52 protein-coding genes and 1 tRNA gene (1 of these 53 running past the window's edge) are annotated in these 57,671 nt (G+C 44.1%); 27 read left to right on the top strand and 26 right to left on the bottom strand.

From position 1 onward, the window contains the following. Positions 1-672, top strand: the 3' portion of a protein-coding gene (locus tag HW45_RS25290; RefSeq protein ID WP_006070071.1) for a TAXI family TRAP transporter solute-binding subunit. It extends 303 nt beyond the left edge of the window; 672 of the gene's 975 nt are visible here — the last part of the coding sequence; its start codon lies beyond the left edge, outside the window; the stop codon is at positions 670-672. Between the two features lie 80 nt (positions 673-752). Here HW45_RS25290 and HW45_RS25285 read toward each other — a convergent pair whose 3' ends face one another. Both HW45_RS25285 and HW45_RS25280 read right to left on the bottom strand, forming a co-directional pair. Further along, the gene (locus HW45_RS25285) at positions 753-1,646 is read right to left on the bottom strand and encodes a LysR family transcriptional regulator (RefSeq protein WP_038230746.1); all 894 of its coding nucleotides are present in this window, start codon (positions 1,644-1,646) and stop codon (positions 753-755) included. 19 nt (positions 1,647-1,665) lie between these two features. Then, the gene (locus tag HW45_RS25280) at positions 1,666-2,637 is read right to left on the bottom strand and encodes a KpsF/GutQ family sugar-phosphate isomerase (protein WP_038230744.1); all 972 of its coding nucleotides are present in this window, start codon (positions 2,635-2,637) and stop codon (positions 1,666-1,668) included. A 405-nt stretch (positions 2,638-3,042) separates the two neighbouring features. On the opposite strand from HW45_RS25280, the gene srlA (HW45_RS25275) reads away from it, so the two are divergent. The 9 genes from srlA (HW45_RS25275) to HW45_RS25235 all read left to right on the top strand — a co-directional run bounded on the left by srlA (HW45_RS25275) (position 3,043) and on the right by HW45_RS25235 (position 9,318). Next, positions 3,043-3,594 (top strand): PTS glucitol/sorbitol transporter subunit IIC, encoded by a 552-nt coding sequence (srlA, locus tag HW45_RS25275; RefSeq protein ID WP_038230885.1) that lies wholly within the window; start codon positions 3,043-3,045, stop codon positions 3,592-3,594. Between the two features lie 12 nt (positions 3,595-3,606). Further along, positions 3,607-4,584, top strand: a complete 978-nt coding sequence (gene srlE / locus HW45_RS25270; protein ID WP_006075329.1) for a PTS glucitol/sorbitol transporter subunit IIB — start codon at positions 3,607-3,609, stop codon at positions 4,582-4,584. 31 nt (positions 4,585-4,615) lie between these two features. Beyond that, a complete protein-coding gene (locus HW45_RS25265) occupies positions 4,616-4,972 on the top strand; it encodes a PTS glucitol/sorbitol transporter subunit IIA (protein ID WP_006075328.1) in 357 nt (118 codons plus the stop codon). Between the two features lie 117 nt (positions 4,973-5,089). Then, on the top strand, positions 5,090-5,869 hold the full coding sequence (gene srlD, locus HW45_RS25260; RefSeq protein ID WP_038230742.1) for a sorbitol-6-phosphate dehydrogenase: 780 nt from the start codon (positions 5,090-5,092) through the stop codon (positions 5,867-5,869). A 100-nt stretch (positions 5,870-5,969) separates the two neighbouring features. Further along, entirely contained in the window at positions 5,970-6,323 is a 354-nt protein-coding gene (locus HW45_RS25255; RefSeq protein ID WP_006075326.1) for a transcriptional regulator GutM, read from the top strand. Between the two features lie 100 nt (positions 6,324-6,423). After that, positions 6,424-7,203: a glucitol operon DNA-binding transcriptional repressor SrlR gene (srlR, locus tag HW45_RS25250; RefSeq protein WP_038230883.1), complete on the top strand. Its 780-nt coding sequence runs from the start codon at positions 6,424-6,426 to the stop codon at positions 7,201-7,203. 211 nt (positions 7,204-7,414) lie between these two features. Further along, positions 7,415-7,975: a PTS glucitol/sorbitol transporter subunit IIC gene (srlA, locus tag HW45_RS25245; RefSeq protein ID WP_306305461.1), complete on the top strand. Its 561-nt coding sequence runs from the start codon at positions 7,415-7,417 to the stop codon at positions 7,973-7,975. Further along, positions 7,972-8,949: a PTS glucitol/sorbitol transporter subunit IIB gene (gene srlE / locus HW45_RS25240; protein WP_038230741.1), complete on the top strand. Its 978-nt coding sequence runs from the start codon at positions 7,972-7,974 to the stop codon at positions 8,947-8,949. Before srlA (HW45_RS25245) ends, srlE (HW45_RS25240) begins: the two co-directional genes overlap by 4 nt. A gap of 9 nt (positions 8,950-8,958) precedes the next feature. Beyond that, positions 8,959-9,318, top strand: coding sequence for a PTS glucitol/sorbitol transporter subunit IIA (locus HW45_RS25235; RefSeq protein ID WP_038230739.1), 360 nt, complete (start codon positions 8,959-8,961; stop codon positions 9,316-9,318). A 21-nt stretch (positions 9,319-9,339) separates the two neighbouring features. On the opposite strand, the gene HW45_RS25230 is transcribed toward HW45_RS25235, so the two are convergent. After that, positions 9,340-9,615 (bottom strand): hypothetical protein, encoded by a 276-nt coding sequence (locus HW45_RS25230; RefSeq protein ID WP_152559714.1) that lies wholly within the window; start codon positions 9,613-9,615, stop codon positions 9,340-9,342. A gap of 266 nt (positions 9,616-9,881) precedes the next feature. On the opposite strand from HW45_RS25230, the gene HW45_RS25225 reads away from it, so the two are divergent. Then, a complete protein-coding gene (locus HW45_RS25225; RefSeq protein WP_006075320.1) occupies positions 9,882-10,283 on the top strand; it encodes a hypothetical protein in 402 nt (133 codons plus the stop codon). Between the two features lie 79 nt (positions 10,284-10,362). Here HW45_RS25225 and HW45_RS25220 read toward each other — a convergent pair whose 3' ends face one another. The 8 genes from HW45_RS25220 to HW45_RS25185 form a co-directional block, all read right to left on the bottom strand. Next, entirely contained in the window at positions 10,363-11,694 is a 1,332-nt protein-coding gene (locus HW45_RS25220) for an anaerobic C4-dicarboxylate transporter (RefSeq protein WP_006075319.1), read from the bottom strand. Positions 11,695-12,074: 380 nt separating this feature from the next. After that, positions 12,075-13,130 carry a YjhT family mutarotase gene (locus HW45_RS25215; protein ID WP_038230736.1) on the bottom strand — a complete coding sequence of 352 codons (1,056 nt, stop codon included), beginning with the start codon at positions 13,128-13,130 and terminating at the stop codon, positions 12,075-12,077. Between the two features lie 13 nt (positions 13,131-13,143). Further along, complete coding sequence (locus tag HW45_RS25210) at positions 13,144-14,295, bottom strand: N-acetylneuraminate epimerase (protein WP_006075316.1); 1,152 nt, start codon at positions 14,293-14,295, stop codon at positions 13,144-13,146. 188 nt (positions 14,296-14,483) lie between these two features. Continuing rightward, entirely contained in the window at positions 14,484-15,317 is an 834-nt protein-coding gene (locus HW45_RS25205; RefSeq protein WP_031493297.1) for a MurR/RpiR family transcriptional regulator, read from the bottom strand. Positions 15,318-15,477: 160 nt separating this feature from the next. After that, positions 15,478-16,365: a dihydrodipicolinate synthase family protein gene (locus HW45_RS25200; protein ID WP_038230735.1), complete on the bottom strand. Its 888-nt coding sequence runs from the start codon at positions 16,363-16,365 to the stop codon at positions 15,478-15,480. Positions 16,366-16,420: 55 nt separating this feature from the next. Next, the gene (siaM, locus tag HW45_RS25195; protein WP_006075312.1) at positions 16,421-17,704 is read right to left on the bottom strand and encodes a sialic acid TRAP transporter large permease SiaM; all 1,284 of its coding nucleotides are present in this window, start codon (positions 17,702-17,704) and stop codon (positions 16,421-16,423) included. A 9-nt stretch (positions 17,705-17,713) separates the two neighbouring features. Beyond that, positions 17,714-18,223 carry a TRAP transporter small permease gene (locus HW45_RS25190; RefSeq protein WP_006075311.1) on the bottom strand — a complete coding sequence of 170 codons (510 nt, stop codon included), beginning with the start codon at positions 18,221-18,223 and terminating at the stop codon, positions 17,714-17,716. A gap of 79 nt (positions 18,224-18,302) precedes the next feature. After that, on the bottom strand, positions 18,303-19,268 hold the full coding sequence (locus HW45_RS25185; RefSeq protein ID WP_006075310.1) for a sialic acid TRAP transporter substrate-binding protein SiaP: 966 nt from the start codon (positions 19,266-19,268) through the stop codon (positions 18,303-18,305). A 248-nt stretch (positions 19,269-19,516) separates the two neighbouring features. On the opposite strand from HW45_RS25185, the gene HW45_RS25180 reads away from it, so the two are divergent. From HW45_RS25180 to nagA, 3 genes are all read left to right on the top strand, one after another. Then, positions 19,517-20,233, top strand: a complete 717-nt coding sequence (locus HW45_RS25180; RefSeq protein WP_038230734.1) for a putative N-acetylmannosamine-6-phosphate 2-epimerase — start codon at positions 19,517-19,519, stop codon at positions 20,231-20,233. Beyond that, positions 20,214-21,074 (top strand): N-acetylmannosamine kinase, encoded by an 861-nt coding sequence (locus HW45_RS25175; protein WP_038230733.1) that lies wholly within the window; start codon positions 20,214-20,216, stop codon positions 21,072-21,074. Before HW45_RS25180 ends, HW45_RS25175 begins: the two co-directional genes overlap by 20 nt. A 65-nt stretch (positions 21,075-21,139) precedes the next feature. Then, entirely contained in the window at positions 21,140-22,276 is a 1,137-nt protein-coding gene (gene nagA, locus HW45_RS25170) for an N-acetylglucosamine-6-phosphate deacetylase (RefSeq protein WP_038230730.1), read from the top strand. Between the two features lie 15 nt (positions 22,277-22,291). On the opposite strand, the gene HW45_RS25165 is transcribed toward nagA, so the two are convergent. Both HW45_RS25165 and HW45_RS25160 read right to left on the bottom strand, forming a co-directional pair. After that, the gene (locus HW45_RS25165; protein ID WP_038230729.1) at positions 22,292-22,765 is read right to left on the bottom strand and encodes a DM13 domain-containing protein; all 474 of its coding nucleotides are present in this window, start codon (positions 22,763-22,765) and stop codon (positions 22,292-22,294) included. Positions 22,766-22,864: 99 nt separating this feature from the next. Beyond that, positions 22,865-23,710, bottom strand: coding sequence for a LysR family transcriptional regulator (locus HW45_RS25160; RefSeq protein ID WP_081875904.1), 846 nt, complete (start codon positions 23,708-23,710; stop codon positions 22,865-22,867). 242 nt (positions 23,711-23,952) lie between these two features. Between HW45_RS25160 and HW45_RS25155 the strand changes: the two genes are divergently transcribed. Further along, positions 23,953-26,136, top strand: coding sequence for a TonB-dependent receptor domain-containing protein (locus HW45_RS25155; RefSeq protein WP_038230725.1), 2,184 nt, complete (start codon positions 23,953-23,955; stop codon positions 26,134-26,136). 151 nt (positions 26,137-26,287) lie between these two features. Further along, positions 26,288-27,172, top strand: a complete 885-nt coding sequence (locus tag HW45_RS25150; RefSeq protein WP_038230724.1) for a DMT family transporter — start codon at positions 26,288-26,290, stop codon at positions 27,170-27,172. Between the two features lie 41 nt (positions 27,173-27,213). Here HW45_RS25150 and HW45_RS25145 read toward each other — a convergent pair whose 3' ends face one another. Beyond that, positions 27,214-30,264: an efflux RND transporter permease subunit gene (locus tag HW45_RS25145; protein WP_038230723.1), complete on the bottom strand. Its 3,051-nt coding sequence runs from the start codon at positions 30,262-30,264 to the stop codon at positions 27,214-27,216. A 263-nt stretch (positions 30,265-30,527) separates the two neighbouring features. Between HW45_RS25145 and HW45_RS25140 the strand changes: the two genes are divergently transcribed. The 3 genes from HW45_RS25140 (at position 30,528) to HW45_RS25130 (ending at position 33,201) form a co-directional block, all read left to right on the top strand. Further along, complete coding sequence (locus HW45_RS25140; RefSeq protein ID WP_160171237.1) at positions 30,528-31,790, top strand: serine hydrolase domain-containing protein; 1,263 nt, start codon at positions 30,528-30,530, stop codon at positions 31,788-31,790. An 11-nt stretch (positions 31,791-31,801) separates the two neighbouring features. After that, positions 31,802-32,140, top strand: a complete 339-nt coding sequence (locus HW45_RS25135; protein ID WP_038230721.1) for a hypothetical protein — start codon at positions 31,802-31,804, stop codon at positions 32,138-32,140. Positions 32,141-32,388: 248 nt separating this feature from the next. Further along, positions 32,389-33,201: a hypothetical protein gene (locus HW45_RS25130; protein WP_038230718.1), complete on the top strand. Its 813-nt coding sequence runs from the start codon at positions 32,389-32,391 to the stop codon at positions 33,199-33,201. Between the two features lie 118 nt (positions 33,202-33,319). On the opposite strand, the gene HW45_RS25125 is transcribed toward HW45_RS25130, so the two are convergent. From HW45_RS25125 to HW45_RS25115, 3 genes are all read right to left on the bottom strand, one after another. Next, on the bottom strand, positions 33,320-34,003 hold the full coding sequence (locus HW45_RS25125) for a hypothetical protein (protein ID WP_038230716.1): 684 nt from the start codon (positions 34,001-34,003) through the stop codon (positions 33,320-33,322). A 275-nt stretch (positions 34,004-34,278) separates the two neighbouring features. Continuing rightward, positions 34,279-35,310 (bottom strand): HlyD family secretion protein, encoded by a 1,032-nt coding sequence (locus tag HW45_RS25120; RefSeq protein ID WP_038230715.1) that lies wholly within the window; start codon positions 35,308-35,310, stop codon positions 34,279-34,281. After that, complete coding sequence (locus tag HW45_RS25115; protein ID WP_006069365.1) at positions 35,307-35,768, bottom strand: hypothetical protein; 462 nt, start codon at positions 35,766-35,768, stop codon at positions 35,307-35,309. The genes HW45_RS25120 and HW45_RS25115 overlap by 4 nt, the downstream gene beginning before the upstream one ends. Positions 35,769-36,583: 815 nt before the next feature. Between HW45_RS25115 and HW45_RS25105 the strand changes: the two genes are divergently transcribed. Next, a tRNA-Leu gene (locus HW45_RS25105) sits at positions 36,584-36,667 on the top strand. Between the two features lie 59 nt (positions 36,668-36,726). Then, on the top strand, positions 36,727-37,329 hold the full coding sequence (locus tag HW45_RS25100) for a DUF2913 family protein (RefSeq protein ID WP_038230711.1): 603 nt from the start codon (positions 36,727-36,729) through the stop codon (positions 37,327-37,329). Positions 37,330-37,389: 60 nt separating this feature from the next. Here HW45_RS25100 and HW45_RS25095 read toward each other — a convergent pair whose 3' ends face one another. From HW45_RS25095 to HW45_RS25080, 4 genes are all read right to left on the bottom strand, one after another. Beyond that, positions 37,390-40,503, bottom strand: a complete 3,114-nt coding sequence (locus tag HW45_RS25095; RefSeq protein ID WP_006069362.1) for an efflux RND transporter permease subunit — start codon at positions 40,501-40,503, stop codon at positions 37,390-37,392. A gap of 9 nt (positions 40,504-40,512) precedes the next feature. Then, positions 40,513-41,676: an efflux RND transporter periplasmic adaptor subunit gene (locus tag HW45_RS25090; protein ID WP_038230710.1), complete on the bottom strand. Its 1,164-nt coding sequence runs from the start codon at positions 41,674-41,676 to the stop codon at positions 40,513-40,515. 210 nt (positions 41,677-41,886) lie between these two features. Beyond that, the gene (locus tag HW45_RS25085; RefSeq protein WP_152559712.1) at positions 41,887-43,893 is read right to left on the bottom strand and encodes a TonB-dependent receptor domain-containing protein; all 2,007 of its coding nucleotides are present in this window, start codon (positions 43,891-43,893) and stop codon (positions 41,887-41,889) included. Between the two features lie 212 nt (positions 43,894-44,105). Continuing rightward, complete coding sequence (locus HW45_RS25080; RefSeq protein WP_038230708.1) at positions 44,106-45,029, bottom strand: LysR family transcriptional regulator; 924 nt, start codon at positions 45,027-45,029, stop codon at positions 44,106-44,108. 237 nt (positions 45,030-45,266) lie between these two features. On the opposite strand from HW45_RS25080, the gene HW45_RS25075 reads away from it, so the two are divergent. Both HW45_RS25075 and HW45_RS25070 read left to right on the top strand, forming a co-directional pair. Next, positions 45,267-46,292 carry an HlyD family secretion protein gene (locus HW45_RS25075; RefSeq protein WP_006069358.1) on the top strand — a complete coding sequence of 342 codons (1,026 nt, stop codon included), beginning with the start codon at positions 45,267-45,269 and terminating at the stop codon, positions 46,290-46,292. After that, positions 46,289-47,776, top strand: coding sequence for an MDR family MFS transporter (locus HW45_RS25070; RefSeq protein WP_038230707.1), 1,488 nt, complete (start codon positions 46,289-46,291; stop codon positions 47,774-47,776). The genes HW45_RS25075 and HW45_RS25070 overlap by 4 nt, the downstream gene beginning before the upstream one ends. Before the next feature lie 91 nt (positions 47,777-47,867). Here HW45_RS25070 and HW45_RS25065 read toward each other — a convergent pair whose 3' ends face one another. Together HW45_RS25065 and HW45_RS25060 are read right to left on the bottom strand one after the other, a co-directional pair. Then, a complete protein-coding gene (locus HW45_RS25065; protein ID WP_038230705.1) occupies positions 47,868-48,464 on the bottom strand; it encodes a TetR/AcrR family transcriptional regulator in 597 nt (198 codons plus the stop codon). 130 nt (positions 48,465-48,594) lie between these two features. Then, positions 48,595-49,020, bottom strand: a complete 426-nt coding sequence (locus tag HW45_RS25060; RefSeq protein ID WP_038230878.1) for a universal stress protein — start codon at positions 49,018-49,020, stop codon at positions 48,595-48,597. Positions 49,021-49,329: 309 nt separating this feature from the next. Here HW45_RS25060 and HW45_RS25055 point away from each other — a divergent pair, with 309 nt between their 5' ends. Continuing rightward, entirely contained in the window at positions 49,330-49,989 is a 660-nt protein-coding gene (locus HW45_RS25055; protein ID WP_038230704.1) for a nitroreductase family protein, read from the top strand. Between the two features lie 237 nt (positions 49,990-50,226). Continuing rightward, positions 50,227-50,613 (top strand): hypothetical protein, encoded by a 387-nt coding sequence (locus tag HW45_RS25050; RefSeq protein ID WP_038230703.1) that lies wholly within the window; start codon positions 50,227-50,229, stop codon positions 50,611-50,613. A gap of 58 nt (positions 50,614-50,671) precedes the next feature. Here HW45_RS25050 and HW45_RS25045 read toward each other — a convergent pair whose 3' ends face one another. From HW45_RS25045 to HW45_RS25035, 3 genes are all read right to left on the bottom strand, one after another. Then, positions 50,672-52,408 (bottom strand): DUF4955 domain-containing protein, encoded by a 1,737-nt coding sequence (locus HW45_RS25045; RefSeq protein ID WP_038230701.1) that lies wholly within the window; start codon positions 52,406-52,408, stop codon positions 50,672-50,674. Positions 52,409-52,420: 12 nt separating this feature from the next. After that, positions 52,421-53,572, bottom strand: a complete 1,152-nt coding sequence (locus HW45_RS25040) for an anaerobic sulfatase maturase (protein ID WP_038230699.1) — start codon at positions 53,570-53,572, stop codon at positions 52,421-52,423. A gap of 68 nt (positions 53,573-53,640) precedes the next feature. Next, positions 53,641-54,891: a carbohydrate porin gene (locus HW45_RS25035; protein ID WP_038230697.1), complete on the bottom strand. Its 1,251-nt coding sequence runs from the start codon at positions 54,889-54,891 to the stop codon at positions 53,641-53,643. 326 nt (positions 54,892-55,217) lie between these two features. On the opposite strand from HW45_RS25035, the gene HW45_RS25030 reads away from it, so the two are divergent. Together HW45_RS25030 and HW45_RS25025 are read left to right on the top strand one after the other, a co-directional pair. Next, entirely contained in the window at positions 55,218-56,378 is a 1,161-nt protein-coding gene (locus HW45_RS25030) for a glycoside hydrolase family 88 protein (RefSeq protein WP_038230693.1), read from the top strand. 10 nt (positions 56,379-56,388) lie between these two features. Further along, on the top strand, positions 56,389-57,671 hold a 1,283-nt coding region (locus tag HW45_RS25025; protein ID WP_038230692.1), incomplete at its 3' end, for a sodium:solute symporter family transporter.

Genomic DNA, 57,671 nt, shown 5'->3' with positions numbered 1-57,671 from the left:
AAGTTTGCGGAAGCTGGTCCATATAAAGATCTTAGAGCGGTATTCTCTGTTCACGCTGAACCATTCACTGTGGTGGCGCGTGCGGATTCTGGTATTGAAAGCTTCGAAGATCTTAAAGGTAAGCGAGTCAATATCGGTAACCCTGGTTCCGGTCAGCGCGGGACTATGGAAGTCTTGATGCAAGGTTACGGTTGGGACAAAGATGTATTCAAACTGACTTCAGAGCTAAAAGCATCTGAGCAGTCTAAAGCATTGTGTGACAACAAAATCGACGCAATGATCTACACCGTAGGCCACCCAAGTGGTGCGATTAAGGAAGCGACAACGTCTTGTGATAGCCGCATTGTATCGGTTACTGGACCAGTGGTAGATAAGTTGGTTGAAGACAATAGCTTCTACCGTAAAGCGACCGTTCCGGGGGGTATGTATAACGGTAATCCAGACGATGTGATGACGTTTGGTGTGGGTGCAACATTCGTTACATCTACTGCCGTGCCTGATGATGTGGTTTATGCCATCGTTAAGTCTGTATTTGAAAACTTTGATGATTTCAAACGTCTTCACCCTGCTTTCGCTAACCTGAAGAAAGAAGAAATGATCAAAGATGGTTTGTCAGCACCATTGCATCCAGGTGCCGTGAAGTACTACAAAGAAGCGGGTTTGATGGACTAACAAACTCTTTTAATGCAACACTCTTCAAAGCCCAGCTGTAATGCTGGGCTTTTTTATTAATGGTCGTGGAGTCACTGTGACTAGCAACGAAACTGCTCTTCTAGCCATTGGTTGAACAGATAGACTAGCTTGTTGTCGCGACGATGATTTGGGGTGATGGCATAGTAACCGTACTGACTCACTAAACTAAGAGCGAGAGGGTTACTCAACTGCTTTGCTTCAATTAAAGGGTCGACCATAAAATCAGGAAGAAGAGCGAGCCCACAGTTTGCTTTTACAGCCTCCAAAGACATAAAGAAATGCTCGAATCCGACGCCATAAAAATTCATCGGTGTATCAGGGCAAAATTGATTTCGAAACTTTTCCCATAGTTGCGGTCGAGTAATATGAGGGATAAATTGGTAAACTTCCAAATCTTGGTGGCTGCGAATAGGATGACGCTCGATAAGATCTGTTGAGCCGACCAAGCGCAGCGTCTCTATGTGTAGCAGAGTGGCATTTTCGTAATGGGTAGCGATTGGTAAACAGCGGATTATGATGTCACTTCGCGCGTTCAAGCCTTTAATGGGACCATCACCTGTTTTTAGGTTGATTCGTATACTGGCGTTTTGCGACCGAAAGTCTTGCAATGCGTTGATCAACCATAAGCTGGCAAAAGATGGCGTGACATCAAGGTTTAATACCGCCTCGTTGTTTTCAGACTGCTTGAGCCTTGCCGTTGCAGATTGAACACTTTCCAAGGCTTCGATAATACTAGGCAAATATTGCTCACCAATAGATGTAAGTCGAATCCCATCAATGTGTCGCTCAAACAGTGCTTGACCAAGTTGCTGCTCTAGTGCCGCGACTTGTTTACTGACGGCTCCTTGAGTCACACACAGCTCCTGTGCAGCCTTTGAAAAACTGAGGTTGTGCGCCACTGCCACGAAGGTTTTGAGCGCTTTGATAGAAGGTAAGCCTGAGCTGCTACTCATAGTGTTTTCCCGAACTTGTCTACTTGATACCTCGACGATGAATATCCGAGATGCTAATTACGCCAACACACTCATCGCGTTCATTGACAACAGGTAGTGCTGAAATGGCATTATCAAGCATTAAGTTCAACGCATCGTATGCTTTTACTCGCGCACTTGTTTGTTTGCCGTTGGTGGTCATATGCTGTTCAATCTTGTCTTCTAGAACGGCGCCATTGGCGAGCGCTCGCCTTAAATCTCCGTCCGTGAAGACACCTACAAGCGTCGTTTGACGACAAATGGCGATAAGCCCTTTACCGCTCTCACATAGTACGCTGATCGCTTCTGCTAAGCTTTGTTCTGGTTGGCAAATGGCATTGTGTTCAAACTCGGAGATTACGTTGCCGACTGTCGTAAGTAGCTTTGCTCCGAGAGCACCAGCAGGGTGAGACTGTGCAAAATCAATACTGTCGAATTTGCGAATTTTCATTGCAGTAATCGCTAAAGCATCACCCATGATTAATGTGTTGACTGCGCTGGATGTTGGAGCGAGTCCGAGTGGGCATGCTTCGCTGTCTATGGCGATGTTGACCACACAATCACTGTTCTGCGCCAAATGAGATGAAGTGTTGCCAGTCATACCGATGATAGAAATCCCGCGCTCTTTTAATATCGGTAGCATAGTCTTAAATTCGGCAGATTCGCCTGAGTTTGAAATCAAGATCACTAAGTCTCCTTTAGTGATCATCCCTAGGTCTCCGTGAAGTGCTTCCGCCGGATGAACGAAAAAGGCAGGTGAACCCGTTGAAGCCAGTGTTGCGGCCATCTTCTTGCCAATGTGCCCAGACTTGCCTATTCCAGACACAATTATCTTGCTTTGACAGTTAACGATGTGCGACACCGCTTGCGCAAAATTGTCCTCCAATCGTCCCAATAGCTTCTGAGCTTCTGCTATCTCGGCATTAATGACTTGTGTGGCGTATTCGATGACTTCTGTCTTGACGACTTGCATGGCGATGTGTCCTACGAGCTGAACGATATAGATATTGCTGCCTAGTGTTTCACACCTCTGGTAAAGAGCAAGTTGTAATTTTCATTATTTTCATTATTGGGATCTCTCTCAATCTTGGTGTCTAGTTGAAAGTTAAGATTTTCATTTCATGGAAAGGAATGCAGAACGATTGGCTGTTATTGAAATCTGATTCAAAGGGGATGCTTGTATATGTCTGATTTTTAAAGGTATATGCTCTCTTGTTCTCAATTCTATCTCTTTTGTTTCTTTCATTATTTTTATTTTTGCTTTCATTTATTTTGTGATTTGAATCAATAAATGAAAAACATTAACTTTCAATATGAAAATAATAATGAAAAAGTAAAAAGGCAATCAGCACTTATCCTTGAAACAAAAGAGGTCAACATGGACTTTATAATTCACTCAGCGGAATGGTTTATCGGGCTATTCCAACAAGGCGGAGAGGTCTTTACCGGAATGGTAACAGGCATACTTCCTCTGTTAATTTCATTACTTGTCGCCATGAACGCATTGATACGTCTCGTTGGACAAGACAAAGTAGAAAAACTGGCACAGCGTAGTGCTGGCAACCCTGTATCTCGTTATCTGGTTCTGCCTGTTGTCGGTACCTTCATTTTCTGTAACCCAATGACGTTGAGCTTGGGTCGTTTTCTTCCTGAGAGATACAAACCTTCTTACTACGCGGCTTCTTCGTACAGTTGCCACTCCATGAATGGCCTGTTCCCTCACATTAACCCTGGTGAATTGTTTGTTTACCTTGGTATCGCTAACGGTATTACTCAGCTGGGTCTACCACTAGGTCCTCTAGCAGTGAGCTATCTACTAGTCGGCATGGTAACTAACTTCTTTAGAGGTTGGGTGACTGACTTTACTACTGCAATGGTAGAGCGTCAGCAAGGTGTTCAACTAGAACGTACTGTTCACTTCCAATCATAAGAGGCCTGTGTCATGTCAAACTCACTAATTATTAATAAAGGTAATGGCGGCTGGGGTGGTCCTCTATGTTTGCCAATCGAAGCAGGCAAGAAAATTGTCTACATCACTGGTGGTACTCGACCAGATATCGTTGACCGTATTGCCGAACTGACGGGTTATGAAGCAGTAGATGGTTTCAAAACTTCGGTACCAGATGAAGAGGTTGCTGTCGCGATTATTGACTGTGGTGGGACGTTACGTTGTGGTTTATATCCGAAGAAACGTATTCCAACAGTAAACATTCACTCGACAGGGCAAAGTGGTCCTCTAGCGCAATACATCAAAGAAGATATCTACGTCTCTGGTGTGAAACCGGAAAATATTCAGCTTTCTGATGCGCAGCCAACAGTGACCCTAACTCCGGAGCCAGCAGCAAACGAGTCAGCTCGTTTTGCGACGGACAAAAAACTGACTGAACAAAGCGATAGCCTGTTGGCACGTATCGGTATTGGTATGGGCTCGGTCATGTCGACGTTTTTCCAAGCTGGCCGTGACACGATTGATACTGTATTGAAAACCATTCTGCCATTCATGGCGTTTGTATCCATGCTTATCGGCGTAATCATGGCTTCAGGCTTCGGTGATTTGATCGCGTCAGCGCTGACACCATTAGCACAAAGTCCATTTGGTCTCGTTACTCTAGCTCTGATCTGTTCTTTCCCGCTGCTATCACCGTTCTTAGGCCCTGGTGCAGTAATCGCACAGGTTATCGGTGTGCTTGTCGGTGTACAAATCGGTGCAGGCAATATCCCTCCGCACTTAGCGTTACCAGCATTATTTGCGATTAACGCACAAGCGGCGTGTGACTTTATCCCTGTTGGTCTTGGCTTAGCAGAAGCAAAACCGCGAACTGTCGAAATTGGCGTTCCATCAGTACTTTACTCGCGATTCTTAACTGGTGCTCCAACCGTATTAGTCGCTTGGTTTGTATCAATGTTCATCTATCAATAAGTAAAACAGTAACTCCCAAAGGAATCTAAAAATGACCAAATTATACCAATCAACCATCAAGCATGTCGGTGAACTCGCAGAAGAAGCGTTGGCAGACAACATGATGATTCTATTCGGTGAAATGGCACCGGCAGATGCCGCTGAGTACTGTTTTATCCACTCTCACGATAGCTTGAAAGGCAATATTAATGTGGGCGGAACGTTACAGCTTGGTTCGAATGAATACCCTATCACTGCTGTTGGTGAGGTGGTGAATAAGAACCTTTCAGAACTCGGCCACATCACGATTCGGTTCGATAGCTTGAACGAAGCGGAATATCCAGGGTGTTTGCATGTGAGTGGATCTGTTCCTCACTGCAACATCGGAGAAACCATCTCTTTCTCATAAGGTTAACTAGATTCCAATCGGTATTTTGGCCTCTGCAGATGCTTTGAAGCACTCTCCCAAAGTGGAATGTAGAGGCCCTTTTTAAAGAATTAAATTTGTAAGAATGTCGGAGTATTTATGTGTAAAACAGCGTTAGTAGTCGGTGGCGGACAAACATTGGGTGCCTTTTTATGTGAAGGCTTGGCAGCAGATGGCTATCGCGTAGCCGTAGCAGATTTAAACGGTGATAATGCTCAGCAGATTGCTGATAGGATTAATCAAACTTATGGTGAAGGCATGGCGTTTGGTATTGCCGCCGACGCGACCGATGAGATGTCGGTTATCAATATGACCAAAAGTGTGGACGAGGTGTTTGGTAGAATCGATTTGATGGTTTACAGTGCAGGCACTGCTACCGCCGCCAAAATTGACACCTTCCCTATGGATGCATGGCAACGCTCATTAAGCGTTAATCTAACAGGTTACTTCCTGTGTGCACGTGAAGCGTCAAAAGTCATGATTCGTGAAAATCGTGGTGGACGCATTATTCAAATTAACTCTAAATCAGGCAAAGTTGGGTCGAAACACAACAGTGGTTATTCGGCGGCTAAATTTGGTGGCGTTGGCTTGACGCAATCTTTAGCTCTTGATTTGGCTGAGCACAAAATTACCGTGCATTCATTAATGCTAGGTAACTTGCTACAGAGCCCTATGTTCCAATCACTGAAGCCTCAATATGCGAAAAAACTGGGTGTCAGTGAAGACGAAGTTGAGCAAATTTATATTGATAAAGTGCCGCTAAAAGCAGGCTGCGATTATCAAGATGTATTGAACGTACTGAAGTTTTACGCGAGTGAACAAGCCGCGTACTGTACAGGACAATCGATTAATATCACTGGCGGACAGGTGATGTTCTAGTTCCCCCACTAGGTGATGTCTTGTGCTCCTGATGCTGCGTTAGGTAGCAATTTCAAGGGCAGAATATCTGCCCTTATTTAAACAGTTAGAGAGGTGTTTTGTGGACTCAACAACTACATTAATTCTAGTGGCCATTGTGGCTTGGATTGGTCAAATTGCTTTGGGATTTTTTCAAATCCGCTCTTTCAATCGAATGGTTCAATCTATGTCACAGAAAGGGCATGTAAAGATCGGCAGAACTAAAAGTCGTTGGAAGGCGAGAACGCTCATTGTGGTTGCTGAGAATGACCAACAAACCATAGTGGATGCCAAAGTCCTAAATGGAATCTCTGTTTTTGCTAGACCTAAGACTTTGGACAAAATTGTTGGGCTAAGTTACCCATTATCCGCTGCGGTAATGAATGAACTAGCGAAAGGGACGCAAGAAGCCATCTCTGTTGCCTACGAAGGTTAACTAGGTCGCAGAATGTACCAAGAAATATAAACTTAGGTTTCTTTCTTTCACAGTGAAAGGGAAATTGTGTATAGTTTAAAAAAAATTAGTGATGGTGCATATGAATATTGAAAATAGACGTCAGAAGTTGGTGAACTATCTGAAACACGAGGGTAAGACCTCGGTAAATGATTTGGCAAACATTTTTGAAACATCAGGAGCGACCATTCGTACGGATTTGCGGACATTGGAAGAGGAAGGGTTGGTTGTAAGACGCTATGGAAGCGCAGAAGCTTGTGGTGCAAGTAAGATTGGTCAAGCCTCAATCGAGGATCGGTCAATGGATGAGAAGCAGACCTTGAATCTCGACCTCAAATCCGCCATTGCAAAGAAAGCGTGTGAGCTTATACGTGATGGTGATTCTATAATACTCGACTGCGGTAGTACTACATTACAAATGGTTCCTCATTTGGAAGACAAACTAGCGCTCACTCTAATGACCAATAGCATGCACATTGTAAACGCGATGGCACAATTAGAGCGCGAGCATACCGTGATTATTCCAGGCGGTACCTATCGTCGTATCTCTGCTTCATTTCATGGCAAATTGGCTGAACAAGCTTTTAGTCAGTTCACTTTTGACAAGCTATTTATCGGTGCTGATGGCTTTGATCTTAACAGTGGAACGACCACATACAATGAAGCTTATCAAGTGAGCCAAGCAATGTACGAGGCGGCCAACGAAGTGATTGTCGTTTTAGATAGCAACAAATTTGGTCGTCGTAGCCCTAATGTTGTTGTGCCTTTGAAAGACATCGATGCCGTTATTACCGATAGTAATATTTCTCCAGAACATCTAGCAGAGCTAGAATCAAATAATATCAAAGTTTATCTCGTCTAATGTACTTCCCCCAGTGATACTGTAGGAATCTTGCCTACAGTATCTCCATCGCAAAACTCATCTCTGTTTACGCATTTACTTTTACATTAAGTGATATATTTTTTCACATAAAAAGTTAATTGGTGACTCCCTTCACGTTGCGAAAGTATATCTCTTTCATTTTGATAATGATAAGAGGAACAATATGGTTCAAAGCGTAAGGAGGATAACTTTGGACTACATGATTCTAGGCGCAGAATGGTTTATTGGACTATTCGAAAAAGGGGGCGAGGTTCTTTCTGATATGGTTACTGGCATCTTGCCGTTATTGGTCTGTCTGCTTGTCGCCATGAATGCACTTATTCGTTTTATTGGTCAACATCGAATTGAAAGATTAGCGACAAAGTGTGCGGGCAATCCAGTATCACGTTATTTGGTTTTACCTTTTATTGGGACTTTCATTTTTTGTAATCCAATGACACTAAGTCTTGGACGTTTTCTTCCTGAAAAGTACAAACCCTCTTATTACGCGGCTGCATCTTACAGTTGTCACTCCATGAACGGCATGTTCCCTCACGTCAATCCGGGGGAGTTGTTTATCTATTTAGGTATTGCTGCCGGAATCACTCAGCTTAATCTGCCGTTGGCCCCGCTTGCTGTCAGCTATTTGTTTGTTGGTTTAGTGACTAACTTTTTTCGAGGTTGGATCACTGATTTGACGACAAGCATCATCTGCAAACAACAAGGCAGGGCGCTATCTGACAAGGTCGAAATTTCTAAGGAGGGCTCATGAGCATGATGTTAAAAGTCTCTGCGGGAAATGGAGGCTGGGGTGGTCCACTGTTTGTGCCTATCATTGCCGGAAAGAAAATTCTCTACGTGACCGGAGGAACCAAACCTGATTTGGTCACTGCCTTAGAAAATCTAACGGGATTGGAGAGTGTCGACGGTTTTAGACAGGTGCTTGAAGATGAGGATGTTGCATTAGCGGTTGTCGACTGCGGAGGAACGTTGCGATGTGGGCTGTATCCTAAAAAAGGCATCCCGACATTAAACATCCACGCGACAGGGCAAAGTGGTCCTCTTGCTCAATTCATCAAAGCAGATATCTATGCCTCTTCGGTAACTCCTCAGTGTATCGAATTGGTTGAAGGTGAATCCAATAGCCACGCTGAGCCGGTTAGCCAATCTGAGACGCCTCCTCAATACGATACGTCTCAGAAGTTAAGCGCCCAGTCGGATGGGCTGATCGCTAAGGTCGGGGTTGGCATGGGCTCGGTCATGTCGGTTTTTTATCAAGCTGGCCGCGACACTATCGACACGGTGCTTAAAACTATTCTGCCCTTTATGGCATTTGTTTCAATGCTGATTGGCGTCATCATGGCATCGGGGATTGGTGATGTGATTGCCAACCTGCTGTCGCCGTTGGCTCAGAATCCTTTGGGACTGGTGACGTTGGCATTGATCTGCTCTTTTCCGTTACTTTCACCATTTTTAGGCCCTGGGGCAGTGATCGCTCAAGTCATTGGTGTGTTAGTTGGGGTGCAAATTGGTGCGGGACATATTCCGCCTCACTTGGCGCTTCCCGCTCTGTTTGCCATTAACGCTCAAGCTGCGTGTGATTTTATACCCGTAGGGCTTGGACTGGCAGAAGCTAAGCAAGAAACGGTAGAAATTGGTGTGCCTTCGGTGCTTTATTCTCGCTTCCTGACGGGGGCTCCAACAGTCCTGTTTGCTTGGTTCGTCTCAATGTTCATTTATCAATAAGGGATGATGATGGGTTATCAATTTCGAGCCAATATTGTTAGCGTCGGAGAGTTTGCACAAGAGGCGCTTCAAGATGACATGTTGATACTGTTTAATGATTCTGCGCCCGACGATGTGGCTGACTACTGCTTTATTCATGATCAAGCGGAGTACTCTGGCGAACTGTCTACTGAAAGCACCTTATTGATTGATGACGAGCCCTATGTTGTGACCTCTGTAGGTAGTGCGGCAAATACCAACCTGAAAAACCTAGGTCATATCACTATTAAGTTTGACGGAAACCTCATTCCGGACCTCGCAGGTACGGTCCATGTACTTGGAAGGAAAAAACCGCAGCTGGAATCGGGTGTGTCGTTGATTTTTGGTTAGTGTGTTAATTGGAACGACGCGTTACTTCTCTGGTGTAATTGCATAGTACCTAAGAAACATCAAATCGGCGGGAGTGGTGTCAGCGAGGTGATGAATAGTTGCTGGTGTAAGGCCATGATCGAGTAGGGCTTCCCAGCTTTGGCACGCTTTGTTTATCTTTTCTTTGTTTTGTCCTTGCTTCTGTTCGACTCCCTGTCTAATGAGGCGTATCTGTTCTCCAATCCAGTCAGCGGATAGGTTGGTTATTCCCATAGTCCTTGATGGCAAGCCGCTAGAGTTGTGGTTGGTTGTTATCATTGGCTATCTCTCGTTGCTTCATTAGATGGGCAGTGTAATGAAAGTGGTTCGGCAAATGTATGAGCCGAGCTAGGGTTGAGATATTAATGAGTTTTATAGATGTAGGAATAGGTAGCGCGCACTTTTTGAACCGCGTGGCACAAAATGGTAAGTCGCTATGAGTCGTTTGAATAGAATACCGGCATCAAACGACATTACTCGATTTTGAGTAGATTCATAAACTCAAGGAATACATTGCTCAGGATGGCCTTACTGAGGTTACAACATTGAAAAACACACTTATCAAACACGCTCTAGTTGCAACAACCGGTATTTTGGCGCTAACGGCGACCACTGCACAGGCTTTCGAGCTAGGCGCTGATACCAAACGTGGTATTACGTTCCAGTTTGACAACATTATCATTGGTGTTAACGATAACTACGTAAACGGTGGTATGGCGTTTTTGCAGAAGCCACTATCGCAAGAGCACAATATCAGCTGGTTCGTTGAGGGTGGTGTGGGTTATAACTGGAATAGCGAACGTGTCGACGTGCATGCGCCTGTGGGACTCCGTTGGGAGCCAGTTAAAAACCTTGATGTTGACTTATTTGCTACGCCAGAAGTCAAATTTAAAGATGGCGTTGATGTTGGTGTGGGTGTTGACTTGGGTGTGTCCTGGAAATTCTAGGTCTCAACGAGAATACTAAACGGTGACCGTATCAAGGTCACCGTTTTTGCATTTTAGTGAGATGAGTTAGGTAGCTAGATTAGTATCCAATAACCATTTGACCGAGAATGTAACCCGCGCAACAGGCGGCAACGACGCCTATCAAACCGACACTCATAAAGGAATGGTTGAAGTACCATTTACCGATCTTAGTGGTACCGGAAGAATCGAAATTCACGGTTGCGATATCCGATGGATAGTTTGGAATGAAGAAATATCCATAGACCGCTGGCATTAAACCAATGAGCAGTGCTGGATCCAACCCCAGTCCTAAACCCACAGGAAGCATCATTCGAGCAGTGGCTGCTTGTGAATTAACAACAACCGATACAATGAAGAGTGCCAATGCAAACGTCCAAGGATAATCCGTTACCATTTCGACGATCCCTGATTTAAATTGTGGCATTGCATATTGGAAGTAAGTGTCTGACATCCAAGCGATACCAAAGATCGCAATGGCAGCGACCATTCCTGATTTGAAGACCACACCATTTGGCACATGGCGTGGATCTGTTTTGGTTGCGAGCAGAATGATACCACCGAAGCAGAGCATCATCATTTGAATAATGACGGCCATACTGATCGGTTTTGCGGCGTCGCCAATGGTTCTCACTTCAGGAACCATTGCAATAATAACGATGACGACGATAGACAGTAAAAACAGTAAGACTGAGTTACGTGCTGATGTAGGTAGAACTTCGTCTAACGACGTCGCCGTTGTGTTCAAAATGCGCTCGCGCCATTCAGGGTCTTTTAAGCGAGCTTGATATTCAGGATCGTCCTCTAATTCCTTACCTCGTTTCATACTATAAAGTGACATCAAAAGTGTGCCGAATAAAGTCGCGGGAACGGTGACCATGAGTATGGATAGCAAGGTAATATCTGGTCGTAGATCCGATAATTGTGCGAGGTAATACACGACAGCGGCAGAAATAGGTGAAGCGGTAATCGCAATTTGCGAAGCTACCGACGCTGCAGCCATCGGCCGTTCTGGACGAATACCGTTCTTTAACGCAACATCACCGATAATCGGCATGATGGAGTAGACTGCGTGACCAGTTCCTAGCAAGAAGGTCATACTGTAAGTCACAAAAGGTGCTATGAGCGTCACGCGTTTCGGATTCTTACGCAGCAAGCGTTCTGCTACTTGCAGCATAAACTTGAGTCCGCCAGCAGCTTCTAAGATAGATGCGCACGTGACCACCGCCAGAATGATCAACATGACCGTGACCGGAGGAGAGGTTGGCGGCATCTTAAAGATAAAGACTTCAATGGTGAGACCGATGCCGGAGACTACACCTAATCCGATTCCCCCTTTTCTTGACCCGATATAGAGCATCAAGAGCAGGAACATAAATTCAAAATAGAGCATTAATATTTCCCATTTACAATTTGTAACACTCTCAATATTATCCGTATAAAAGTTATGGCTATTTGACATAAAGATCACACAACGTATTGAATGAAAAATGGAAAGTTGATTTTATAAGTTCGGTCACGTTATAGAGAGAGGAAGTAAATAGGGTGTAATCTAGGTGTATTTACTGGGTATTTGATTGGTTGCACAACTGAAAAATAAGAGGCAGTACAAGGGGGAGCGTACTGCCTCTGTGTCTATGCGCAAATGCGCCAACTAGGTGTTTAAGGCTCAAACACTATGCGAATAGAAACGGCTTTCTCTGTCAATTTATTGTTAGTGTGCATCGGACATTTGGTTATTAATTTTCTAATTGGAATTAGCATCACAGCTTTCTAATTACTCATGATAAAACAGTCAGTTATGGGCTCTCCCTGTTGGTTTTCTCCTCCTAGTATGGCGATACCATTATCAATGGATACACTCACTCCGTACGCCTGTCCGTTGCTAAGGTTTCCAACTTTGTTCCATTGAGAGCCATTGAGTTGCCAAATGGCATTGCTATAGTGTTTTACCAGCCCTTGATGGCTGAATAAGTGCCCTTGTTGAAAGCGTTGTTGGCTACCAACAAAAAAAGCGCCTCCTGCGATAGTGGGTATGTTGTCGATGAGTCCTACAAAACCCCCTGCTATCCCCTCATGTTTTGGTTCATTTTGGACAATGGTGGGCAGTAAATCACATTCAACGGATCCGTTAGTCTTAATTTGGAATCGTTTGGTTTCCAAACTTCTTAGACCCGGTTTGACCTCACCTTCAATGAGCAGAATTTGTTGATCTTTCACTATCAGTCCTGCGCCACAATTAGGCAAATAGGGGTTATCTGCTAGCTTTGACCAACGGAGTGTCCGAGTATCGAACATCCATATATGCGGATTCCAACCGTAGGCCTCGATGGGTTGAGACATAAATGAGTCTAATATTGAGCGCTCATCAGTGGCAGAGCTGACCTTAGAGAGTCTAGCGAACAACGAATCGAACGTTTCTTTGCAATATCCTCCAATGAAAATGAGCTGGTGGTCTGAAATCGAAGTGGCACTGGCACCGAGTAATCCTACCGGTATGGTAGTATCGAGCTTGGACCACGTTTGCGTCTCTTTAGAGAAAAAATAACTATCTGTCAGCACGCGGATGTGAGGGTCTGTGTCCATTTTACCTGCGCCTGAGAACACATAGATCCCTGTGTCTGTTGTTACGCTAGCGGCATCGTTGCGTTCGCATCCTGGAAAGGGCTGAGCGAGTTGCCAACCAAGCTCAAGGTTATCCATATCCAAATAATAAAAACGCTTCCCTGCGCTGCCTAGGCCAGTATAGAGGCGGCGGCCAAGCAGTCCTCCAATACCGTTTTTCATTGAGATAGGTAGGGGTGGTAATGCGGTCAAACAGATAGTCATTTTGGGTTATTTCCTAATCTTGAATATCAACAGATTTGCCATTCCAGCTCAGCAGATACACTTTTTTGCTTGCTGAGCGGTCAGCCATTTCACCGCCTGCGATCAGTACACCCTTTGGTGTGGTAAATGATGCGCCGTAGGCGGAGCCTTCAGGGAGGTTGTTTGCTTGCTGCCATAAATTGTCTTTCAGGACATAAATCTCAGGATTGAATGCTTTACTAAAACCGTTATGAGCAAACAGTTTGCCTTGTTCAAAGGCGTGTTTAGCGCCGTGGAAGTTGGCACCACCTGCGACCAAAACCACGCCGTTTGATTCGCCACTAAAAGCACCCGCTACACCTTCTTGTACATTTGAAGATTGAGGAGCAGGAAGAGAGTGAAGACTTTTCCACGGTTGCGCTGCGCCAAAGTTAAACTGTTTTACTTCTGCGGTTCTAAGTCCTGGCTTGATTTCACCGCTGACCAGCGTGGCAGTATTGCCATTGGATACTAACGCGCTGCCACAGTTCGGCAGATAAGGCGAAACAATTAGGGTATTCCATTGATTCGTTTCTGGGTTGTAGCTAACGACTTTATCGTTCCATTTGTAATCTCGAGGTGCCATGCCCATGTAGTTGTCGACAATGGATTGCCATTTGTCTGGCTGCGCTTTCTTATCGGTGGTGTTGATGTCGTAAAGATACTGATCGAAATAGGCTTTGTTATAGCCGCCGAAGAAAACAATCTGACTACCGTTAGGAGAATACGAAGCGGCGCCAAGTAAACCAACTGGGCTGGTACTTTTTACTTGAGACCAGGTGTCGTTCGTGGTGTCGAACTGATAAACCGTGTCGAACAAAATAGGAGAGGTGGCATCAGCCTGCTCTTTTCCTGCTCCTCCAAAAATATAGATCTTGTCGTTAACCGCGGTTGCCGTCGCGCCATTTCTTGCGGGGCCTATAAAGTCGGCCTGCTTTTGCCATCCCTTGTCGATATTAGCGAGGTCGAGCAAATAGAATGCGCTGCCAGAGGAACCAAGACCGGCATACACTTTGTCGCCTATCTGTGCACTGACGCCGCTTTTGATGCCTTCGGGTAAATCTGGCCATGACTCAGATGCGAGAGTGTTGCCAGTGACAATCAATGATGAAAGAGCGAGTGCAAAAAGCGAGTTCCTTGTCTTCATGATATTTCCTTATCGATAGGTGATGACCTGTTTGGCCAAAATGTATACACATTATCGATCTTTGGAGAAAATATTCTTTGATCAAGTTAACAATAAAAATTATTTTTATTTAATTGTGGTTAGGAAGACTTTTTATGCAACAAAAAGCCCATCAAAAGATGGGCTTAAAAATGGAGATTTGCTAGCGTTTATGACATGAGTGGTACCACAACTTCGGCGGTTTCCATAACAGAGTCACTGTATTCAGGGTACTTGTCCAAAAGTGAATTGACGAGGACATCCACCAATAATAACGCGCCTACTTTGGAAGCAAATGCCCCACCAGTTAAGGGGCCTTCCGGTCTAGCTGCTACTAACATTTCCGTTGAAATTGCCGAGAGCGGACTGTGATTAATGTTAGTTAGTGCAACCACAGGGACATTTTTACTGAACGCCTGCTTTGCTGCATGAACGACTTCTTTGGTGGAGCCTGAACTTGATACAGAAAACCACAAGTCCCCTTGTGTAGAGCGGCTAGCATTCATGGCTGCTAAGTGAGTGTCTTCGTACATAATCGCTTTCTTACCGATTCGGATAAGTCGGTAAGCTAGGTATCGACCCACGATGCTTGATGCGCCTACACCGACACAACCAATAAAGTCGGCGGAATGTACCAAAGTACAAATCCTATCCAGGGCCTTTCTGTCAATCAGCTTTGCGGTATCTTGGAGACTATCAACCGCACTGCTTGCCGAAATATCGCAGATGTCACCATCTTTAACAGGAGCAGACTTACTGGCGTTTTGGCTTAGGTCGACTGCTAAGGCCATACGGAAGTCGGAATAACCTTTGTAACCCATATCGCGGCAAAGACGTACTACAGTCGCTTCACTGGTTTGGGTATTTCGAGCAAGATCTGTGATGGTCTGGAACTGCACTTCATGAGCATTCTCAAGAATGTAGTCCGCGACTTGTCTTAATTTCTTACTGAGTGGTTCCATGTTGGAGCGCAAACGAACCAGCAGATTGTTCGGTGATCCCACGGTATCCCCTTAATTCTTGTACCTAGATTAAAAATATCAGACTCCCTGACGGTTTAACACCAACAATTAATATAATTCGCGGCATTTCATAGAGAAATGATATACGGTTTGCCTGAAAGCCTAAAAAGGAGGCAACTGCCTCCTTTTGTGCGCGTAGGCGTTAAAAGCCGATGTCTCGCATTTTCACTACCACATCCGCTTTTTGAGCCGCGGTCAATGCTCGAATTGGTGAGCGCGGGTCACCAGCATCGATACCATGAATTTCCATTGCTGCCTTACCAGCGGCAACGCCGCCATACTCGACAAGAATACGAATAATAGCAATGACTTTATCCATGAGTGCTGTTACACGTGGTTGATCGCCTTGATTGAAAGCTTCAATAATCTCCAAATAAAGCGGAGCAGCGTAATTGTAGGTACTGCCCACTGCGCCCACTGCGCCTACGGCAAGACCTGCTGGTAAGAACTCATCTACGCCGAACGGGATATCAAATTTTCCATCAGCAACTCGCATGCAGCGTTGATATTCGTAAAGGTCCATGTGATTAAATTTTGCACCTAGAAGGTTTGGAATTTTCTGATCACCTTGGATTAGGAACTGCTCAAGATCTAAATTGACCCCTGACATTCCTGAATGATAGTAGTAGAAGCCTTTTGAAGGTGCTGCGGCCGCTATTTGGGCGCAGTAGTCCACTAAGTCTTCAACTGAACCAGGTTTAAAGAAGCATGGACCAATGGCAGATGTTGCCATAATGTCGAGGGTCTCTGCGTGCTTGGTTAGCTCCAAGGAATCTACAATACTCAATGCGCCAGTATGAACAATCAGGTCTAACTGACCTTTTGATGCTGTTACCCAACGCTCAGCGATGGCTTTACGTTCTTCAACGGAGCAGTGAATACCTTCACCAGTTGTGCCACAAACGTATGCGCCTGTTACACCTTGCTCTACAAGCAGTTCTGCGATTTGGTCAATCGCAGCAAAGTTCACTCGATTACTTGCATCAAAAGGAGTGTGTGGTGCTGCGATAAGTCCTTGTAGTTTTCTCATTTTATTGGCCTTCAAATTGCGATTAATGGCAGGCCAATGCTGGCCTGCGTAATTGTTATTGTCCGTATCCTAAGAACAGCTCTGGTAAGAAAAGCGTCACTTGAGGGAAGATTGCTACTAATGCCAGTACGATGAACAGTGGCACTAGAAGAGGGATAACGCCTCGGGTTAATACATGGAATGGAATGTCACCAACGCGAGATACAACATACAACGCCATACCCATTGGTGGTGTCAAAATACCAATCATAAGGTTAAGAATAGCCATCACACCGAAGTGAACAGGATCGATCCCAACAGCCGCCGCAACCGGTACGAGGAATGGTACCAACAACAGCAATAACGCTAGTGATTCAATAAAGGTTCCTAGGAACAGCAGTAATAGGTTAATCAGTAGAAGCAGTACCAGTGGGTTATCACTGATGGTTAGGAAATAGTCTGCTAGCATTTGCGGCAATTGTTCACGAGCGACAATCCAACCGAAGACGGTGACGCCCATAACCATAAGCGCAACAACAGCCGTGGTATTGACAGTTTCTTTTAGAATGTCGACGAAACCTGCGAGTGTGAGCTGCTTGTATACCACCGTACCCAAAAACAGAGCGTAAAGAGAGGATACGACCGCTGCTTCTGTTGGTGTGAATTTACCTGAGAAAATACCACCGATGATGATCACGGGTGTAAGCAGGGATAAAAAGGCTTCTTTTAGCGACTTAAACTGCTCTTTGCGAGTTGCTTTTGGTAGCGTCATGTAACCGCGTTTTTTACAGATGAAGTAGCTCATCACCATTAACGCACCACAACATAGGATGCCGGGAACTGCGCCCGCCAAGAACAGCGCACCAATAGAGGTATTGGAAACTACACCATAAATAACAAGTGGCACAGACGGCGGTACTAGCGGCCCGATGATACAAGATGCTGCGGTTAAACCACCTGCAAAGTCATCATGATACTTTGCGTCGCGCATGGATTTGATTTCCAGCTGACCTAAGCCGCCGGCATCCGCGAGAGCAGAGCCAGACATACCAGAGAACAGTAAGCTTGCCATGATGTTTACATGCCCTAAGCTACCGGTCACGTGGCCGACCATAGATTTAGCAAAGTTGAAGATACGTTCGGTTATTCCCGCGCTGTTCATCAAGTGTCCAGTGAGAACAAAGAACGGTACTGCTAGTAAGGTAAAGTTATCAATGCCGCCAAGCATTTGCTGAGCTGCAAAGTTGATTCCAGTACTGTTGGTTAATACCAAGAATACTAAAGCAACAAATATCAGTGAGAAGCCAACGGGCATACCTGCAAATAACAGAGCTAGCCAGCCGAAAATTGAACCTGCCATGAGAACTCCTTACCTCTGGGCAACTTGCGATGAGCTAGAAGCGTCTTCGCTTTTAGCTTGTTTAAACTCAGCTCCAATCGAGAAGATCTTTTGTAACTGTCGGACGACCATGAACACGCCACCAAGAGGTAGGCTGTAGTTCATCCATTTACTAGAAATGCCTAAGGTGATGAGTTCAAAGAAAGCAGTACGTTGTACGTGCTGATACCCGAGGTAAATGATGGCGAAAATGGACACCAACACAGCGAGTTCGAGTGCGATTACTAATGAATAACGGATATTTTGTGGAAGCTTATCCGAAAAAAAGGTGATGTTGACGTGGGTGCCTCGTTTGATGGCCATCGCGCAACCGATGAGTGACATATACATAAACAGCACACGAGCTAATTCCTCACTCCACAAAGAAGGATCGTTCAGCAACCAGCGTGTTCCTATTTGCCAAGTCAGCACCACTAACAGGGCAGCCATCAGCGGCACTGTTATGATTTCTTCAATATTATCAAATATTTTGCGTATCATTTTAGACTCCAAGGCTGACCAAAGCGGCCAGCCGAGATTACAACTTCAATTCAAGCGAACGTCGAATTGATTGCGGCAATTACATTGCAGCAAGTTTCTTAACGATAGGCTCGCCAATCTTTTCTTCGAATTCCGTATATAGAGGCTGCATTGCTTCACGGAATGGTGCGAGATCAGGGTAAGTGACTTTCACGCCCTCAGATTCAAAGAAAGAGATAAGCTCTGCTTCTTGTTTTTTAACCGATGCGGTATGAGCGGCTCCCGCTTTTGCTACTGCGTCAGTAATGATCTTCTTATCCGCATCAGACAGTTTTTGCCATGTTGACTCAGAAATAATCACCATTTGGTCGTTAACAATGTGGTTAGTAATAGCGAGGTTGTCCTGAACTTCGTAGAACTTCATTGTCTTAATGGTTGGCAATGGGTTTTCTTGACCGTCAACCGCGTTGGTTTGCAGTGCTAGATACACTTCTGAGAACGCCATTGGTGTTGGTGAAGCACCAGAAAGTTTTGCGTAGTTTAGGTTCGGTTTAGCGTTAGGAACGCGTAGCTTCAGACCTTTGAAATCTTCAATCGTGTTTAGAGGACGGTTAGAGGTGGTTTCACGAGTACCGTTGTACCAAGTATCTAGAGCACGCCAGTTGAATTTAGTCAGCATTTCTTCACGTACGCCTTGACCAAAATCTGAATCAAACATGCGACGTAGGTGTTCGTAGTCTTTGGCAACGTAAGGTAGGGTTACTGCTTCTGCTCGTGGGATCCATAGACCCATACGGCCAAATTCAGCGTAAGTAATATCGAGATCTCCAAGGGTTAATTGCTGAAGCATAGCGCGGTCATCACCAAGTTGCGCGCTAGGGTATAAAGCAATTTTAATGTCGCCGTTACTCATCTCTTCTACTGTATCGGCAAGAAGTTTCGCAGAGGTATATTCCACAGATCCAACAGAGGCTTGCATGCCCATCTTAAGTGTTGTCGCCGCTTGTACTGAAACTGCACATCCTAATGTCAGCATAGCGATAGTAATTTTATTTATAGCTTTCATGTTCTTCCCTTTTGTCCATTGTTTGGCGAGATTCGCGAGTTTCAAAAAAAAATTTTATTTTGTTTGAAAAAAATCTTCGTTATGGATTATTATAGTCGTGAAGATTATTTTCAAATCAACTTTTCACAAACTGTGATCACGGACAAAATTTAGCCTAACTTATCTGTTTAAAGACTCGTTAAGCGGTTTTGGGACAAGGAAGCATGTCCAATATTTCGTTGACGCCAACATAAGACGAGAGGCTCGAAGTGAGAGATAAAAGTCTAAAAATCAGAGAATTAAAAGAGCAATTGCGTGGGCAAACGGTAGTATCTATTCAGCCAGTTGTCGGAAGTCCACTCGAGAAAACCGAATTTATTGTTGCCATGGCTCTAGCTGCGCAGCAAGCGGGTGCCAAAGCTTTACGTATCGAAGGTGTTAAAAATGTTGCGGCTGTAGCAGCTAATGTGACTATACCAATTATCGGTATCGTGAAACGTGACCTTATTGACAGTCCAGTTAGAATTACGCCTTATGTTGAGGATGTGGAAGCGCTAGCGGCCGCGGGCGCAACAATTATTGCGTTTGATGCAACCAGTCGAGTTCGTCCTGAATCTAGAGCGGTGATTGTAGATGCCATTCAACGCACGCCTTCTTTTGGTATGGCGGATTGTTCATGTTTTGAGGATGGCGCTTGGGCTTATGAGCAAGGTGTGGAAATCATTGGTTCGACGTTGTCAGGCTATGTGGGGGGCGAAGAGCCTACCGAGCCTGATCTAAATCTAGTTCGAAGATTTGCAGCCGAAGGCTTCTTTACCATGGCAGAAGGTCGATACAATACGCCGGAGTTAGCAGCAAAAGCGATTGCCAATGGTGCGATAGCCGTTACAGTAGGCTCTGCACTGACAAGATTAGAAGTGGTGACTCAATGGTTCAATGCGGCAACTCAAGCAGAGGTGAAACAGTATGAGCACGTTAGCTATTGATATTGGTGGTACTAAAGTTGCTCTAGGATTGGTTCAAAATGGTGAACTGATAGAGCGTGCTCAGCTAGCGACGCCTGAGACGACATGTGTACAAGAGTTTGCTAGTCAAATTCTTATACAGTGTCGGTCATGGATGCACCAAGTCACACAGATTGGCATATCTACTACGGGATGGGTGAAACCAGAAGGCATTACTTCTATTAATCCCGATACTCTTGCCTTCCCTCAACCGTTCCCTTTACATAAAGAGATAGAAGCACAAACAGATAAGCCTGTTGCTATTCTCAATGATGCTCAAGCGGCTGCTTGGTATGAATATCGCTCTCTCAAAACCCCCGTAAACAATATGGCTTACATAACGGTATCAACTGGTGTTGGTGGTGGTTTGGTTCTTAACGGGCAACTGTATAAAGGGAGTCAGCATCTCGCTGGACATATCGGCCATACCAGTATTGATATCAATGGTCCTGTCTGTGGTTGTGGACAACGTGGTTGTGTTGAAAGCATTGCCTCTGGAACAGCAATTAACCGAGTTGCTCGTCAAGCTATTCACCCGACAATCTCGAATATTGAGTTGTTTGAACTCGCCAGCAACAATGCGCAAGCAATGGACATCATCAAAAAGAGTGCGCATGCGGTTGCTCAGCTGTGTTGCAATTTGAAAGCTACACTAGACTTAGAACTTATTTGTCTGGGTGGAGGAATAGGGCTAACGGAGGCGTACATTCCATTAGTTCTAGACTATATCGAAACAATGCCAGCAGCATTTCGAATAGACGTCGTTAAGGCAACCGGTGATTATGATGCATGTTTATTGGGTGCTGCAGCCCAATTCTCATAGCGAAATGGGTAAAAATTAGTGTTTCACAGCCTCATAGGTTGTTGATGGAAGGAATAGATAGACAAATGACGATACGAGCAATCACAGCCAAGACGATTTTCGATGGCGAGCAGTACCATTCCGACTCTGCATTGGTTTGGAAAGGAGACCGGATTGTAGACATAGTCCCCACGTCTACATTGCCTAGCTCAGTCATTGTTACTGATGTTGGCGACAAAATTGTTGCGCCGGGATTTATCGATATTCAAGTGAATGGCGGCGGCGATGTCATGTTTAACTCTGATACAACTGTTGACGGTATAGACACTATTTGTCGAGCGCATCGTCAACACGGTACAGCCTATCTATTACCAACTTTGATTAGCGCAACGCCAGAGGAAATGAAAACGGCGCTGATTGCTGCGGAGAGTGCGATAGAGCAGAGCGTGGCAGGTGTATTAGGTGTTCACCTAGAGGGGCCTTGGCTTAATAAAGACAAGAAAGGCGCTCACGATGCCAATAAATTTTATAGCCCAACGATTGAACAGTTGGAAGCTTTTCCGTGGCTAGAGCGAGGGGTTAGTTTAGTCACGTTAGCGGCAGAGAATGTCGACACGCAGGCACTAAATTGGTTGCAGCAGCATCACGTTGTGGTGTCTTGTGGGCACAGTAACGCAACTCAGCATCAGTTAACGGCAGAAAAACTTGCTTCAGTAAATGGTTTTACGCATTTGTTTAATGCGATGTCGCCGCTTGAAGGGCGTGAGCCTGGTACTGTTGGCACAGCATTAATGACCGATCATGCTTGGTGCTCAATTATTGTCGACGGTATTCATGTTGCAACGCAAAACGTTTTGATGGCTCATAAGCTTAAGCCAGAAGGGAAGCTGCTTATTGTGACCGATGCGATGGCGAGTGTCGGCAGTAGAACCAATCGCTTTGTCTTAGATGGTGAAGAAATTTCGGTACAAGATGGCAAATTGGTGAACTCAAGTGGATCTCTAGCTGGTGCGCATATTGGCATGGACCAGTCTGTCGCTAATGCCATTGCCTGGGGACTGAATGAGGCTGAGGTATTGAGAATGGCTTCAACCTATCCAGCCGAGGCGCTTAATCTGGACGACGTGGGTATTTTGAAGCCGGGTTACCGAGCCGCTGCAACCATACTTAATTCTGATTACAGCTCCTATGCGGTATTAGTTGATGGTACGCTAAATCCTTAGCTTCTGTTTATGAAGTTAGTTTGCTTGTAATTTCGCTGAGGTAATAAACTCGCCAAAGCTTTCACACCAAATGATCGCTGCCGTGTATTGACTGAGGTCTGTGCCTTCAGGCAGCGATAGTAAAAATCTATCAAAGGTTTCTATATCTCCCACTTGTAACATGCTGGCTTTATTAGCTTTAAAATCTGCTTCGGTTTCCACATAGATCGGAGATAGGTAAAGTTTGTAGTCTGGTCCGGGAGCAAGCTCTCCAACGAACATTGCACTGTTAATGGTAAAACTAATGTTGCCTTCTCCCCAATGGAAAAAATCGCTGTCCTGACGGTCTTTGTCGAAGGTGCCTGAGTAGACAATGTTGTTGGAATTGGTTTGGATACTCTCAATAGAAGGAGATTCTGGTTGAGTCAAAATAGGCAGCACATAAATACCTAGCATAAAGCCACAAAGAAGAGCCCCCAAATGGGTAAATAGTAGAATTACTCGTTTCACAGTCACTCCTTCGACGTTACAACGTTGTCACCTTTATCGTTAACCATAGCGCAAGCTTGTTAGAGCCATCAACTTTATCGGTGTGATAGGTGGTTATGTTTACAGATATTGATTGTTTTGAATGACGGCTTTAAGCGTTTCTCTCGCCGCCTTGTGATCGTCATCATTGATAAAACGGCGATGGTAAATCATCCGATGTTGGACATTACGTATTTCCAGAGGAATGGGGAATACTTTGAGATTAAGCATCGGTGCCAAATGATTTGCTAGGGAGAGGGTTGATGCGCCGACTAAGTTAGTAGTTGCCGCAAGCGCTAACATGCTCGACACCGAACCGGTTTCAGCCTTTATCACTCTCGGTGGGCTAGGCTTTTCAGATAAAAAATCCATCATGTTGACGTTGTTACGACGAATTTTCAGTGCAATATGTTGTGCTTTTAAATACTCCTCGTAGGACAGTGTATCGCCGATGTCTGGATGATCTTGTCTACAGACGCAGACGGCAGGCTCATCGAAAATATCCTCTACGATATGGGCTTGGCTCATACTCGTTGCAATATCAATGGCGAGGTCAACTTTTTGAGAATCTATGTCGGCAAGCAGCTGCTCTTCACTCAATGGAGCCTCGATAAATGACAGTCCTGGTAAATCGCATACCAGGTGCATCAGCGCTTCACTACAATAGACTTTGGTAATTTCTTGCCGCCTTTCTATCGTTTCTAAGATCGACAGCGGCATTTCAATTTTGTCTGCCAATGCAACGGCCGCACCAGTCGGAGCAATTCCTCTCCCTGAACGAACAAACAGTGTCTTACCCACTACTCCTTCCAGACGCTTCAAAGCTGCACTAACTGCGGGTTGAGTGAGCTCCAATTCTTCTGCTGCCATTGTTATAGAACGATGACGATAAACAGCAGCAAACGTTGTAAGTAAATTTAAGTCCATAGGAGCCTGATTTTGAGGGTGTTATTTTCATCCTAGCAGAGCTCAAATCGCAGTCCAAGAAGCAGAAGCAACCAAATATGTATCTCGCTCATGAATGTTGCTTGGTGAATTGACCAAATTGAACCTACAACGTCACTTTTTTGTCGTATTGAGTATAAAGATTGTAATGATAATGATTATCATTTTGATCTATAAGTGGAGTAAATGTACTATTCGCTCTTCCTGATAACTACATAAATATAATGATGAATGTAACTCTTAGAAAAGCGATTTTGCTTGCGCTTGCTCTTCCTCAAGTAACGTTTTTTGCAGTGGCAGAGAGCTCAACAAATGATGATACCGAAGTCATGGATGTCTACGGGACAGGTTATACGAGGCCACTAACGATTGATAAGCCGGGCGAAACCTTGGTGACTCAAGAAAAGATTGAAATTGAACAGCCAACAAACATAGCAGAGCTGTTTGAAGACATCCCAGGAGTCTCTTTTGATGGTGGTGCTCGTGCTGGTGGCGAACGCATTAGCATTTGGGGTTTTTCTGACCCTAGTGATCTTGGTGTGTATGTTGATGGTGCACCTATCGGTTTTGAACAATATCGATATGGTTCGTTCTTTTTTGACCCGTACTTAATTGGTGAAGCTGAAGTCACCAAAGGTGCTCACGATGTTCAAGCGGGTAGTAAATTTGGTGGTACTATCCGGATTAGAACAAAGTCGGTAGATGAACTGCTAAAAGCGGGCCGTAAAGTCGGTGCTCGAGTTCATTTAGGTTACAACGATAACGATGACCAGACCCATATCGGTGTCACGGCGTTCGGTAAAGCGGACAATGGAATTTACGCACTCGCTTCTGGGACGTGGAAAGACGCTAATGATATTCGAGTTGGTGGAGGAGACTCGCTTGAATACTCCGCATATAACCAAAACAATGGTCTATTTAAAATCGGATACGAGAATGCAGTCCATCTTTTTGAAATCAGCCATACCTTTTATAACGATGAGGGGCGACAACCTTGGGCGACCCGCCGTGGAGTCTTTGCCAAGATAAGTGACTACAATATCCGCAAATACGGCTCATTAGAAGCGGCAAAATACGCCTACACAGTACAAAACGAATACAAAGATAAAACCACATCGGCCCGATACTCATATAACCCAAGCTCACCTTTAGTGAACCTAAAAATCACAGCGGCACACAGTGATAATGAGAGGCACTGGCGTCGTCCTGATGTTGCTTGGAAGAAGATGTTCGTCTCCATTGGCGCGTACGGTCATGAATCATGGGCATCGTATCAGCGAGATTATGTCGACATTAACAACGAAATGAAAATTGGTCGCCAGACCATTACTGCTGGCCTGCAATATGAGAGAAACAATAGAGATACGCTCGTTCATAATGCTACCAAGATCTATAATAAGCCAAAGAAAAACTACGGTATCTTCATCCCTTATTACGATCCATCGGGTACGCAAACGATGTATTCCGCTTACTTGGCTGATAAAATTGAAGTCACAGATCGTTTTCGTGTAACCCCATCTTTGCGCTATGACTATGTAAAGTCTAAAGGCAAAGAAAACCCTGCGCCGGATTATAATGACCCAGCTGCTGGGCATGACTATAGTGAAGTGTCGCATTCAGGATTCAGTCCAAGAATTCAATTGGATTATGATCTTACGGATCAAACGCTATTAAACTTTGCCTATGCCTACCAAATGAAGGCCCCTTCAGTTGATGATATCTACGCGGTGCAATATGCGCGTGCCAAAGCCTCTGCGACAGCAAGAGAATTAGAAGCACAGCGTATTCATGCCTATCGTGCATCTATGATCAACAGCCTATCTGGTCTGTTTGCTAACAAAGATATGTTATCGACAGAAATTACTGGCTTCTATAACGATGTCACCAACAATGTAATGAACCGAACAGGGGTGAACCTGGACAGTGACCCGAATACGTTGCAGAGCTGGAAAGTGAATTTGGATGGCTATCGTAACTATGGTGTTGATGTGCAAGCACAGTATCGTGTTGCCGCATTTTTCAGCGATATCAGTGCAAGCTACATCGCAGGCAAACACAATGGCTCATTGACAGATTCTAGTGGCGAAGATCAACATATGTACGGTATTCCACCGATGAGTGTAAAACTTGGCTTGGGCTATGAGTGGATTAAAGGCTTCACCACAGGCTATAAATTGCGTTGGTATGATGCGCAAGAAAATGTTGAAGATTCCATTTACTTTGCACAAGCGAGTGAGCAATACACTCTTCAGGATATTTATGTCAGTTGGCAGCCTCAAGCGCACAAGGATCTTATGCTAAGAGCAACAGTGAAGAATATCGCAGATGTGTATTACGAACCTTATCTTTCAAATGGTGTTCCGGGGCCTGGCCGTGAGGTCAGATTGAGTATGACTTACGATTTCTAACACCCACGTCATTGGCGAATAGATGGTGTTCTCGACATCATCTATTCGCCATTTTCGGTAGTGTAAGCGGAATAAGCCTTTGGTAGGGGTTGTGGTTTTTCTAACCATCACGCAAAGTAAGTACAACGATTAGCAGACATAAGTAACAACGATGAATTTGGCAAGCTTTCTAAGACTCATACTATTGGCATCGATATGGGGCGGGTCTTTTCTCTTCATGCGTATTGCCGCCAATGTTATGGGGCCAGCAGTGCTCATTGAGGCGCGGGTCTTCTTTGCTGCTCTCGCTCTTCTTATTATCAGTGTCTATCTAAAAAAGAAACTTGAATTCACCAAACATACCAGACACTTTTTTACTATCGGACTGTTTAATACAGCGCTGCCTTTTTTGTTGTTTGCCTATGCGGCACAAACACTCAATGCATCAACACTGTCGATACTTAACTCTACCGCAGCGATTTGGGGGGCAGTTATTGGTGTATTTTGGACCAAAACACCGCTAACTAAGCGTGGTGCACTTGGTTTATTGGTTGGGATTGTTGGAGTTGCGGTATTGGTTGGCTGGGATGCAGTTCGTATTGGTGAGCAAGCGACATTGCCGATAATTGCTGGCGTGATGGCGGCCTGTTGTTATGGCATCGCAACCAATTATGCGAAAAATGCACCGTCTGTTCCTGCATTTAATAATGCACACGGTAGTATGTGGGCTGCTTGTCTTATCGTGTTGCCGTTGATTCCATTTGTGCCAATGCGAGAAACACCTACACGAGAAGTTTGGATCTCTGTGGTGTTACTTGGGGTTGTATGCACTGGCGCAGCCTATCTGTTGTATTTCCGGTTAGTTAACGACATTGGTCCGTCTTCGGCTTTATCAGTAACGTTCCTTATCCCAATGTTTGGTATTTTATGGGGAAATCTATTCTTAGGAGAGCCAATAGGTGTGAATACCGTTGTTGGAACGGTTTTAGTAATTAGTGGCACTATGCTGGTAACGGGCTTCTCGTTGTCATCGCTTCGCCGAGCGCCAACATCATAACAAATTGGTCGCAGAGCCTAGGGAAGGCTCTGCGAGTTTGCTTAAGCGGGAATAGACTTAAAGTGTTCCCGAATTTGTTGAATGACGACAAAGAACACGCTCGCCATGATACAGCCAATGAAAGTTGCTGAAACTATTCCGCCAAATGATGCCCAACCTAACGCTTGTTGACCTCCAGAGCCAACTGCGTTAGCTAACATCAGTGGTATAAGTCCGACACCAAATGAAAATGCCGTCATAAATACTGCTCTAGCACGAAGACGTAACGCTTGTACGGCTGCTTCTTTGATGGTGAAGTTATTGTCGTCTCGTAGTGTTTTGGCAAACTCTACGATGAGAATCGCATTTCGAACTGTCATACCAATTAGTAGTATAGCGGCGAGTTGCGTGAGAATATTGATGTTGCCTTGAATATGTATAACGCCTTCTACAATTCCAATAATGGCAGTGGGGACGGTAAGCATAATCGCCAATGGAACTAGCCAAGATTCGTATTGGGCGACAAGAACAAGAAATGTCACGAGCATCGCTAAGCCCATCACAATAGCCACTGTATTGCCCGCGGAGACTTCTTCTTTAGCAGCACCAGTAAACTCCACTCGATAACCTAACTCATCCGCTAGTTCTTGAATTGCACTAATGGCTTGGCCGGTGGAAACGGCAGGGATAACATCAATGAAAACACCTTGTTCTGCATTGTATCGGGTGATGAAGTTAGGCACTTTGATCTCTTCAAAATCAAAGAATTTATCGTAAGTTATTCGGGTGCCGTTAGCCTTAGAAAGTCCGGTTTTCTTTAAAGCTTCTGGGTCTAATCGGAATTTGGGATCGTTTTGCACCATGACCTTGTAATTGCGACCATCCATATTAAACGTGTTGATATACATACCACCAAAATGCGTTTGCATACCTTCCACTACTTCAGCAAACGTAGCACCATATTTGAGGAGGTCTTGCCGCTTGATGTTCAGTTTCATCGATGGTTTGGTGACTTCAAATTGTCCCATCGCTAAACCAACTCGCTCGTCTTCCATCAAGCGAGAATTGAATTCCAGAGTTAGTTCGTATAACTCAACTGGACTCAGCTCTGGTGCTAGCAGGACGAAATTAACACCATCAACCATCCCTAATTCCGGGATTACTGGCGGTTTAAATGCGAACGCTTGGATATCGGTATTCTCTGACAAAACATGGTTAATTTGTTCCGTCAATTCCGCATCACTTGCTTGACGACTCAGCATGTCATCCAATGACAGTAACATCATAAAACTGCTCATCTCGGCGGTATTGGTCAGTAAGTTAAAACCTGACGCTTCAACACTGGTCGAGATTCCTGGAATTTTGTTGAGTTGCTGAGTTAATGTTGCCAAATACTGATCTGTTGCTGCAAGAGCAGTACCTTGAGGGAAACTGCCAACAACAAAAATGGCGCTGGTATCTTCTTCGGGAAGCAGGCCAGTAGGCAGGTTTACACCACGGTCAATGGAGAGATAAAGGCCACCAGCCAATAGTAAGATCGTTATCAAAGGCAGACGGGTCGCTGTCCACGCTAAACCAGCAAAGGCACGAATTTTCTGAGTAATCACCCATTCAACAGATTTGGCGATGATGTTCTTTTTGGGTGGTTTCATAAATAACGAACAAAGTGCTGGTGTTAGCGTCAAGGCCACTAAGGTCGAAACAATAACCGAGGCACACAGCACTATGCCAAACTCAGAGTAAATGGTTCCAGCCATTCCTGGAATAAACAACGATGGAGTGAATACAGCGAGCAAGACTAGCATTGAAGCGATAATTGGTGAGAAAGTGATATCCAATGCTTTAGAGACGGCCTGCTTAACGCTAAGTTCGGGGTTCTCGTGAAGCTGATGCTCTGCGTTCTCAATGACAATGATGGCAGCGTCTACGACGATCCCTATTGCCATGACTAAGCCAAACATAGAGATGATATTAACTTGAATACCTAACGCACTCATGACGGCGAAGGTTCCGATTAAAGATACTGGAATGGCCGTAATGGTAATTAGTGTTAGCCTGAAGTTTTGCATGAAAATCAGAGTAACTAAAGACACGATTGCAACCGCAAGTACTAAGGTCTCCAGCACGCTATAAATAGCACCATCGATGAAGGTAGTGGCATCATAAACGACTTTAATTTGGTACGGGTTAGGTTGCTCTAACAGTGCCTTAATCTCTTTAGCGACATTCATCGCGTTTGCTTCTGGTGTTTTGTAAATGAATAAAACCGTTCCGTTAGCATTTTCGCCATAGGCATTGGCTGTGTATATTTCACTACCAAGCTCAATGTTAGCAACGTCTTTCAAATAGATGGTCTTACCCAGCTCGTCTGAGCGAACTACAATATCTCCAAACTCCTCTGGAGTGGCGAGACCACCATTCACAGTGATTGGGAACTCCAGTTTGTCATCAACGAGGCTGCCTGCTGAAGCTATCTTGTTTTGTGTAGCGATAGCATCATTGATGTCTCCTACGTTGATAGAGTAATACTTCATTTTATCTGGATTGAGCCAAACTCGAATGGAGTACTTCTTCTCTCCGAGGACATCTACTTTCGACACGCCGTTCACCCGTTGGATTTTCTCTTTTAATGGGCCTCCAGAGAAGGCGCTGATATCAATAGCAGAGGCGCCGCCTGACGGGTCGGTGATAGATATCCCAAGCATTAAACCGTTAGAGAGTTTTTCTACCTTGACACCATTGCGCATGACATCCCCAGGCAACTCCGGTAGCGCAAGGTTTACGCGATTTTGGACGAGGTTCACTGCTTTGTCTGAGTCTGTCCCACTTTCAAACACCACTTCCAGCGTATAGGTACCGTCGGCTCCGCTGGTGGATTTCATGTATTCCATACCAGATACGCCGTTAACTTGTTTTTCTATTTCTGGCGCCACCGATTTAGCCATGACATTAGCACTTGCTCCATCCATAAAGGTTCGGACTTCGACAGTAACAGGTGCGACATCTGGATACCTGCCTATGGGTGAGTTTGCTGCAGAAATGGCTCCTATTAGCGAAATGAGTAGGGCTATCACTATCGCGAATTTAGGTCTTTCTATGAACATTTTAAACATGTCAGCCACCGAGTTATTGGAAATTGTCCGGATATTACGCTCGTGAATTTTTAATAACAAATGAGTTACTAGTCGATCTATTGAGATGTTTGGCAGGTTTTATTTGCGGTTCGAATACACCAATTTTCGATATCTTTTTGGACAGTTCTTTGTATTAATTTATTCGAATTTTCAATGGTAGCTATTTTTGTAGGAATGAGTATTGAGGATAAAGTTTGCACTATAAATCGATGGTGTTCGGCACCCAATTACTTGAGGCTACTATGAGAAAATCTATTTTAACCCTTTCACTTGCTGTACTTATGGGATCGTTTGGTGCAAATGCAAACCCAGCAGAAGGAAAAACACGTGTTGAAATGGGCATCAATGAATCGAACCTATTGGCGGCAGACCAAAATCGATACACCTATAAAAATATGCAAGAGTTCATGAAAACCAAAAATGTTGACTCAGGAGCGAACACTCCCATTTTACTCTCATATGCTGAGCAGCAATTAGGTGACGTCCATTTTCTTCATCAAGGCAAGCCGATGACTTTACAAGACATGTTGGAGAAGCATCGTGCGGATGCCTTCGTTGTATTGAAAGATGGGAAAATTGTGCATGAGCAGTATTTCGATGGCCAAACAGAGCGAACTCAGCATCAAATGATGTCAGTGACGAAGTCGTTTACAGGAATCATTGCTGCGACGCTAGTAGCGGAAGGAAAACTTAAGCGCCAAGTACAGATATCTGAGTACATTCCGGAGCTAAAAGGGTCAGCATTCGGTGATGCTTCGGTTGGTAAAGTGATGGATATGAGTAATAACGTCAAATACTCAGAAAAATACGAAGATCCTAACGCGGAAGTATTTCAGCATATGAAAACCATTGGCTTTGCCCCAATGGAAAATGACTATAACGGTCCTAAAACCATTCATGAATTTTTGAGCACACTGAATAAAGAGGGTTCACGTCAACATGGAGAAGAATTCCATTACATTTCAGCCAACACTGACGTGGTGGCTTGGTTGATTGAACGTGTTGAAGGTAAACCCTTTAATGTAGTGTTGTCGGAAAGAATCTGGTCAAAACTAGGTATGGAGCGAGACGCCTTCATTATTGTTGACGATGAAGGGACGGCTTTGGCATCGGGTGGACTCAACGCGACAGCGCGCGACTTAGCCAAATTTGGTCAGATGTTGGTCTCTCAAGGCAAGAATCTAGTGGGCGAACAAGTATTACCTAAAGAAGCCGTTCAATCGACGCAAAATGGCGGTGATGTTGATGCTTTCGAGAAAGGAGGATATGGAGCGAAAGGCGAAGTTTTTGAAGGCTGGAGCTACCGAAACCAATTTTGGCACACTAACAATAGCAACCAAGCTTATACAGCTCTGGGTATCTTTGGACAGTGGATTTATGTAGACCCAACGGAAAACGTAGTCATCGTTAGACAAGCTAGCGCTCCAACTTCCATCAATGATGTATGGGATGGTGAGATGCTTTCGGCGATCGACGCCATCATTAGTCAATTGCACCAACGATAGAGGCTGAATCGATGAAAATAAAACAGCTTCAAACAAGGTTATGGTTAAGCGCTATTCTTGTCACTTGTTCAGCAAACGTGTTTGCCTATCATCCTTGCGATGGAGGTAATGTAATTACTGATGCTGTTGATGGTGCGATCGTTGGTGGTGTCGTAGGAGCAGTCGCCGGTGATGCCAAATCAGGAGCAATGATTGGTGGTGCCGCTGGTGTAATTGATGGTGCATATGCGGATGCAGAATGTGATCAGTTAATTGGTGAAGCAGTTGTTGAAGATGCGATTATTTCAGACTATGAAGACGCTGTGGTTGAGGATGCTATTGTTGACGCTGCGATTGATGATAGCTGGTGATTGAGTGATGTAATTAACACTTTTATCAGTCTTTGAGACGATATAATTGATAACTAACGGTTTGATTCTTATTAACTTATATTCGAGTCAATAATCGCAGAGTAATAGAGGCTATAACCTTGAGTTAATTGAGGTTATAGCCTCTCGCTTTTAGGCTTCCCCAGCATTTTATGGATGAGGTGCTGCCAATCGAGAAAGTAGTGTTGGTAATACAAAAGGAGGTTTGTTTTGTATTAGGGTGAGTTTATATGCGTGCACACATTTCTTTTTTAACGGCGGCCACGGTAGCTGTTTGTTCTTTTTCTTCTTTTGCAGACCAAAATTCCGATACTGAAATCCAAGATATGTCTGACCCTTTAGCGGTTTATACGCAGGCGGGTGCTGGGACATCGGACAAAGGTTTAAACATCAAAGTCGGGCGCACATACGATACAGGTAACCCTGATACCATGGCGATGAACATCATCGAAGTGAAGGGAATAGCTGGAGAATATCTCGGTTGGTCTGGAACGGGTAGTCGTGACAATTCAATTGATAGCGTTCGTTTTCGAAACTTTAGTGTGGACACCACCAATGGTCGCGGTAGTCAACTTGATCTGAACTATAACGTGGAGCAAGAAAGTTTGAATGCGTCCTATAGTTTTATTCAAGCATTGCCTAAATGGGGCAACCTTAACCTCTATCCACTTGCAGGATTGGGCGTCAATGTGCGCAATGGGGATTTTCCCAGTTGCACCGATGCTAACGATTGTCAAACTGAACCACAAGATAATGGTTACACAGTTCCAGGAACATACGCAGTAGTGGGGGCTTATACCAAATATGCGATTACGGATAAGCTATGGCTTAACTACAATCCGATGTGGTTAACGACTCTATCTGGTTCTAAATCTTATGTCGACAATGCATACGGCGTAGGAATGAGTTCTATCTTTACTAATGAATTTGCAGTGTCTTATCAGTTTACGCCTCGCTTTAACGTGCGCTATTTTGCCAACTGGACTCAAGAACAAAGCTATTTTGAAGGTGACCAGAGGGTAGAGTTCAATTACCAGTTCTAGAGTTGTTTTGAAGATATTGAGCAGTAAGACTGTTTGAAGGGATGAAGAAGGAATAATAGGTTCACTGTAAGATATTCATTCCTTCGAATATCTTTGTGCTTTAACTAATAGTGTCAAATTAGAATGGGAAAACAACGCCCACTTTGCCGTAGGTATTGCGAGTGTCAGTGCCAAATTTACCCTCATTACCTACTTCTACATAAGGGATCATATTGTCGATAGCGGTAAATGTGGCACGCAGCTCTAGGTTGTAGATAGAGTCTTTGTTCTTGTCGCCAACAGTAATTGCTTCTTTCTTATTCTGTTTTTGCCCAACCACTTTGGCATTCAGGTACACACGTTCAGTAACTTGCTTACCAGCTGCTAGATCAAAGCGATAGATATCTCCACGTGGAGCGAGAGTATTGGAGTTTAAGTCGGTGTCTTTACGCAAACGCAATGAGGTATCGAATAGTTCCGCCACGTTACCACCAACGGTAACACCAAATTTGTTTTGGTCGTTAGCTGGCTGTTGACGACTCTTCTTATCAACGAACTCATATTCGCCTTTTAGCCAGATGTTACCAAAATCATGGGTGTAGTTAAGGTTGTACTCATTTTCAAAGTTTGCTTTGCGCTTAGCTGAAGCACCGAAACCTTCATAACCGATGAACGCTTTGATACCAGAGCCATTGTCTGCTTTATATTCGGCCGCGCCATTTACGAACTTAGCATCTAGTTCCACACCACCAGTTACACCGTCTGCCATAGCATTAGTTGCAAATACTGAAGTTAACGCTAGAACGATTGCTGTCTTTTTCATTTTAATTACCTTTTATTGATACTCTTCTTGTTGAGAGCGATGCAAAAGATAATGAAAAGTTCCGATAGGAGTTAGTTGGCTTGTATTCGTTATTCGAATGGACGGGGTTGCTATTTGCGTATCTAGGGCAAGAGACTATTAAGCTGCCAAAATGGGGATAAATATCTGGTTAAAGATAAAAAAACACCCCACATAAGTGAGGTGTTGTAGGCCCAATTTTCCTTACCAGTTCCAATCAGAGTTCCAACTATGCGCGGGCCTTAAAAGGGTTAACATTAAATAGCGCTTAGATAAGCTTTAAGTGCTTTCAATCGTACTGTTGCACCACCGATGATGTCCATAAAACCAAGTGCCTGGGACGGCTTGCTTGCTGATATCCAGCCTGAACCTGTGGCGCCAAGTGGCACGTCGTAGCCTTCCGGTTCATTAAATTCAATAACAACAGTACGACCATGTGCACCGGTGTTGTTGCCTACGTGCTGGCGAACTTGTTGCGTGTTACCGCGAGCAGATACGGTCGCTTCACCGGTATTGGTTGTAATGCTGTGTACTCGACCGCGAAATACTTCACCTGGATGAGAATTAACATAAAACTCGGCGAATTGACCTTCCTTTATATGTCGGAAAGTTTGGTCACTTACGCGCATTTCGACGAATTTCTTCTCGATGTTATAGAGATACAAGTTGCCAGTACGAGAGCCTTTGGCAATGTTAATAACACCTACTACACCATCAAAAGGTGCTCTGATCTGGTTGCGGTCGTTTAACCATTGCTTTTGGTTGATCTGAGCTTGAATACCATCAACATCGGAGCGAGCTGCCATTAGGTCTGCTTTCCCTTGTTGTATTTTGGTATGCAGCTCATCTCTTTCTTGTTCAGAGCTAAACTCATCTAGGTTAATCAGGCGTTTATGGTTCTTAACATCAATCGCAATCTGCTCTTCGATGCTGATAATTCGATGTTCAGCCGCAACAAGGCTAGAGTGCAAGCTCTTCAACTCTTCGTCTGTGTCTTCTGACTCTAACGTATACAGTAACTCACCTTTCTTGACTCGTTGGTTATGAGTCACGTAAATGTCTTTGACTTGCTGCCCAAACAAAGGGCTTAGTACCGCATGAGGCGCTTTTACTGTGGTGCTGTCTGTCAAATCAGCGGGCGACCAAAATCGGTGCGCAGTAAACAGCATAAATGCTAAAAAGGTACCAAAACCAACGCTAATCACCGCATTACGGAGGGTCCATTTGATGACGCCTAATTTCACTAGTAACCAAACAATCAGGACATACGGAAGCATAATTTCTTTCATGACGATTGCTCCTGCTTTTTGTCGCCGTGGATTCCGGTGTGAATGACCTTACTTAATGCTGAAGCCAACGCTTCCCAGTTAGTGAAGGCAATAATGACAGCTAATACCCACCATAATTTGTCGATAAATAACCCACAAAGGGATAGTGCGAATACTAGGTTGGCGTGAGCGCTCTGCATGTATTGACTTCGGTGAACCGCGACTTCATGTAATTGCCACAACAGGTATAAGACGTAAACGATGATAGAAATGGTGATAACGAAAATAATACCCATAAAGAGCTCTGAGTTAAGAAGCCCCAATATGCTAGGCATACCATCGCTGAAATAGCTTTCAGGAAGGTCTTTACCATGCACTTTCGATAGCAATGAAAAGAAATAGCTTAGTGATAGAAAACCACTGACTATTAACATCCACTTGGTTAAAAAACGGAGTACTGCTGTTAACTTGTTTTTCATGATTTGATTACTCGTTCGGCTTTGCGACATAGTGATATGACTTCAGGTAGGTACTGCGGAGGTAAAGGAGCTTCCTGAGGACCAAGTTTAAGCCTATCGGATGATCGGCGTTCACCTGCAAAGACCAGCGTTGGGACGGCGCTGGTAACCAGTAATGAGTGTTTCAATAGTCTGAACATGTCATTGCCTTGTATCAGGCTATCCTTAGCGTTGTTGGATTAAAATTAATTTAGGTGCTGGAGCAATGTTATGACTCGAACCTATCGCTTTTTTTGTAATAAGGACCGTACGACTCGAGATTTATGAGTGCTATTCTGCGCTCTTAATTATTGCCGTACGGGCTGCCAGTTATGTTGAGCGTCTGACTTTTATGATTCGTTCTTTCATAGGCTGAATCGCGATTGGTATTCCATATCGATTTGCTAGTGCAGGCAAACCTTGTGCAGATAGGCCTAATACTCCGTCAATATGCGTTGATGTAAGCGTTCAGCTTGAATATGTAAGGGGATATATTATCTGGCTTGATCACACCAATACACTAAGTGAACTATAATTCAGATATCATTTTCATTAATGTATTGAGCATTTGGTTTGTATTAATCACGTACCCAAGCGTGGGTGTTTAGGTTCGTATACTCAAAATGAGTGGATGTGAAACCGCCAATGTGATTATTTGTTCATCAAACGAACTAGTTTTATTGATTTTATCTATTGAAACGCTATACAAGTAAAAAATCGTCAGTTAACATTTCGGAATCCGCTAAAGCTAAAATAGCGGTGATAAATAGATGCGATTTAGTGATGCATTTATCGATGCCGAGATGGTGAAATTGGTAGACACGCTAGCATGAGGTGCTAGTGCCTTTGGTGTGAGGGTTCGAGTCCCTCTCTCGGCACCATTCCCTTTCTTTAATACCAACAGACTACAATGCAGAACAAAGGATCCAGTTCAAAGCAAATGAGTACGTCTAACTCGGTATCAATTCAGTTATTGACCGAGGTGTCTTTGCACGCCTTGTTACATCTAGAATTCAAGAAGTTAGAGTCCAAATCCCAATTATTCGATCTTGCCAAGAAGAACGAGTTACTGGTTCGATGGCTAAAGCCGAAACTAAAAAGCAATAAATACAAAGCGATTAGAAAGCAATTAAAAGCCATGAGCTTGCAAGCAAAGAAATCGCAAGTAGATTTAGAAGATGTTTTATTGCGAGGAGTTGAAGCTAAGCCTGACGTTTCGCAGCCACACTTAGATAGCTATCTATTATTAATTCGTGAGTTGGAAAAGAAACTGGGTACCACAGTACTGTTATCGAGTCCTGAGAAAGTGGATCTCAACCATGATGAGAATGGTTGTTTGCTGTGCGTGCTATCAACGGACCTAAACGCACATTTCGGTACACGTAACCAATTGTTATCAGGAATATCGATTTTATTTAGAGGGACGGTACGTGAAAAGCACCTGTTCCTAAAAACGATATATGCCAATGATATCTTTAGCTACCAGATACAATACGAAGACGACAACTTTGTGAGAATTACACTCGAACTTGATAAGTCGTAGTCTCTGTTTAAGAAATAACAAAAAAGCCTGATAAATCAGGCTTTTTTTTGTTGTAGTGCGTTAAGAGCTACGTCCTTTTACTTTCTCTCGAAGTGATTGCAACATCACGTAGAACACTGGAACAAGACAGGTACCTACAATAGTGGCCGCAATCATACCGCCCATCACCGCATAACCCAATGAGACGCGACTTGCAGCACCAGCACCGGTTGCGATGACCAGTGGGATTACCCCCAAGATGAACGAGAAGGCTGTCATCAAGACCGCCCGGAAACGCAGTCGCGCGGCCTTTATGGCTGAGTCCGTGATACTCATACCGCTTTCCCTGAGCTGTTTGGCGAACTCTACAATCAGAATCGCGTTCTTACAGGCAAGACCGATTAGCAGTACCAAGCCGATTTGGGTGTATAAGTTAACGTCAGACCCCATTATCCAAATGTAGATAAATGCCCCTAGAATAGCGACAGGAACAGCGAGCATAACCGACACTGGAATCGTCCAGCTTTCATACTGTGCAACTAAGAATAGATAGGTAAAGATAAGTGCCAAGGTAAAGATGAATGGCGCTAAGTTACCTGCTTTCAACTCTTGGTAAGTTTGCCCTGACCATTCATAGGTATAGCCGTTCGGGAAAGTCGTATCTGCGATTCGCTTTACAGCATCAATCGCCTGTCCTGAACTGTAGCCTGGTGCTGGGAATGCGTTGACTTTAACCGCGCTATATAAGTTGAATTGGTTGATGTATTCAGGGCCTAGCTTAGGCTCTACGTTAACCAAGGTATTAAGTGGCACCATAACATCGTATTTGTTTCGGATGTAGAAACGAGCGATGTCTCGGTCTGAATCGCGAAACTCAGTTTCCGCCTGCATGTTCACGCGGAAAACCTTACCAAACCGGTTGAAGTCGTTTACATACATTGAACCAAGCATCGTTTGTAATGTGGTGAAAATACTGCTTAGTTCAACACCTTGTACTTTGGCTTTGTTTCTATCTACGTCGACGAATAGCTGCGGTACATCGGCCTGGAACGTACTAAATGCCGTCGTTAGCTCAGGCTCAGAAGTTGCTTGGATGGACATTGCTCGCATGACACCTGCGAGCTCGGCTGGTGTTCTGCCCAAGGTATCTTGGATATAGAACTCTACACCGGAAACCGTACCTACCCCCGGTAACGCTGGTAGGGAGAAACCAGCTGCCGTTGCTTCACTGTATTGCGATAGTGCGGCGTTAGCTCGTCGTACGATCTGCGACTCGACTAAGGATGGATCTTGTCGCTCATCCCAGTGAGAAAGAATGACAACCATCAAGCCTGCATTAGACGATACCGCGCCAGAAATAATCGAATAACCACTTGCTGAAATCACATTGGTTACCCCATCCATTTGGTTTAGCTCGTCTACCATTTGAGTCATAACTTCTTTGGTACGGTTGATGGAAGAGCCATTAGGTAATTGCACATCGACGAAGAAGGCTTTTTTATCTTCCGTAGGGACAAATCCGGTAGGGAGTGAAGTAGCCAGATAGCCCGTTGCACCGATCAGGGCGACATAGACGACGCCAACGAGCATTAGCTTACGCACCATTCCCGAAACAAAATTGGTGTATTTTCCGGTTGCCTTCTCAAACAAAACGTTGAATTTGGCATGGAACCCTTTTTCATGCGTTTTTGGTGGCTTAAGTAGTGAAGCACATAGCGCAGGACTGAGTGTTAATGCGTTCACCGAGGAAATTAGAACCGAAATACAAATGGTGATAGAGAACTGCGCGTACATTTGCCCAGTTATACCCGGCATAACTGCGGTTGGCGCGAATACCGCTAGTAGCACCAGAGTGGTAGCAATAACGGGTCCCGTCACCTCCTGCATGGATTTGGTTGTGGCATCGACGGCGTTGAGCCCTTCTTCCTCCATTAAACGAGTGGTGTTTTCTACAACAACGATAGCATCATCTACTACGATACCGATCGCGAGGATCAGGGCGAAGAGCGACACGGTATTGATGCTCATGCCTGTTGCCAGTAGGAATGCAAATGTACCAACTAAAGACACCGGAATGGCGATAGCGGGAACTAAAGTTTGTCGAACATCCTGCAAAAATATATACACAACGAAGATAACCAGTGCTACGGCAATCAACAGTGTTTCAATCATTTCATCGATGGACGTTTCTACGAACTGAGTGGTGTCGTAGAGAACTTTGTAGTCCATATCTTCAGGAAATTGCTCGCGCAGGCGGGATAATTCTTCGTGGACACCTTTCGCTACTTCGAGTGCATTTGCGCCACTTGATTGGTAAATGAAAAGTAGTGCAGATGGTTTGTTATCCAGCATCGCTTCCGCATCGTAACTTGCAGCACCAAGCTCAATACGCGCAATATCACTCATATAAACTGCGCTACCATCCGGGTTCGAACGGATGATGATCTGTTCAAACTCTTCTGGGTGGCTCAAGCGACCTTTGGTGGAGAGGGTGTACTGAAATTGTTGATCTCGAGGTACTGGCGCTGCGCCAATACGTCCCGCCGCAACTTGGATATTCTGCTCTTGAATTGAGGCAATGGCCTCTTCTACGGTAACACCTAAACTTGCCATGCGATCGGGGTTGAGCCAGATCCGCATCGAGTAATCCATACCACCGATAATGCTTACTTTAGAGACACCGTTAACACGAGCAAGGTTATCCTTAATATTAATGCCCATGTAGTTGTTTAAAAATAGGTTATCTAGACTTCCATCTGGTGATACCAAGTTAAGCATCATTAAGATGTTTGGGTCTTGTTTCTCAACTTTTACCCCGTTTCGTTGAACTTCTTGGGGAAGCCTAGGCATGGCTTGTTGTACCCGGTTTTGGACGTTAACCTGTGCCATATCGACATTGGTTCCCACCTCAAAGGTAACATTGAGCGAGTAGCTACCATCGTTTGCGCCCTTGGACTCCATGTAAATCATGTTTTCCACCCCGTTGACTTCGGCCTCGATAACCTTAGAAACGGTGTCGGCAACAACCTCAGCACTCGCACCCGGATAGGATGTAGTCACAGAGACCATTGGAGGGGAGATGTTAGGGAATTCTGCCACGGGCAGAGCAGGAATCGACAACAGACCGGACAAAGTCAGGACTATAGAGATAACGAAGGCAAACTTCGGCCTATGTATAAAAAACTTACTAATCATAACTTGTCCTTAAGAGTCGTTTTCATCGAAAGGCTGTACGGTATCCATTTCGTACTCGACTTCAGCGCCTACACGGGCTTTTTGTAACCCTTCAGTTATGACCAGTTCACCTTTCTCTAAGCCTTCTTCTAGCTCCCAGTCAACACCATATCGTTTACCCAAAGTGACGTTTTTACGTTTGACGACGTTTTCCTTATTAACAGTTAATACATAACGACCTTGCTGGTCTTCTTGCACCGCGCGTTGGGGGATGAGCATAACTTCTTGAACTCGTGGAGCTTCGATTATTGCCGTCACGTAAAGTCCGGGCACAATTAGGTGTTCTGTATTGGCAAACTCAGCACGGACAGCCAGAGTACCGGTAGTGGCGTCAACACGGTTATCGATGAAATCTATCATGCCTGTTTCTTCAAACATCGACCCGTCAGGGAATCGCAGTTTTACTGGTAGGTCTTCGATTTTGTATTGATTTTGAGCGTCACGAGCTGCTTTTTGAGCGTTGATAATGACTTTTTCTGGTAACTGGAAGTTGACCCAAATCGGTTCCATTTGTACCAAGTTCACCATTTCGGTTTGTTCAGGAATGATCAAATCACCTGAAAACACTTCTGCACGGCCAATTCTTCCGGCAAATGGCGCATGAATCTTGGTGTAACCCAGTTCAAGTTTGGCATTGTCTAACTCAGCGTTGGCACTCTGTAGCGCTGCTGCATTTTGCAGTTTGGCGGATAATAGATTGTCGTAATCCGCTTGGCTGATGTACTTGTCTTTAATCAATCCTTCGCCACGTTTAAAGTTACGAACTGCCGTGTCATAGGCAGCACGTGATTGAGCCACAAGTGCTTTGGAGGACTTGAGGGCGGCTTCATATTGTTCAGGGTCAATCTCAAACAACAATTGTCCTTCTTCAACCATACTGCCTTCTTCAAAATAGGCTTTTAGTAAGTTGCCTCTTACCTTTGCTTTAAGTTCGATATCTTGAGTTGCCTCAGTGCGACCTACGAACTCCTCACTTGGTGTGATTTCTTTCATGGTCACTTCGAGAACTTTTACACTGGGCTTGACTACAGGAGGGGCTTTGACAGTTTTTTCGCAACCTGAAAGGAGGAGAATAGGTAGCGCAACGATGAGTACTTTAGCGATGACACCATCTGCTTTGGGAAAGTAAGACATAGACAATCCTTGTTTCTGATAATTATATAAAATGCTTATTGTTTGAGTTTAGACCATAAATGGCGAATGTCTGTGAAGCATTTGGGAAAATTAATGAATTGAATTAATAGGTTAAGTAGTGTGAACGGAATCTGTTGGTAGTAAGGTGTTTTTACAGGCGAAAAAACGCCAACCTAAGTGAAGGTTGGCGTGAGAGTGGTTTTGATGTAATCAGAAGTTTAGCGTTGTTCCGACGTACCAATTACGTGGTGTGACTACATAGCCACGGCGTGTCACATCGTAATCGTCGAATTGTTCATTGGTGACATTCTTAACGCCAGCTCTTAGTCGCCAGTCGTTGTTAACGAAGTAGTTCATACCAAGGTCGGCGGTCACGTAAGATGGGCGGTATACGTTATCGTCAACCGAGAGCAAAGTTTTACTTGTGTAGTTAACGCGAGCGAATGTGCTGATTGAATCGACAGGTTCCCAAACCAACCTTGCCATTGCCATGTGATTTGGGCGGTTCTCTAATTCTTCACCTGTGGTTTTGTCTTCCGTAGTAAGGTAGGTGTAAGTGCCGTTCAGACGAAGATTTGCCAAAATATCGTACTCACCGCTGAACTCAGCGCCCTGAATAATCGCTTCATCAATATTCTTGTAGGTATAGACATCTCGACCACCTACATTATCAACTGGATTATCGAGGTCGCGGTCAATTAGATTGGAAACTTCATTTCTGAATAATCCAGCTTCCATCGACCAATAAGTATCGACATAGCTTGTAGAGAGCTCATAGTTAAGACTTGTTTCAGGCTGCAGGTCAGGGTTACCGACGAGTAGGCAGTTACCCTTACAGCTGTTAACGATGTTCTCAGAGGATAACTGAGTTAAAGAGGGAGCTTTAAATGCGGTACCTACACCACCTTTGATCGTCCATTGATCCGTTGCAGAATGAACGAGGTAGGCTCGCGGACTCCAGTGAGTACCAAAACTTTCATGCATATCAACACGCGTACCGTAAGTTAGCGTATTTTTCTGGCTTAATGCCCATTGATCCTGGATAAATAGTGCTTGCTGGTTAACCGTTGCTTTGCCTGTTTGAGTCAGGCTGTCTGGGTTTTTTAGTTCGGTGTATTTCCACTCTCCACCAAACGTCAATGTGTGATTGCCTACGATTGTAGTACCGTGTCCGTCAACAGTATGATTGACTTCATTTACATCATACAAACCTAGGTCGGCATTTCTGTCATTAAAATTGTCTTTGGTTTCAAATGCATCACGATTATATCGCAGTAACGCATCACCCCAATCATAGGTGCCGTTGTAGGTCAAAGCTTGAGTATTACGAACGACTTTAGATTCAGAGTCTGTTAGACCATTGGTTGACTCAATCACGCCATCACGCTGGTCATCAGCGTAGCTAAAGTCAAATGCGAGATCGTGCTCGTTGTTGATATACCACTGGAGACTACCACTTGCTGTAAGGGTGTCTCGCTGTTCTAAAGTGGTTGCTTTAGAACGGTCATAGACATTTCCATTATCGCTAACCCCCTGACCAGAAAAGGCGTGCCACGGATCGCGAGAAGACTTATTCATGGAAAGTGATAAAAACAGTTCATCTTCTAGTAAAGCGCCAGATGTATTAAATCCTGCGGTGTATTCAGAACCACCATCGTCATCGCGATACCCATAATCACCACTGACTTGAGATTGCCATTCATTGGTTGGCTTCTTGGTGATAACGTTGATTACGCCTCCTAGCGCCTCTGAACCATAAAGCGCGGACATTGGACCACGAATGATCTCAATGCGTTGAATACTCTCTTTAGGAACCGCTGCAAGATCAAAGTCATTGCCACGGAATACTGCGTTCGAAGAGCTGAGTTTACGACCGTTTACTAGAATCATAGTGAACCCAGCATCCATGCCTCGAATAGAAATCATTTCACGTCCAGCTCTACCTCCGTCCATTTGACTTTCAACACCGGCAATGTTTTTGACTAAGTCATTCAGTGCTAGACCTGGTTCGGATAGGATATCTTCTTCGGTGATGACTGAGATTGAAGCCGGTGCTTTCGTTGTCGATACTTCAGTATGCGTGGCAGTAATAACCATCTGTTCGTCGAAACGCGTATTCGAATGACTTTCTGAGTCTGTTTGGGCGATTACTGGGTAAGAGAGGATTGTCGAAATCGCCACTGCTAAGGGCGTAATTGCATGTGTTATGCGGGTCATATTAAACCTAATAGTTGGAATATTTTTATGGAAAAGGTATTGCTAATGATAACTATTGTCATTAGATATCAATCCATAAATTGGCTCAATATAACTAGCATCCGGAAATTGCATAATCACTATTCATACATAGTATGGAGGTAAATGAAGTGTAGTTAAGGTGAATTTGCTGTGAAAATTGGCTGTTTTTCAATGATCTTGCGTAACAGAGACTAATTTGGATAGAGCGTTTTGAATATTTCTCTAACCCATTGGCACATGGGGTCGTTGTGGTAGCGTTTATGCCAATACAAATAAATGTCACTGTATGGTGAGCGTAATTCCTCAGGTACTTCTCTCGTCACCACGTTATGACTGTGTGCGGCATCCTCTGCAAACGGCGTAGGGAGGTGGAAAATGACGTCTGACACTTCAGCCATTTTTGGCGCAGCATTGAAGTTACTTAATCTCAATGGTGTAGATAGCGGTCGGTCATTGGTGGACAAACCGATGTCGTTAAATCGACTTTGGATAGAGAGAGCTCGGTCGCCGTGGAGCGATATTTGCCCAAAGTGACAATCTTTTAAATTATCCGGAGTTAAGGGTTGCTGAGCCAAAGGGTGGTCTTTGTTCATAAGCAGGCGAAAATCACGAGTGGCGATGAGCATTCGATACAGGTTTTGATCGGCTGCCGGCGGCGTTTGGCTCGAGATAGAAAAGTGTACTTCGCCCGCAATTAATTTATCGAAATGCTTTTGAGGGACAGTATCAATATCGAGGACCATATTAGGCGCGTGTTCTCTAAGGTGCTTGAATACGGGAGGCAATAGCCAATTCACCTGAGGGACTAAACCGAAAAACTTGATGGTCTTGCGTGATTCGCTTGGGTTAAATTCAGAACCATCAACTAGATTGTCCAACATAGCCAGAATAGAGCCTATGTCTTGTCGAATTAGTTCGCCTTTGGGAGTCAATTCATAACCGTGAGTAGTGCGAACCAAAAGTTCGTCTTTAAATAAATCACGGCCTTTTTGAAGAGCGCGACTGACGGTCGGTTGACTGATATTCAGTGTCAACGCGGTGTTAGAAACATGCTTCTTCTCTAATAAGTGTTTTAATATCAGAAGATTACTTAAATCTAGCTGGCTAAGATTCATTTAAGATAGGTACTGGTACGGTAAAAAACTGAAAAAACAGTAGCACTACTTATACGAACGTAGCAACTAAATCCTATAAAATTCATCGATATAAGCTATTTTGATTAATATCAATTGCACACTGTTCAGTGAATTTTTCAATCTGTAAAAGTGGTTAATAAAGTTTCAACTCATAATATTGTTTGGTGATAAAAAAATCCTACACTGATCACATAAATATAAAGGTAGGTTATGTAAATGAGTGATAACTCCGATCAGAAAAAATCATCCCGTTCTAGCTTGACAAAAATTCTCTTTCTACTTGTTTGTGCAGCAGTATTTGGTGCTCTGTATTGGTCATGGATCTATGCAGACAGTCATCCTAGTACCGAGGATGCTTATGTTAGAGCGAAGATCCTCTCTGTTGCTCCTCAGGTTCAAGGACAGGTTGTCTCTGTTGAAGTTGCGGATTTCCAGCGCATCAACAAAGGCGACTTGCTACTTAGAATTGACCAACGACCATACTTACTTGCAGTAAAGCAAGCAAAAGCAGCATACCAGTTAGCGGTACAGCAACATGATGTCGCTGACAAACAAGTGACGGAAGCGGTTGCTGGACTGGATGCAGCGCGAGCAAACTTGAGCGAAGCGCAGATCGAATACAAGCGTACTGATTCATTGGTCACTCGAAAATTGGCGTCTCCACAAGACTTAGATACTGCTAAGAATAAATTAGCTAATGCTCAGGCAAGCCTGGAGCAAGCAAGAGCAAATGTTGAGAAAGCTATTGCGAATCGAGGTGAGCAAGGACTGGAAGCTGCTATCGTCCAACAAGCGGCAGCGCAGCTTGCTCAGGCTGAACTCAACCTCAGTTATACCGATATTACCTCGCCAGTAGATGGACTATCAGGAGAAGTTAGTGCGCACGTAGGAACGGTTGTTTCTGTTGGTCAAACGCTGTTTCCAGTGATCATTGACAACAGCTACTGGGTCCGAGCTAACTTCAAGGAGACAGATCTCACTCATCTTAAACCAGGTCAGAAGGCTGAGATCAAGATCGACATGTATCCTGATTTGGTATGGAACGCGACGATAGAAAGTTTATCGCCAGCCAGCGGTACCTCGTTTTCTCTTATGCCCCCTGAAAATGCGACAGGTAATTGGGTGAAAATCAAACAACGCTTCCCTGTGCGACTTAAATTGGAGGTGCCAGAAAACTCGCCTCAACTTCGTGTAGGTGCAAGTGTCGAGGTGACTGTCGATCTGAAAAGTGACTCGAAATGACCAACCAAATCACCGCTGATAAACGAGGTATCGCTACCGTAGCGGTCATGTTGTCTGCCATCATGGTTTTAATCGATATGACAGTGGCGAATGTGTCACTGTCACATATGATGGGAGCTTTGGGGGCAACGGCGGACCAAATTACCTGGGTGTTAACGGGATACAGTATGGCGGAAGCTATTTTTATCCCTATGACCAGCTTCTGGGTGTCGCGATTTGGCGAGCGCAAAGTGATGCTCGTTGCTGTTATCGGCTTCGTGATCGCGAGTGCACTGTGTGGCCAAGCTAGTTCCTTGGAAGAGATGGTGCTATTCCGGATTATTCAAGGCGCTTTCGGTGCTTCGGTTATTCCTTTGGCTCAATCTACCTTGGTTCAGATTTATCCATCTGAACAGAAAGGTAAAGCCATGGCCATTTTTTCAATTGGTATCCTGCTTGGGCCTATTCTAGGCCCAGTTGTTGGCGGTGTTATTACGGATAACCTCAACTGGCGTTGGATCTTCTATGTGAATTTACCTTTTGGTTTGGTTTGTACTGCGCTTATCTATAAATACATTCACCTATCAAATAAATCTAAACCCAATTTTGATTGGTGGATCATCGGATTTATGGCACTTGGTGTAGGTGCGCTGCAGTTTGTCCTCGATAAAGGTAATGACGAAGACTGGTTAGACTCCCGAATCATTCAAACCGCAATTGTTCTGTCTGTGATGGGTTTGGTTATGTGGGCGTATCGTAGTTGGAAAACTAAGAGTCCCATTGCGCCTCTTTGGCTGCTGCGAGATAAGAACCTGATGGTGTCGTCGCTGATGATGGCAGTCGTCTCCATGGCCATGTTTGGCTTAACGACTCAGCAGCCAATGTTCTTAGAAAGCTTGCTGGACTATCCGGTTGCAACAACGGGTATGCTCATGGCTCCAAGAGGTCTTGCCTCAGCTTGTATGCTGATTCTGGTGATTCGGTTGAATCCTCAGTTTGATCCGCGACTCAAGATAGTATTTGGATTGACCTGCATTGGTATCGGATCGTATCTCATGACTCTGTATTCGATGGAGATTGATACTTTCTGGATTGTAACGCCAAGTATTATTCAAGGCTTAGGCTTAGGTTTGACCTTCTCAACGTTATCGTCTTTGGCGTATCTGACATTACCAAGAGAAGAGTCGGTAGCGGGTGCTAGTATCTTTAACTTGTTCCGAACTATCGGTAGCTCATTTGGTATCTCAATTGCCACCACTTACCAGTACCGTGATAGCCAGCAGCAATGGCATGCGCTAAGCGAAGGCTTTAATACCTATAATCCTGCACTGCAAAACTGGGCGGCATCGCAAGGCTTATCAATGACCGACCCACTGGCGTTGCAACAGTATCAAATGATGTTGCACGAACAATCTCAGATGGTTGCGTACGTTCATACGTTCCAATTAGTTGGCGTGATGTTTGTGATTATGATGCCGATGCTGATTTTCATCCGTTCTAAATAGTGCAACGTTAACAGAATAATGGGTGTTATCTTTGAGTAATAGGATAAAACATACCCATCACCACACTTAGGTTGATGGGTTAAGGTGGTTGTTACTTAACTCTAAACATGTATCCGGAGAAGAGCTCTTCAACCAAGGCTTTAGTTTGAGCCTGCGAACAGTAGGTGGCGTGAATATAGGTCTTTATTCCCATAATCTGAATCTGAAGGTGCTGCGCTAGTCGCATAGGAGAGAGTTCTTGATTGACCTCTCCGAGGGATTGGGCTTCGGCAATAATTTCAGCAAACTTGGCTTCATTTTTTCTAAGTGAGTAACGCGCAAGCTCTAATAACTCTTCATTTTCTTCGGTAAGTTCTGCGACGGTTTTAGCCAACATACACATAGCGTTAGGGTTATCCACACTACAAGGCTGCACAGACTGTAAGATAAAAGCCTTAAGTCCTTGAAGAGGTGAAGAAAACTGCTTTACGAGATCGTCTAAACGAGCCTGTCCCTGAGTCGAATAATGCTCAATCGCTGCTTTAAACAAGCCTTCCTTGCTACCAAACTCTGCATAAATACTTCCTGGGCGCATATCGATAGCATCTTGCAGGCAACGCATTGATGTGGCGTGGAATCCTTTTTCCCAATAAAGCAACATGGCTTTATGGATAACTTCACTACGATTAAATTTTGCTGGTTTGGCCATAACGGAAGAAAGCTATACTTTTGAACGGCTGTTCAACAGTATAGCAGGCAGAGAAGAAATTAAGAAAGCGGGCAAATTAAAGGCTGCATATAAGCAGCCTAGTAAGGTGTGTACGCTCTTGAATCTGACGTTATTCCTCAAGTGGCACAACAAGAACATCCACTGGTGACGTATTAATAAGCTGTCGAGAGCTAGAAACAATTTTGCTCCAGAAATCATGATGGTGGCCGCAAATAATGAGGTCAAAACCATGCTCGGCAATGGCGCTCTTGAGCTTATCTCCCAAGTCACCAGTACCCACAATGAAGTGCTTAACCGGGCATTTAGCGTACTCGGCAAACTCATGCAACTGGTCCATAGTTTCCAAATGAAGTGGTCGCTGATCTGGATTGAGTCTGATATCAACTAGTTCAGGATAAATTTCTCCATGGGTGCCATCAACGTGTATCAATGACACATCAGCATCCAGAAGCTCGGATAGAAAAACGGCTCTATCGATTAACACGTGGCTCTCTGTGGAAAGCTCTACTGCTACTAGTATATGTTTGTACTTCATAACCATGCCCTCACGTTGTAAGTCTTATTACTAGCATAGTCCTATGTTATTCAAAATGTTGTCGATGAGATCGCGGATTGAAGAGAAAATAAGCAGAGCAAGTTTGAATCTTAACCACTTTATTATTGTGGATTGAATTATCCATAATGTCTGGATCGTTTGGTTCTTTTTCTTCGCCTTCAATACGCCTAACCTACACCTCATCAACAAGCTTGTTTAGGGTTAGAGTAGCGGCTTACGGTACTGAAACTCACCGAAAAAACACAAATCCCCCAAGCTATTAAAGATTCAATAAGTGGAGAGAGCACAGTGACTCATCAAATCATAAAAGACCTAAACAACCGCTATACAGCTAAAAAATACGACGCAGCTAAACGTATTTCTGCGGAAGATATGGAAGTCATTAAAGAAGCGATTCGCCTTTCTGCATCTTCAATTAACTCACAGCCGTGGAAGTTTATTGTGATTGAAAGTGATGAAGCTAAGCAGCGCTTTCACGATACCTTTGCCAACATGCATCAGTTCAATCAACCGCATGCCAAAGAAGCGTCACATACGATTCTGTTTGCCCATAATCCACATTTCACCAAAGACGATTATAAGAAAGTGGTGGATGTAGAGGTTACTTCCGGTCACCTGCCAGCAGAAATGTTTGACCAAATGTTGAATGGCGCGTTTGGCTTTGCGGAGCTGAATACCGATGAAAATGGTTACAACGGCCAGTGGACCAAAGCACAAACGTATATTGCACTTGGCAACCTTTTACACACTCTAGCGCGTATGGGGATTGCGTCTACTCCGATGGAAGGTGTCGATTCCGCGTTGATCGGTGATACCTTTAAAGATGAATTGGGCGGTTATGTATGCGACTTTGCTTTAGCTCTTGGTTACCACAAAGATGGCGAAGACTACAACTACGGCTTACCAAAGGCGCGCTTAGCCCAAGAAGACATCATCACGGTACTTTAAGATAATGTAGTGTTTCCAAACGACCGTCCTATGGCGGTCGTTTTTCGTTGCATCCTACCTTCTACTTTCTTGTTTTACATTCTAAATGTGAGCAACTATTTCCACCGCGTTACGCCTGCGTCAATTCTGCTCAAGTGTTATTCAGCACTGTGAAACATAGGTCAAGCCCATAGACCGCTAACAATATATTGAAATTACTGACTTACTTTGGCGGCTTTTACAAGCAGTGGAACAGTAATGAAAAAACGTATCAGACTACTCCTAGTCATTGCACTATTTTCGGTATCAATGGCTAAAGCAGACACCGGTATTGGCTTATTCGTTGGCGACCCTTATTGGGGACTTGATGTTAAACACAATGATTTACGTTTTAACGTCAGCCTCGACGATAAAATGGGCTTTGGTGTCAACAAAGTTTTTGGCATACAGAATACGCCGATTTATTTTTTCGCAGGTGGGCACTATGTGAATCGCAATAGTCGTTATATCGCCTTTACACCGGGAATCGGAGCGGAATTTAGAGTGAAGCCTGTGGGGTTTTATGTAGACGTGACCCCAGCGATCTATTTGGATCAATTTGATATAGAGCTGGAGGCCAGAGCGGGTTTTAGGGTGTATTTCTAGTTCAATAAAATGAGGCCAACAGTCTAGTGGCCTCTTCCCGTGTTTTGCTCGCAAAACCTTATGGCTGCTTATGACGCAGTTGCCATTGTGCTTCGAAAAGTGATGTGGGTTTAACTGCCGTACCTAGTGATTCGATGTAGGCTTGCTTTTCCGTATCTTCGGGAACATCAGTGTATGCTGCTGTGCCTTTCTCGATCATGGTGTTGATGTACTTTGATCTAGGTGCGACAGAAAATTCATTACCTGTCATTCCAATAATATAAGGCATTATAATGCGGCCATAGATACCGTCGTCTTTCATGAACATAAAGTCTGCACTGTCTTGTGCGGTATTAACAGGATTCCAAAACGTTAGGCCATGAAGGTGATTAGGCTGGTTGCCTGAACTTGCTCCCCAACGTCCATATATCCAGCCTCCATTCATGTTATCGAATAGATTATGCATGGACTGTTCGCCGTGCAAGTCGATTGAAGAGTTCGGTCCATAATGACTGTCTTTATAAACATTGGAAATCGAATACTTTGAAACGCCAGGAGCGTGCCAAGCGTTTGAGTTATCCGTCATTCCGTCAATGAGATTATTGTTGCCATACATAATAGTGAAGGCTAAATGCCCTGGCGTGCCAGATAGGGTGATGTTATTAGCTGTCACATTATACGTGTTCCAGAGTACTCCACCTTGGTTGAAGTCTCGGAGCTCTACATTCCGAATCCAACTATCGTGAGCTTGTCGTAATGATAAAAGACTGTAGCCACTGTCATGAAGTGCATCATGATGGTGTACAAAGTTACCTTGCCAATTACCGGAGATAGTCAGATTCTCGATACCTATGTTGGAATACGAAGTAATTTTGTTAACTTGCCAGCTATCTTGGGGCTTGAGAGAGTGTGCTACAGGTGTCCAAAAGTGAAGTGTATTTCCGTCAATGTGGCGAATTGTGTGTTTCTCGCGTTTGTCTAAGCCTTTTAGCAGGTTACTCCATACTGGTGTAGCAGGAGAAGAAGCTTTGTACTCTATAAGGTATGGACTAACAGCACTTTCAATCGCATTACTGTGCTTTATGAGACTCTTTAGCTCAACACTATCTCCTACCATAAAGTCTTGTGCATTATCTACGGTAAGTGAGTTGGTTGAACCGCCTGGGATAGTGGATGTAAGCACTACGTCCGCGTTGCTATAGATATCTGAGCTGCGTGCTCCCACTTGAAGCATATGAGGAGTGGTCCATTTTTTCGATGGATTCTCTGGCTTTAGGTTAGTTTCCATTTTTAGGGTCGTTATACCTACACCGTCTCCCAAAATGACGATCCGATCAAGGTCGATAAAAATAGGTTGTTTATTCTTGATGTCATCAAGACTCTCCGGATCAATTGACGCATCATCAGTAGCATCATTAATAATGTAAGTACCGCTAGGGAAATAGAGAACGTCGATGGTTTCGGATGAACCTGCTGCAAGTTGACGACTTTCTTTGATAGCCGCGATGGCGTTTTTTATGGCTTGCTTATCACTCACTCCGTCATTAGGGTTTGCACCGTAATTTTGAACGTTTGTCACCTTGTAGATTGAATTACTAAGCGTTGGTGTTTGCGTGGGAAGATGAGTATCACTTCGTAAGTACCCAGCATACGAGTAGTCATTCAAAACACGCTCTGGAGCCAGAGTGTTTGATGTGTCTAGTAAACCAGTATCGTTATCCCGACTAGCAACAAAATCAATCCAATATGGACTGTTTAAATCCTTACATGCAGCGAGTAATAACATTGAAGAAAGTAAGATAACCTTTTGTTTCATAATGATCCCTTATTAATGGTTATACAGCTTTGTCGCCAGCTGTTTTAGTTGTGGAATGGCATGGTTGTAGAAAGCATGCAAACCGGAGCAAAGGTAGTTTTGTGGTGATTGATCTTGTGAAGGTGCAATGCGATCTTTCGGGCAGCCGCCATTGCAATAACGAAGGTATGGACATTGTTTGCAAGCTGGTGGGAGAGTGCTTTTCTTGGATTTTCCGAACTCTATTTGGCGCGCTGAGCTTGCCATCTCTGCCAGAGAAAGCTGCTTGATACTGCCAAGTTGGTGTTTGGTTTGGATGTAATGATCGCAGCTATACACCGAACCATCTTGCAAGATAGCCAACGCTCGGCCACACTCTGCACTTGTAATACAAGAAGAGCTAGGTTGTCCGAGCAAAACAGCCATGCAATCCTCAAAAAATGGCACATAAATACGACCAACATCTCGACTGTACCACTCATCAAATATCTCTTTCATAAAAGTGCCCCAAGATGATGGAGTGATAGAGTAGGTTGGTTTTGTTGTGATGATATATTGACGGCTTTGTTCGATTTCTTCTGGGTCAACTATAGGGATGAACTGCATTTGTCGTGACTTAATCTCATCACGAAGAAATTGATAAATATCTATGGCATGGCAGGCGCTGTGACTTGTGACACATGTGAGTGTAGCAAAAGGAATGTTGTACTTATGCAATAACTGAGCGGCTGTTTTTACTTTTTCCAAAGTTGGGCGCCCACCTCGACTGTGACGGTAGTAGTCATGAATAAAGCTTGGGCCATCAATACTTAACCCGACAAAAAAACGATGAGTTTTAAGGAATTTGCACCACTGCTTATTGAGTAGGATTCCGTTTGTTTGTAAGTCGTTATGGATGGTTTTTCCTAAAGGATTATGGCGCTTTTGCAATGTGATTATTTTTTCGAAATAGGCTAACCCCAACAATGTCGGCTCTCCACCTTGCCAACTAAATACCACGTGATCATTTGGCTGCGCTTCTATGTAAGACTGGATATAACGCTCCAATGTTTCATCAGACATCAGTTTCGAAGACGGCTGCTTGAGTTCTTTTTCTCTATCCAAGAAATAACAGTAATCACATTGAATATTGCACAGTGAGCCGGTTGGTTTGGCCATAACGTGAAAAGAATGGGGAGATTGCATGAAGTAGCCTCTAACGTCTATAAATAGCAATGTGGATAGCGCCAGCTCGTAACAGCTGGCGCTGAAGGTTATTTAAACCATCCTTCAACCTGGATGCCGACTTGGAACTCAGTGTCATTACCAGTGCCAAAGGCATTTTGGTTCTCATAGTCGTGGAAGTAAGTGGCGAACACACGAAGCTCAGGGCGAGCCCAAAAGCTCTTAGACGGTGCCCAAGCTTGAGCTAAGGTAATTTTACTACCTGCTTGGTCTTCACCTTGCGCGGTTGTTGCATCGAAATAACCAATTTCCATTATGGTTTTGTTAAAATCATCCCAACGGTATTCTGGGCGAGCAACAGCGGAGAACGTCTTTTGAGTTGTGGTTTGGTCTCGCTCAATATCATTGATTGAAGAGGTGTAGTAGAGTGAGTGGGCAATGACGACACTGTCGCTAATGTTTAGCAGACCGTAGTTCATGACACGATAAGCCGATGCGTCTTTTTGAACTTCAGCATAGTAGTTTTTACCGGCGTGATCGTTGAATAGTGCTTTGGAAAAGCCATTAGTACCGTATTGGAATACCGTATTGTTTTTCCCCCATTTACCTCCACTGGTCATCAAGCCTGTGGCCATCAAACCGTTCTGGGTCTGTAAAGTGAACTCGTCAGATTCGTTTGGCATGCCATAATCAAGGCCAACTTCGAGCTCGGCCATATCCCAAAGATTGATACCTTTATAACGAGCATCAAGAATGTTGACGTTCAGTTTGTTGTTGACGGTACCTGGATCATCGAAATTTTGGCTTCTACGGTCAGAACGAATAGCAGAAACAGACAATAATCCATCCCCTAAGGGGATATAATCAATGCCGCCGCCCGTACCAGAAACGTTCCAGTAATAAGTGTCGATAATATGGTTGTCGTGGCGTTGGTTGTAGCGTTTACCGGCCCATACGGTGGTATCGGGCAACGCCGTAATGAGTCCTTTAACTGCGACATTGACCTCTTTAAACATAATGTCAGTGTCCGAGTCGTTAATTGATTCCCAGTCATTTGCACCATCAGATTTGTAGACCATACGAGTTTGGAAATACACATCGTGCTGCTCGGTCTTCATTAACTGCGTGCCAAGGCCGAGACCAAGGTAAATATCATCCTCGTTACCTAAGCGCCCAACTTTCTGTTTGTTATATGAAACCATTGCACCACTGCTAGAGCTGGATCCTGCACCTGCGCGAAAGTAACTAGAAAAGTCTACGTCTTGGGCCAAGCTATTGTGACTGAATATAAGTGTGAGTGAGGACACCAAAAGTGGGGTGTTAATCTTCAAATACTTCACGGTAATTCCCTTGTTTTATTTTTCGTTGATAAAGATGTCTTTTTTAGAAATTAAGGGATTGTTTTTTTTATTAGAATGAAGAAATTTAATGAAGAATGAATAAAACGAAACTATTGGTGATATTGTTTTATAAGCGTGATCTCTCTCAATTAATGGCTTTGTGACGTTTTTCACAAAATAAAAACCAAATAAGGAAAATTACCGAAGTAGTTTCTTTTTTTTCATTTTTAGATTGTTTTTAACATTGAATGTTCATTACCACTCTTAATACACTGGCTGTAAATATCAATTCTATGAATAAACCAAGCAACCTGGAAAGAGTGGCAATGATAGAACACGCATATCCTACACAAAGGTATAAAAGAAATGATTTTAATGGACAGTTGCAAGCAGCAATGTCCTCCGTGAAGCGTAATATATCCAGAATAGGCATTAACAACCCCAAGATAGGTAATGAAGATGGCACGTGGAAATACTGCGGTCCGTCTGACTGGGTTTCCTCTTTTTGGACAGGGCAACTTTGGCTTTGCTATCAAATTACGGGAGATAGTACCTTCAAAAATAGCGCTCATATGCGCAAACCGTACTTTAAAGAGCTTTTAGTAAACCCCAATTGGCATGACCATGATCTCGGCTTTCAATATTCACTCAGCTGTGTGGCTGGATACGTCCTTACTGAAGATGAAGAGTATAAATCAATGGCTATTGAGGCTGCGCATAGTCTCTATCAGCGATACCGTCGACTAGGTCAATATATCGTAGCTTGGAATGAAACTCATGTGCTTGGGCCTGAGAAAACACAAGGCAAAACGATCATTGATTCGTTACAAAACACTGCATTACTTTTCTGGGCCGCCAATCAAACGAAAAGTGACGTATTGCGAGATGCCGCGATCAATCACTCAAGAACGATGGCTAAACATATTGTTCGTGATGACTATTCGACTTTTCATACTTTTAACTTTGACCCTCTTACACAAAAGCCCATCAAAGGTGAGACTTTTCAAGGATACGCGGATGATTCTTGTTGGGCGAGAGGACAGTCTTGGGCCATTCATGGGTTTGCACAAACCTATTTATACACAGGCGATAAATCCTTCTTAGATTTAGCCAAAAAACTGGCGCAATTTGTCATGCCATATTTGCAAGATGATGCGGTTCCTGTATGGGATTATCGATTACCTTCCGATGAGCATCCGTACAAAGACAGCTCAGCAGGTGCAATAACTGCAGCAGGGTTTCTCTTGATTGCAAGCTTATGTGAAGACGAGCAAGAAAAGGATTTCTATGAGCAATGGGGTATGCACCTAGTACAAGGCCTCATTGAACAATGTGATTTAACAGCAGATGAATCGGCTCATGGTTTGCTGTCTCAAGGTGCTTCTTTCGTCGCTAAAGATATGGCAAACAATATGTTGCCTTATGGTGATTACTATTATCTCGAAGCCCTGATGCGAATTTGTGGGCATCAACGCTACTTCTGGTAAGGATACAATAATGATTTCAGGATACGATATAAGTGCAATAGTTTTTTATTTCTTATTTATGGTGTTACTCGGGTTTGTATTCCGAAAGCAAGTGGCAAATACCAGCGACTACTTCCGTGGGGGCGGTAAGATGGTTTGGTGGATGGCCGGTTCTAGTGCGTTTATGACAACGTTTAGTGCATGGACCTTCACGGGCGCAGCAGGTAAAGCTTATATTGATGGCTTTGCAGTCGTTTGGATTTTTATATTTAACATAGTTGGTTATTTGGTATGCGCGCGTATTTTTGCACCCAGATTCAGGCAGTTAAATGTTATCACCCCGATGGAGGCGATTCGTCAACGTTACGGAGCTAAAACGGAGCGCTTTTACACCTTTATCTATATGATTACTGGTCTTATGGGCGGTGCCATCACGCTTTATGCGGTATCTATCTTTATCTCAGCAGTTATTGGCATCAACATTCAACTAGCAATTGTTATTACTGGAGCGGCTGTCGTGTTTATGACCATCACTGGTGGCGCATGGGCGGTTGTATCTAGTGACTTCCTTCAAGCACTATTGATCGTTGCAATCAGTGTCGTGACTTTTATCGCGGTAATGAACAATGTAGACAGCATCACGGATATTACTGACCATTGGCAAGGCACCACGTTATGGACGGGTAACGGTATTCATTACCAAGAGATATTCTTGTTGTGGATTGGCGCGATTTTCATCCAACGTGTTATCGATATGAATAATATTGGTCAATCGGTTCGATTCTTGTGTGTTAAGGACTCCGCTCAAGCTCGCAAAGCAGCCTACCTTACAGCATTACTATTCGCATTTGGTAGTATCATGTGGTTCATACCTCCAATGTGGTCTGCAAGTGCCGGTATCGATCTTACTTCTTTGTATCCGCAATTAGGTGGGAAAGCGAACCAGGCTGCATATCTTTCTGCTGTTCAAATGTTACTTCCTGCTGGGATGGTTGGTTTAGTGGTGTCAGCAATGTTTGCTGCGACAATGTCTACGTTAGACTCAAGAATTAACTTTGTTGCCGCATCATTTGTGAAATCTATCTATAAGCCGATGATTAACAAAGATGCGACTGAAGTTGAAGAGCTCAGAGCTAGTCGCATTGCAACCGGTGTCATGGGATTAATCGTAATTGGTTTTGCTCTATTTTTAAATGAATTACGTGGCATCAGTTTATTCTCGATGATGATTATTTTTGCAGGGTTGGTGAACATTCCAATGATGATTCCACAAACTTTAGGCATGTTCATTAAGCGTAACTATTCACCCGCGAG

The organism is Vibrio sp. ER1A (assembly GCF_000733315.1).
GTDB lineage: Bacteria > Pseudomonadota > Gammaproteobacteria > Enterobacterales > Vibrionaceae > Vibrio > Vibrio mediterranei.
Note: the sequence above shows the minus strand (reverse complement) of the source record. Positions and strands in the feature narration are given on the sequence as shown.

Bases quoted from the DNA above. Each gene is read 5' to 3' on its own strand.
- HW45_RS25285 (WP_038230746.1), bottom strand. From the start codon at position 1,646: ATGAGTAGCAGCTCAGGCTTACCTTCTATCAAAGCGCTCAAAACCTTC.
- HW45_RS25280 (WP_038230744.1), bottom strand. From the start codon at position 2,637: ATGCAAGTCGTCAAGACAGAAGTCATCGAATACGCCACACAAGTCATT.
- srlA (WP_038230885.1), top strand. From the start codon at position 3,043: ATGGACTTTATAATTCACTCAGCGGAATGGTTTATCGGGCTATTCCAA.
- srlE (WP_006075329.1), top strand. From the start codon at position 3,607: ATGTCAAACTCACTAATTATTAATAAAGGTAATGGCGGCTGGGGTGGT.
- HW45_RS25265 (WP_006075328.1), top strand. From the start codon at position 4,616: ATGACCAAATTATACCAATCAACCATCAAGCATGTCGGTGAACTCGCA.
- srlD (WP_038230742.1), top strand. From the start codon at position 5,090: ATGTGTAAAACAGCGTTAGTAGTCGGTGGCGGACAAACATTGGGTGCC.
- srlR (WP_038230883.1), top strand. From the start codon at position 6,424: ATGAATATTGAAAATAGACGTCAGAAGTTGGTGAACTATCTGAAACAC.
- srlE (WP_038230741.1), top strand. From the start codon at position 7,972: ATGAGCATGATGTTAAAAGTCTCTGCGGGAAATGGAGGCTGGGGTGGT.
- HW45_RS25235 (WP_038230739.1), top strand. From the start codon at position 8,959: ATGGGTTATCAATTTCGAGCCAATATTGTTAGCGTCGGAGAGTTTGCA.
- HW45_RS25230 (WP_152559714.1), bottom strand. From the start codon at position 9,615: ATGATAACAACCAACCACAACTCTAGCGGCTTGCCATCAAGGACTATG.
- HW45_RS25220 (WP_006075319.1), bottom strand. From the start codon at position 11,694: ATGCTCTATTTTGAATTTATGTTCCTGCTCTTGATGCTCTATATCGGG.
- HW45_RS25215 (WP_038230736.1), bottom strand. From the start codon at position 13,130: ATGACTATCTGTTTGACCGCATTACCACCCCTACCTATCTCAATGAAA.
- HW45_RS25210 (WP_006075316.1), bottom strand. From the start codon at position 14,295: ATGAAGACAAGGAACTCGCTTTTTGCACTCGCTCTTTCATCATTGATT.
- HW45_RS25200 (WP_038230735.1), bottom strand. From the start codon at position 16,365: ATGAGAAAACTACAAGGACTTATCGCAGCACCACACACTCCTTTTGAT.
- siaM (WP_006075312.1), bottom strand. From the start codon at position 17,704: ATGGCAGGTTCAATTTTCGGCTGGCTAGCTCTGTTATTTGCAGGTATG.
- HW45_RS25190 (WP_006075311.1), bottom strand. From the start codon at position 18,223: ATGATACGCAAAATATTTGATAATATTGAAGAAATCATAACAGTGCCG.
- HW45_RS25185 (WP_006075310.1), bottom strand. From the start codon at position 19,268: ATGAAAGCTATAAATAAAATTACTATCGCTATGCTGACATTAGGATGT.
- HW45_RS25175 (WP_038230733.1), top strand. From the start codon at position 20,214: ATGAGCACGTTAGCTATTGATATTGGTGGTACTAAAGTTGCTCTAGGA.
- nagA (WP_038230730.1), top strand. From the start codon at position 21,140: ATGACGATACGAGCAATCACAGCCAAGACGATTTTCGATGGCGAGCAG.
- HW45_RS25160 (WP_081875904.1), bottom strand. From the start codon at position 23,710: ATGGACTTAAATTTACTTACAACGTTTGCTGCTGTTTATCGTCATCGT.
- HW45_RS25155 (WP_038230725.1), top strand. From the start codon at position 23,953: ATGATGAATGTAACTCTTAGAAAAGCGATTTTGCTTGCGCTTGCTCTT.
- HW45_RS25150 (WP_038230724.1), top strand. From the start codon at position 26,288: ATGAATTTGGCAAGCTTTCTAAGACTCATACTATTGGCATCGATATGG.
- HW45_RS25145 (WP_038230723.1), bottom strand. From the start codon at position 30,264: ATGTTTAAAATGTTCATAGAAAGACCTAAATTCGCGATAGTGATAGCC.
- HW45_RS25140 (WP_160171237.1), top strand. From the start codon at position 30,528: ATGAGAAAATCTATTTTAACCCTTTCACTTGCTGTACTTATGGGATCG.
- HW45_RS25135 (WP_038230721.1), top strand. From the start codon at position 31,802: ATGAAAATAAAACAGCTTCAAACAAGGTTATGGTTAAGCGCTATTCTT.
- HW45_RS25130 (WP_038230718.1), top strand. From the start codon at position 32,389: ATGCGTGCACACATTTCTTTTTTAACGGCGGCCACGGTAGCTGTTTGT.
- HW45_RS25125 (WP_038230716.1), bottom strand. From the start codon at position 34,003: ATGAAAAAGACAGCAATCGTTCTAGCGTTAACTTCAGTATTTGCAACT.
- HW45_RS25120 (WP_038230715.1), bottom strand. From the start codon at position 35,310: ATGAAAGAAATTATGCTTCCGTATGTCCTGATTGTTTGGTTACTAGTG.
- HW45_RS25115 (WP_006069365.1), bottom strand. From the start codon at position 35,768: ATGAAAAACAAGTTAACAGCAGTACTCCGTTTTTTAACCAAGTGGATG.
- HW45_RS25100 (WP_038230711.1), top strand. From the start codon at position 36,727: ATGAGTACGTCTAACTCGGTATCAATTCAGTTATTGACCGAGGTGTCT.
- HW45_RS25095 (WP_006069362.1), bottom strand. From the start codon at position 40,503: ATGATTAGTAAGTTTTTTATACATAGGCCGAAGTTTGCCTTCGTTATC.
- HW45_RS25090 (WP_038230710.1), bottom strand. From the start codon at position 41,676: ATGTCTTACTTTCCCAAAGCAGATGGTGTCATCGCTAAAGTACTCATC.
- HW45_RS25085 (WP_152559712.1), bottom strand. From the start codon at position 43,893: ATGACCCGCATAACACATGCAATTACGCCCTTAGCAGTGGCGATTTCG.
- HW45_RS25080 (WP_038230708.1), bottom strand. From the start codon at position 45,029: ATGAATCTTAGCCAGCTAGATTTAAGTAATCTTCTGATATTAAAACAC.
- HW45_RS25075 (WP_006069358.1), top strand. From the start codon at position 45,267: ATGAGTGATAACTCCGATCAGAAAAAATCATCCCGTTCTAGCTTGACA.
- HW45_RS25070 (WP_038230707.1), top strand. From the start codon at position 46,289: ATGACCAACCAAATCACCGCTGATAAACGAGGTATCGCTACCGTAGCG.
- HW45_RS25065 (WP_038230705.1), bottom strand. From the start codon at position 48,464: ATGGCCAAACCAGCAAAATTTAATCGTAGTGAAGTTATCCATAAAGCC.
- HW45_RS25060 (WP_038230878.1), bottom strand. From the start codon at position 49,020: ATGAAGTACAAACATATACTAGTAGCAGTAGAGCTTTCCACAGAGAGC.
- HW45_RS25050 (WP_038230703.1), top strand. From the start codon at position 50,227: ATGAAAAAACGTATCAGACTACTCCTAGTCATTGCACTATTTTCGGTA.
- HW45_RS25045 (WP_038230701.1), bottom strand. From the start codon at position 52,408: ATGAAACAAAAGGTTATCTTACTTTCTTCAATGTTATTACTCGCTGCA.
- HW45_RS25040 (WP_038230699.1), bottom strand. From the start codon at position 53,572: ATGCAATCTCCCCATTCTTTTCACGTTATGGCCAAACCAACCGGCTCA.
- HW45_RS25030 (WP_038230693.1), top strand. From the start codon at position 55,218: ATGATAGAACACGCATATCCTACACAAAGGTATAAAAGAAATGATTTT.